General features: G+C 72.3%; 50 protein-coding genes, 1 pseudogene and 1 riboswitch (2 of these 52 only partly in view). Of the genes and pseudogenes, 32 read left to right on the forward strand and 19 right to left on the reverse strand.

Features of this window, described 5'->3' with window-relative positions; genetic code table 11:
- Positions 1 to 85, reverse strand: partial view of an esterase/lipase family protein gene (locus IEZ19_RS16850; RefSeq protein ID WP_189311994.1) — the 5' end (the start) only. Its footprint begins 782 nt before the window's first position; only the first 85 of its 867 coding nucleotides appear in the window; its start codon is at positions 83 to 85; its stop codon lies off the left edge, out of view.
- Positions 86 to 387: 302 nt separating this feature from the next.
- Between IEZ19_RS16850 and icmB the strand changes: the two genes are divergently transcribed.
- Positions 388 to 804, forward strand: coding sequence for a coenzyme B12-dependent isobutyryl CoA mutase small subunit (icmB, locus tag IEZ19_RS16855; protein WP_189311995.1), 417 nt, complete (start codon positions 388 to 390; stop codon positions 802 to 804).
- A 128-nt stretch (positions 805 to 932) separates the two neighbouring features.
- On the opposite strand, the gene IEZ19_RS16860 is transcribed toward icmB, so the two are convergent.
- Both IEZ19_RS16860 and IEZ19_RS16865 read right to left on the reverse strand, forming a co-directional pair.
- The gene (locus IEZ19_RS16860; RefSeq protein WP_189311996.1) at positions 933 to 2546 is read right to left on the reverse strand and encodes a DUF5691 domain-containing protein; all 1614 of its coding nucleotides are present in this window, start codon (positions 2544 to 2546) and stop codon (positions 933 to 935) included.
- Positions 2547 to 2587: 41 nt separating this feature from the next.
- Positions 2588 to 3943 carry an SWIM zinc finger family protein gene (locus tag IEZ19_RS16865; protein WP_189311997.1) on the reverse strand — a complete coding sequence of 452 codons (1356 nt, stop codon included), beginning with the start codon at positions 3941 to 3943 and terminating at the stop codon, positions 2588 to 2590.
- Positions 3944 to 4075: 132 nt separating this feature from the next.
- On the opposite strand from IEZ19_RS16865, the gene IEZ19_RS16870 reads away from it, so the two are divergent.
- From IEZ19_RS16870 to sucD, 7 genes are all read left to right on the forward strand, one after another.
- Positions 4076 to 5206, forward strand: a complete 1131-nt coding sequence (locus IEZ19_RS16870) for an ATP-binding protein (RefSeq protein WP_189311998.1) — start codon at positions 4076 to 4078, stop codon at positions 5204 to 5206.
- The gene (locus tag IEZ19_RS16875; RefSeq protein ID WP_189311999.1) at positions 5203 to 7773 is read left to right on the forward strand and encodes a DUF5682 family protein; all 2571 of its coding nucleotides are present in this window, start codon (positions 5203 to 5205) and stop codon (positions 7771 to 7773) included. The genes IEZ19_RS16870 and IEZ19_RS16875 overlap by 4 nt, the downstream gene beginning before the upstream one ends.
- Before the next feature lie 23 nt (positions 7774 to 7796).
- Positions 7797 to 8948: a VWA domain-containing protein gene (locus tag IEZ19_RS16880; protein ID WP_189312136.1), complete on the forward strand. Its 1152-nt coding sequence runs from the start codon at positions 7797 to 7799 to the stop codon at positions 8946 to 8948.
- 194 nt (positions 8949 to 9142) lie between these two features.
- On the forward strand, positions 9143 to 10303 hold the full coding sequence (locus IEZ19_RS16885; protein WP_189312000.1) for a prolipoprotein diacylglyceryl transferase: 1161 nt from the start codon (positions 9143 to 9145) through the stop codon (positions 10301 to 10303).
- A gap of 193 nt (positions 10304 to 10496) precedes the next feature.
- Positions 10497 to 12359 (forward strand): hypothetical protein, encoded by a 1863-nt coding sequence (locus IEZ19_RS16890; protein WP_189312001.1) that lies wholly within the window; start codon positions 10497 to 10499, stop codon positions 12357 to 12359.
- Positions 12360 to 12813: 454 nt separating this feature from the next.
- On the forward strand, positions 12814 to 13992 hold the full coding sequence (gene sucC, locus IEZ19_RS16895; RefSeq protein WP_189312002.1) for an ADP-forming succinate--CoA ligase subunit beta: 1179 nt from the start codon (positions 12814 to 12816) through the stop codon (positions 13990 to 13992).
- A gap of 28 nt (positions 13993 to 14020) precedes the next feature.
- Positions 14021 to 14905, forward strand: coding sequence for a succinate--CoA ligase subunit alpha (sucD, locus tag IEZ19_RS16900; RefSeq protein WP_189312003.1), 885 nt, complete (start codon positions 14021 to 14023; stop codon positions 14903 to 14905).
- Positions 14906 to 14981: 76 nt separating this feature from the next.
- Here the strand turns inward: sucD and IEZ19_RS16905 are convergent, their stop codons facing one another.
- A complete protein-coding gene (locus IEZ19_RS16905; protein WP_189312004.1) occupies positions 14982 to 16100 on the reverse strand; it encodes a helix-turn-helix domain-containing protein in 1119 nt (372 codons plus the stop codon).
- 97 nt (positions 16101 to 16197) lie between these two features.
- Here IEZ19_RS16905 and IEZ19_RS16910 point away from each other — a divergent pair, with 97 nt between their 5' ends.
- Positions 16198 to 17892 carry a cell division protein PerM gene (locus IEZ19_RS16910; protein WP_189312005.1) on the forward strand — a complete coding sequence of 565 codons (1695 nt, stop codon included), beginning with the start codon at positions 16198 to 16200 and terminating at the stop codon, positions 17890 to 17892.
- Between the two features lie 108 nt (positions 17893 to 18000).
- Here the strand turns inward: IEZ19_RS16910 and IEZ19_RS16915 are convergent, their stop codons facing one another.
- Positions 18001 to 18795: a hypothetical protein gene (locus IEZ19_RS16915; RefSeq protein WP_189312006.1), complete on the reverse strand. Its 795-nt coding sequence runs from the start codon at positions 18793 to 18795 to the stop codon at positions 18001 to 18003.
- A 294-nt stretch (positions 18796 to 19089) separates the two neighbouring features.
- Here IEZ19_RS16915 and purN point away from each other — a divergent pair, with 294 nt between their 5' ends.
- Complete coding sequence (gene purN / locus IEZ19_RS16920; RefSeq protein ID WP_189312007.1) at positions 19090 to 19719, forward strand: phosphoribosylglycinamide formyltransferase; 630 nt, start codon at positions 19090 to 19092, stop codon at positions 19717 to 19719.
- Positions 19716 to 21305, forward strand: coding sequence for a bifunctional phosphoribosylaminoimidazolecarboxamide formyltransferase/IMP cyclohydrolase (gene purH, locus IEZ19_RS16925; RefSeq protein WP_189312008.1), 1590 nt, complete (start codon positions 19716 to 19718; stop codon positions 21303 to 21305). The genes purN and purH overlap by 4 nt, the downstream gene beginning before the upstream one ends.
- A gap of 149 nt (positions 21306 to 21454) precedes the next feature.
- Here the strand turns inward: purH and IEZ19_RS16930 are convergent.
- Both IEZ19_RS16930 and IEZ19_RS16935 read right to left on the reverse strand, forming a co-directional pair.
- A pseudogene (locus IEZ19_RS16930) lies at positions 21455 to 22092 on the reverse strand (lytic transglycosylase domain-containing protein); the annotation flags it as partial.
- A gap of 175 nt (positions 22093 to 22267) precedes the next feature.
- Positions 22268 to 22852 (reverse strand): RDD family protein, encoded by a 585-nt coding sequence (locus tag IEZ19_RS16935; RefSeq protein ID WP_189312009.1) that lies wholly within the window; start codon positions 22850 to 22852, stop codon positions 22268 to 22270.
- Positions 22853 to 23107: 255 nt separating this feature from the next.
- Here IEZ19_RS16935 and IEZ19_RS16940 point away from each other — a divergent pair, with 255 nt between their 5' ends.
- From IEZ19_RS16940 to IEZ19_RS16955, 4 genes are all read left to right on the forward strand, one after another.
- Complete coding sequence (locus tag IEZ19_RS16940; RefSeq protein ID WP_189312010.1) at positions 23108 to 23962, forward strand: bifunctional methylenetetrahydrofolate dehydrogenase/methenyltetrahydrofolate cyclohydrolase; 855 nt, start codon at positions 23108 to 23110, stop codon at positions 23960 to 23962.
- Positions 23952 to 24452 (forward strand): DUF3017 domain-containing protein, encoded by a 501-nt coding sequence (locus IEZ19_RS16945; RefSeq protein WP_189312011.1) that lies wholly within the window; start codon positions 23952 to 23954, stop codon positions 24450 to 24452. The genes IEZ19_RS16940 and IEZ19_RS16945 overlap by 11 nt, the downstream gene beginning before the upstream one ends.
- 557 nt (positions 24453 to 25009) lie before the next feature.
- A complete protein-coding gene (locus tag IEZ19_RS16950) occupies positions 25010 to 26182 on the forward strand; it encodes a helix-turn-helix domain-containing protein (protein ID WP_229840391.1) in 1173 nt (390 codons plus the stop codon).
- A 374-nt stretch (positions 26183 to 26556) separates the two neighbouring features.
- Positions 26557 to 27546: a malate dehydrogenase gene (locus tag IEZ19_RS16955; protein ID WP_189312013.1), complete on the forward strand. Its 990-nt coding sequence runs from the start codon at positions 26557 to 26559 to the stop codon at positions 27544 to 27546.
- 253 nt (positions 27547 to 27799) lie between these two features.
- Here IEZ19_RS16955 and IEZ19_RS50715 read toward each other — a convergent pair whose 3' ends face one another.
- On the reverse strand, positions 27800 to 28087 hold the full coding sequence (locus IEZ19_RS50715; RefSeq protein WP_229840393.1) for a hypothetical protein: 288 nt from the start codon (positions 28085 to 28087) through the stop codon (positions 27800 to 27802).
- Here IEZ19_RS50715 and IEZ19_RS16960 point away from each other — a divergent pair.
- The gene (locus tag IEZ19_RS16960; RefSeq protein ID WP_229840395.1) at positions 28080 to 28688 is read left to right on the forward strand and encodes a serine/threonine kinase C-terminal domain-containing protein; all 609 of its coding nucleotides are present in this window, start codon (positions 28080 to 28082) and stop codon (positions 28686 to 28688) included. The genes IEZ19_RS50715 and IEZ19_RS16960 overlap by 8 nt on opposite strands.
- Positions 28689 to 28691: 3 nt before the next feature.
- On the opposite strand, the gene IEZ19_RS16965 is transcribed toward IEZ19_RS16960, so the two are convergent.
- Positions 28692 to 29600 (reverse strand): helix-turn-helix domain-containing GNAT family N-acetyltransferase, encoded by a 909-nt coding sequence (locus tag IEZ19_RS16965; RefSeq protein ID WP_189312015.1) that lies wholly within the window; start codon positions 29598 to 29600, stop codon positions 28692 to 28694.
- A 130-nt stretch (positions 29601 to 29730) separates the two neighbouring features.
- Between IEZ19_RS16965 and IEZ19_RS16970 the strand changes: the two genes are divergently transcribed.
- The 8 genes from IEZ19_RS16970 to IEZ19_RS17005 all read left to right on the forward strand — a co-directional run bounded on the left by IEZ19_RS16970 (position 29731) and on the right by IEZ19_RS17005 (position 40202).
- Positions 29731 to 31464, forward strand: coding sequence for an AbeC-like domain-containing protein (locus IEZ19_RS16970; RefSeq protein ID WP_189312016.1), 1734 nt, complete (start codon positions 29731 to 29733; stop codon positions 31462 to 31464).
- Complete coding sequence (locus IEZ19_RS16975) at positions 31454 to 31813, forward strand: hypothetical protein (protein WP_189312017.1); 360 nt, start codon at positions 31454 to 31456, stop codon at positions 31811 to 31813. Before IEZ19_RS16970 ends, IEZ19_RS16975 begins: the two co-directional genes overlap by 11 nt.
- Before the next feature lie 10 nt (positions 31814 to 31823).
- Positions 31824 to 32927: a serine/threonine kinase C-terminal domain-containing protein gene (locus IEZ19_RS50720; RefSeq protein WP_229840397.1), complete on the forward strand. Its 1104-nt coding sequence runs from the start codon at positions 31824 to 31826 to the stop codon at positions 32925 to 32927.
- A 219-nt stretch (positions 32928 to 33146) separates the two neighbouring features.
- Positions 33147 to 34667: an aldehyde dehydrogenase family protein gene (locus tag IEZ19_RS16985; RefSeq protein WP_189312018.1), complete on the forward strand. Its 1521-nt coding sequence runs from the start codon at positions 33147 to 33149 to the stop codon at positions 34665 to 34667.
- A 43-nt stretch (positions 34668 to 34710) separates the two neighbouring features.
- Positions 34711 to 36243, forward strand: a complete 1533-nt coding sequence (locus IEZ19_RS16990; RefSeq protein WP_189312019.1) for a GMC family oxidoreductase — start codon at positions 34711 to 34713, stop codon at positions 36241 to 36243.
- Positions 36240 to 37292: a quaternary amine ABC transporter ATP-binding protein gene (locus tag IEZ19_RS16995; RefSeq protein WP_189312020.1), complete on the forward strand. Its 1053-nt coding sequence runs from the start codon at positions 36240 to 36242 to the stop codon at positions 37290 to 37292. Before IEZ19_RS16990 ends, IEZ19_RS16995 begins: the two co-directional genes overlap by 4 nt.
- Positions 37292 to 39229, forward strand: a complete 1938-nt coding sequence (locus IEZ19_RS17000; RefSeq protein ID WP_189312021.1) for an ABC transporter permease — start codon at positions 37292 to 37294, stop codon at positions 39227 to 39229. Before IEZ19_RS16995 ends, IEZ19_RS17000 begins: the two co-directional genes overlap by 1 nt.
- 1 nt (position 39230) lies before the next feature.
- Positions 39231 to 40202 carry an ABC transporter substrate-binding protein gene (locus IEZ19_RS17005; protein WP_189312022.1) on the forward strand — a complete coding sequence of 324 codons (972 nt, stop codon included), beginning with the start codon at positions 39231 to 39233 and terminating at the stop codon, positions 40200 to 40202.
- Positions 40203 to 40209: 7 nt separating this feature from the next.
- Here the strand turns inward: IEZ19_RS17005 and IEZ19_RS17010 are convergent, their stop codons facing one another.
- Together IEZ19_RS17010 and IEZ19_RS17015 are read right to left on the reverse strand one after the other, a co-directional pair.
- Entirely contained in the window at positions 40210 to 40932 is a 723-nt protein-coding gene (locus tag IEZ19_RS17010; RefSeq protein WP_189312023.1) for an isocitrate lyase/PEP mutase family protein, read from the reverse strand.
- 35 nt (positions 40933 to 40967) lie between these two features.
- Positions 40968 to 41465, reverse strand: a complete 498-nt coding sequence (locus tag IEZ19_RS17015; protein WP_189312024.1) for a carboxymuconolactone decarboxylase family protein — start codon at positions 41463 to 41465, stop codon at positions 40968 to 40970.
- Positions 41466 to 41512: 47 nt separating this feature from the next.
- Between IEZ19_RS17015 and pdxR the strand changes: the two genes are divergently transcribed.
- Positions 41513 to 42955: a MocR-like pyridoxine biosynthesis transcription factor PdxR gene (gene pdxR / locus IEZ19_RS17020; protein ID WP_189312025.1), complete on the forward strand. Its 1443-nt coding sequence runs from the start codon at positions 41513 to 41515 to the stop codon at positions 42953 to 42955.
- A 185-nt stretch (positions 42956 to 43140) separates the two neighbouring features.
- Here pdxR and IEZ19_RS17025 read toward each other — a convergent pair whose 3' ends face one another.
- A complete protein-coding gene (locus tag IEZ19_RS17025) occupies positions 43141 to 43977 on the reverse strand; it encodes a DMT family transporter (protein WP_189312138.1) in 837 nt (278 codons plus the stop codon).
- A gap of 127 nt (positions 43978 to 44104) precedes the next feature.
- Here IEZ19_RS17025 and IEZ19_RS17030 point away from each other — a divergent pair, with 127 nt between their 5' ends.
- Together IEZ19_RS17030 and IEZ19_RS17035 are read left to right on the forward strand one after the other, a co-directional pair.
- Positions 44105 to 44458: a hypothetical protein gene (locus tag IEZ19_RS17030; protein ID WP_189312026.1), complete on the forward strand. Its 354-nt coding sequence runs from the start codon at positions 44105 to 44107 to the stop codon at positions 44456 to 44458.
- 14 nt (positions 44459 to 44472) lie between these two features.
- On the forward strand, positions 44473 to 45663 hold the full coding sequence (locus IEZ19_RS17035) for a glutathionylspermidine synthase family protein (protein WP_189312027.1): 1191 nt from the start codon (positions 44473 to 44475) through the stop codon (positions 45661 to 45663).
- Here IEZ19_RS17035 and rocD read toward each other — a convergent pair.
- Complete coding sequence (gene rocD / locus IEZ19_RS17040; protein ID WP_189312028.1) at positions 45660 to 46865, reverse strand: ornithine--oxo-acid transaminase; 1206 nt, start codon at positions 46863 to 46865, stop codon at positions 45660 to 45662. The two genes, IEZ19_RS17035 and rocD, sit on opposite strands and share 4 nt — an antisense overlap.
- A 102-nt stretch (positions 46866 to 46967) precedes the next feature.
- Positions 46968 to 47057, forward strand: a riboswitch (ZMP/ZTP riboswitch).
- Positions 47058 to 47088: 31 nt separating this feature from the next.
- Between rocD and IEZ19_RS17045 the strand changes: the two genes are divergently transcribed.
- Entirely contained in the window at positions 47089 to 48543 is a 1455-nt protein-coding gene (locus IEZ19_RS17045; RefSeq protein WP_189312029.1) for a glycine hydroxymethyltransferase, read from the forward strand.
- Positions 48544 to 48592: 49 nt separating this feature from the next.
- On the opposite strand, the gene IEZ19_RS17050 is transcribed toward IEZ19_RS17045, so the two are convergent.
- From IEZ19_RS17050 to IEZ19_RS17065, 4 genes are all read right to left on the reverse strand, one after another.
- Positions 48593 to 49255 (reverse strand): hypothetical protein, encoded by a 663-nt coding sequence (locus IEZ19_RS17050; RefSeq protein ID WP_373296993.1) that lies wholly within the window; start codon positions 49253 to 49255, stop codon positions 48593 to 48595.
- Between the two features lie 146 nt (positions 49256 to 49401).
- Entirely contained in the window at positions 49402 to 50094 is a 693-nt protein-coding gene (locus IEZ19_RS17055) for a hypothetical protein (protein WP_229840398.1), read from the reverse strand.
- A gap of 148 nt (positions 50095 to 50242) precedes the next feature.
- On the reverse strand, positions 50243 to 51172 hold the full coding sequence (locus IEZ19_RS17060) for a hypothetical protein (RefSeq protein WP_373296994.1): 930 nt from the start codon (positions 51170 to 51172) through the stop codon (positions 50243 to 50245).
- Between the two features lie 115 nt (positions 51173 to 51287).
- Complete coding sequence (locus IEZ19_RS17065) at positions 51288 to 51848, reverse strand: RNA polymerase sigma factor (RefSeq protein WP_229840400.1); 561 nt, start codon at positions 51846 to 51848, stop codon at positions 51288 to 51290.
- Between the two features lie 131 nt (positions 51849 to 51979).
- Here IEZ19_RS17065 and trpS point away from each other — a divergent pair, with 131 nt between their 5' ends.
- From trpS to IEZ19_RS17080, 3 genes are all read left to right on the forward strand, one after another.
- Positions 51980 to 53047: a tryptophan--tRNA ligase gene (gene trpS, locus IEZ19_RS17070; RefSeq protein ID WP_373296990.1), complete on the forward strand. Its 1068-nt coding sequence runs from the start codon at positions 51980 to 51982 to the stop codon at positions 53045 to 53047.
- Between the two features lie 151 nt (positions 53048 to 53198).
- The gene (locus IEZ19_RS17075; protein WP_189312033.1) at positions 53199 to 53777 is read left to right on the forward strand and encodes a 2'-5' RNA ligase family protein; all 579 of its coding nucleotides are present in this window, start codon (positions 53199 to 53201) and stop codon (positions 53775 to 53777) included.
- Positions 53778 to 53839: 62 nt separating this feature from the next.
- Positions 53840 to 54064, forward strand: a complete 225-nt coding sequence (locus IEZ19_RS17080) for a hypothetical protein (protein WP_189312034.1) — start codon at positions 53840 to 53842, stop codon at positions 54062 to 54064.
- Between the two features lie 54 nt (positions 54065 to 54118).
- Here IEZ19_RS17080 and dprE2 read toward each other — a convergent pair whose 3' ends face one another.
- Together dprE2 and dprE1 are read right to left on the reverse strand one after the other, a co-directional pair.
- Positions 54119 to 54874 carry a decaprenylphospho-beta-D-erythro-pentofuranosid-2-ulose 2-reductase gene (gene dprE2, locus IEZ19_RS17085; RefSeq protein ID WP_189312035.1) on the reverse strand — a complete coding sequence of 252 codons (756 nt, stop codon included), beginning with the start codon at positions 54872 to 54874 and terminating at the stop codon, positions 54119 to 54121.
- A 27-nt stretch (positions 54875 to 54901) separates the two neighbouring features.
- On the reverse strand, positions 54902 to 56257 hold the full coding sequence (dprE1, locus tag IEZ19_RS17090) for a decaprenylphosphoryl-beta-D-ribose oxidase (protein WP_189312036.1): 1356 nt from the start codon (positions 56255 to 56257) through the stop codon (positions 54902 to 54904).
- 133 nt (positions 56258 to 56390) lie between these two features.
- Between dprE1 and IEZ19_RS17095 the strand changes: the two genes are divergently transcribed.
- Positions 56391 to 56694, forward strand: the 5' portion of a protein-coding gene (locus IEZ19_RS17095; protein WP_189312037.1) for a phosphatase PAP2 family protein. 224 nt of this gene lie beyond the right edge of the window; 304 of the gene's 528 nt are visible here — the first part of the coding sequence; it begins with the start codon at positions 56391 to 56393; its stop codon lies beyond the right edge, outside the window.

Here is a 56694-nt window from a genome sequence, read left to right on the forward strand (position 1 = left end):
AGGCCAGGGAGAGTCCCGCGAGCCGGGCGGGAATCAGGAGCTGACCGAGCGGGCGAAGGGGCTCCAGAGCCCTGGTGACCTTCATGGCCGACCTCCTGTCGGCACACGGGAGGACGGCTCCGTCCCCCGTGTGCGCTCGTGGGAAGCCGAGCAGAGGGGCGTCGAGGGTGCGAAATACCTCCCTGTGCACCCTTCGCGTCCCTGCGGACCACGCTGCGGCTCCCGAACGTGTCCCATCGTGTGATTTCCCCCTCGGTCACTGCCGCGAAACTGCCGGTTGCGCGATGCTGGAGATAACGTTCGTTCACTTCGCGACGGGTGGCGGCACGCGCGGAATGTGCGGTACTTCTCGGTACGGATGGATCCAGTCGCTTCATGGAGGCAGTGATGGGTGTGGCAGCCGGTCCGATCCGCGTGGTGGTGGCCAAGCCGGGGCTCGACGGCCACGATCGCGGGGCGAAGGTCATCGCGCGGGCGCTGCGCGACGCCGGTATGGAGGTCATCTACACCGGGCTCCACCAGACGCCCGAGCAGATCGTGGACACGGCGATCCAGGAGGACGCCGACGCGATCGGCCTCTCCATCCTCTCCGGCGCCCACAACACACTGTTCGCGGCCGTCATCGACCTCCTCAAGGAGCGCGACGCCGAGGACATCCTCGTCTTCGGCGGCGGCATCATCCCCGAGGCGGACATCCCGCCGCTGAAGGAGAAGGGCGTCGCGGAGATCTTCACCCCGGGCGCGACGACGGCTTCGATCGTGGAGTGGGTCAGGGAGAACGTGCGGCAGCCCGCCGAGGCCTAGTCCGGAATTCACCAGCCCGTCCGGGGGTACTCCATCTGGGGGAGTTCGAGGACGAGGCCGTTCAGGCCGAAGCGAAGTCCGGAGGCGCAGGCGCAGCCCCCAGAGCCGAGGGCCGGGGTCGAGCGCACCTAGCTGACGTCCAGTTCCCCGGCCATCGCCGCCCGCAACCGCAGCGTCGTCATGAGTCTCTGGAAGGCCTCCGCCCAGTACCCCCCGGCCCCCGGCGACGCGTCCTCCCGTTCGTCCGGTACCGCCAGCAGGCCCTCCAGCCGCGCGGCCTCCGCGGGATCCAGGCAGCGCTCGGCCAGTCCCATCACTCCACTGAAACTCCAGGGATAACTCCCCGCGTCTCGAGCGATGTCGAGGGCGTCCACCACCGCCCGTCCCAGCGGCGCGGCCCACGGCACCGCGCACACCCCGAGCAACTGGAACGCCTCGGACAGGCCGTGCGTCGCGATGAACCCCGCCACCCACTCGGCGCGTTCCCGGGTGTCGAGCACGCTCAGCAGCTTGGCCCGGTCTGCCAGCGACACCGCTCCCGGTCCGCCGGCCTCGAGCGCCGAGGGCGCTCCCAGCAGGGCCCGCGACCACGTGGCGTCCCGCTGCCGTACCGCTGCCCGGCACCACGCCGCGTGCAGTTCGCCCTGCCAGCCGTCCGCCACCGGCAGTGTCACGATCTCCTCGGGCGTACGCCCGCCGAGCCGCCCCGGCCACGTCCCGAGCGGCGCCGCTTCCATCAACTGGCCGAGCCACCACGACCGTTCTCCTCTACCCGTCGGAGGTTTGGCCACGACACCGTCTCTCTCCATCCTCGGGTCGCACTCAAGCGGCGCCTCCACCGCGATCGTCGGCGTCTCGAGCGTGCGGTCGAGGGCCACGCAGGCCGCGGCCCGGACGGCCATCCGCGCGGCGAGCGCCGAATCCGGCAGCGCGGACAGCAACTCCGCCGCCGTCGACCGCACATTGCGGCTGCGGTCGCTCAGCGCCCGCTCCAGGAACGGCTCGTCCTCGGCGCTCAGTCCGGTGCGCAGCGAGTCGAGGAACATCAGCCGGTCCTCCGCGCGCTCCGTCGCCCACGTCGCCTCCAGCAACTCACGTGCCACAGCGGGCCGGTCCGCCCGTACCGCCCCGAGCAGCGCGACCCGCTCGGCGAACAGCCCTTCCTGCCACAGCCGTTGCACCTCGCCGGTGTCCTGTAGGTCCGGCAGCGCGGCCCCGCCGCCCGGTGCCGCACGCAGGGCGAACCGCCAGTCCGGGTTCAGCCGGGCCAGCCACAGGGCCCGGGGCCCCGCGAACGCCAGCGCCGCGGGCCGCAGATCGGTGCGCCCCCGGGCCGCGTCGAGGAGCGCGGGCAAGGTCTGCGGGGGCGCCGCGTACCCGTGGGCGTTGGCCGTCGCCAGCCACTGGGGCAGAAGCTCCATCAGGTCCGGGGAGGTGCCCCGGCGGCCGCCGCCCGTGCCGGGCCGGTCGGCCAGCAGCAGGGCGAGCCTGCGGGCCGCCGCCTCGGGCAGCGCCGGGCGCGCGTCCTCGGCGGCCGGCTCCACACGCCGGGCGGCCGGCGCCGGACGCAGACCCGCCCGCCGCCGTACGGCCGCCATGGCCGCCGCGTCCAGCAGCGCCACCGGCGCCTCCCGGCCCGGGGCACCGCCCACGGGGGCGCGGCGGTCGGTGCCGAGGAGTGCGGCCGTGACCAACTCCTCCCAGCGGTCCGGCCGGTCGTCGGGCGTGGAGGCCTCCCTCATACGACTCCCTTTCTGTGCGTGCTCCACCGGCTCCGTTCGGTTCAACACAGCGTCACCGCCTGTCCCGTCCCCTCCGGCCAGGCCGTGAGCGGTGTGAAGCCCCGGTGGCCGCACTCGCCGAAGACCTTGACGGGGGCACCGCCGGAGAGGGCGACCAGTCGCCACAGGCCCGGGCGGGAGCGCGCGGCCGGAGTGAGCGGCAGCGCCTCGTCCGCGTCGGCGTCCGCCAGCTGCCAGGAGTCGCCGTCCGGGACCGGTACGACGCGATCCAGCGTCACCGGCACCGCGTCCAGCCACGGGTCGTCCCGCAGCGCCTCGCCGTAGCGGGCGGCGGCCTGTGCCGTACTCACTCCCGGGGGCCGTATCGCGGTGGGCGAGGGCGGGGCGAACTGCTCGCCCAGGGCCGCGCGCAGCTGTCCGGCGCCCGGATAGGCGGCCACCTCCGCCTCCAGCGCTAGCCCGACCGGCAGCGCCAGTTCGGGGGACCGGCCGGCGGCGCCGTAGGAGAGGAGCAGGCAGGTGCGGGCCGAGTCGGCGCCGTGCAGCCAGATCCGGCGCGTCGTCAGCTTCACGTCCGCCGTGTCGTACTGGGCGAGGACCAGCCAGCGGTCGCGCACCGGTGGGCCGTCCGCCGAGGCCGGCAGGCCCAGGCGGGAGCGGACCGTCGCCGCGAGGCCCTCCGGGAGCCGCTCGCGGCGCAGCCAGCCCTGGTCGAGGAGGTGCAGCAGCGCGCACTCCTCGAGGAGGCGCACCGGCCAGCCCGGCCCCGACCCCGGTACGGCCCCCAGCTCCCGCACCCGCGCGGCCAGTCCGGGCGCCTGTGCGTCGACCATGCGGGCCGCCGTCTCCTCCCACAGCCCGTACCCCTCGCGCTCCGCCGTGGCCAGGCCGCCGCGCAGCAGGTCCGCGAGCCGCTGTTCCAGCTCCGTCGCCCCCGCCGTGACCCGCTCGGCGCGGCGCTCCGCCCTGCGCCGCGCCGCCTCGAGATCACCGGACCCGGACGCGGAACCCCCGCCGCCCGCCGTCCGTTTCTCCCGGGCACGCTTCTTCCTGTCCTCGATCCACTGCTCGGCCCAGTCCGGCGCCTTCCCTGTCGGCACCGCACCGTCCCCGCCCGCCCACAGCAACAGCAGCCCGAGCGCGTGCTTGCACGGGAACTTCCGGCTCGGACAACTGCACTTGTACGCGGGCCCTGCCGAGTCCGCGATGTCGACGACCGTCTGATACGGCCTGCTGCCGCTCCCCTTGCACAGCCCCCACACCGTCCCCTCGTCGGAACTCCCCGCCTCGGACCACGGACCGGCCGCGCCGAGTTTGCTTCCCGCTTTGCGTGACGCGGCGTCAGGCGCCAGTGCCAGCACCTGGTCCGCCGTCCAGCGCACCCCCTGCTGAGTCATGGCATCGAAGGTAGATCCCCCCACTGACAATCGGCCTCACGAGAGTGTCTGCGCAGGTCATAACGCATTGTCAGTGGCGTGGTGCACGGTGGGAACCAGATCCGAACGGCCGAGCTGGAGGGGACCTCAGCCATGACTGTGACCGTGGAACCGACGTCCGGGCAGACGCGCGAGAAGGAGCCGAGCGAGGCGTTGCGGCCGCACGCCGAGGACACCTTCGCCGCCGAACTCGCCGCGCTGGCCGCGCAGGACGACCGCCCACGCCCGGCCCGCTGGAAACTGTCGCCGTGGGCGGTGGCGACCTACCTCCTCGGCGGCACGCTGCCGGACGGCACAGTGATCTCGCCGAAGTACGTGGGCCCGCGCCGCATCGTCGAGGTCGCCGTCACCACCCTCGCCACCGACCGCGCCCTGCTCCTGCTCGGCGTGCCCGGCACCGCCAAGACCTGGGTGTCGGAGCACCTGGCCGCGGCGGTGAGCGGCGACTCCACACTGCTCGTGCAGGGCACGGCCGGCACGCCGGAGGAGGCGATCCGGTACGGCTGGAACTACGCGCAGTTGCTCGCGCACGGCCCCAGTCGCGACGCGCTCGTGCCCAGCCCCGTCATGCGGGCCATGGCCGAGGGCATGACCGCGCGAGTGGAGGAGCTGACCCGTATCCCGGCCGATGTGCAGGACACTCTGATCACGATCCTGTCCGAGAAGACGCTGCCGATACCCGAGCTGGGCCAGGAGGTGCAGGCGGTCCGCGGCTTCAACCTCATCGCCACCGCCAACGACCGCGACCGCGGTGTCAACGACCTCTCCAGTGCCCTGCGCCGCCGCTTCAACACCGTGGTGCTGCCGCTGCCGGAGAGCGCCGACGCCGAGGTCGACATCGTCTCGCGCCGCGTCGACCAGATCGGCCGCTCCCTCGATCTGCCGGCCGTGCCCGACGGCATCGACGAGATCCGCCGCGTGGTGACCGTCTTCCGTGAGCTGCGCGACGGGGTCACCAGCGACGGGCGGACGAAGCTGAAGTCGCCGAGCGGCACGCTGTCCACGGCCGAGGCCATCTCCGTCGTCACCAACGGGCTTGCGCTGGCCGCCCACTTCGGCGACGGCGTGCTGCACGCGGGTGATGTCGCCGCCGGCATCCTCGGAGCCGTGGTCCGTGACCCGGCGGCCGACCGCGTCGTCTGGCAGGAGTATCTGGAGACCGTCGTGCGCGAGCGCGACGGCTGGAAGGACTTCTACCGGGCCTGCCGGGAGGTGAGCGCGTGAGCGACACCGGGTCGGCGTTCGCGTCCGGACCGTTGCTGCTCGGGGTGCGGCACCACGGACCGGGATCGGCGCGGGCGGTACGGGCCGCGCTGGACGCCGCCCGGCCGGCCGTGGTGCTGATCGAGGGGCCGCCCGAGGCCGACGGTCTCGTGCCGCTGGCCGCCGACGAGGAGATGCGCCCGCCGGTCGCCCTGCTCGCCCATGCCGTGGACGAGCCCGGCCGTTCGGCGTTCTGGCCGCTGGCGGAGTTCTCCCCCGAGTGGGTGGCGATCCGCTGGGCCCTGGAGCACGGGGTCCCGGCCCGCTTCATCGACCTGCCCGCCATGCACACCCTTGCGTGGGGGGAGGGGGAGGCACCGGACGGGGAGCCTTCCCGGGTCGATGAGGGGCGGCCTCCGGAGGCTGAGGAGGGGAAGCTTCCGGAGGCCGCCGAGGACGACGACGGGGCCACCGCCGAGCGGAACCTCCGCGTCGACCCGATCTCCGTGCTCGCCGAGACCGCCGGGTACGACGATCCGGAGCGCTGGTGGGAGGACGTCGTCGAGCACCGCGTGGGGGAGGGGGCGGCCTTCGCACCGTTCGTCGCCATCGAGGAGGCCATGGCGGCGCTGCGCGAGACGTACGGCACCGGCGGGCATGACCGGGACCTCGTGCGGGAGGCGTACATGCGGCTCCAACTGCGGGCAACGCAACGCGAGTTCGGTGATGCCTTGGCCGTGGTGTGCGGGGCGTGGCACGTGCCCGCGCTGCGCCGGAAGGCCGCCGTCACCGCCGACCGGGCACTCCTGAAGGGGCTGCCCAAGGTCAAGGTGGACATGACCTGGGTGCCCTGGACGCACCGCAGACTGTCCCGGTACAGCGGGTACGGGGCGGGCATCGAGTCGCCGGGCTGGTACGGGCACCTGTTCGGCGTGCCGGACCGGCCGGTCGAGCGGTGGCTGACCAAGGTCGCGGGGCTGCTGCGCGCGGAGGACCGGATCGTGTCCTCCGCGCACGTCATCGAGGCGGTCCGGCTCGCCGAGACCCTTGCGGCGATGCGCGGGCGCCCGCTGCCGGGCCTGGGCGAGACGACCGACGCGGTGCGCGCGGTGATGTGCGACGGCTCGGACGTGCCGCTGGCCCTGGTGCACGACCGGCTCGTGGTCGGCGACGTCCTGGGCGAGGTATCCGAGTCTGCGCCCGCGGTGCCGTTGCAGCGGGACCTGGCCCGGCTGCAGCGCCGGCTGCGGCTCAAACCGGAGGCGCTGGAGCGGGAGTTGGAGCTCGACCTGCGCAGGGACACCGACGCGGGGCGCAGCAGACTGCTGCACCGGCTGCGGCTGCTCGGCATCGGGTGGGGCGAGCCGGCACAGTCACGCGGCAGCACGGGCACCTTCCGGGAGACGTGGCGGCTGCGCTGGGAGCCGGAGCTGTCGGTGCGGGTCGCCGAGGCCGGGGTGTGGGGCACGACGGTGATCGGCGCGGCGACGGCCAGGGCCGAGTCGGACGCCGCGGGCGCGCAGTCGCTGGCCGACGTCACCGCACTGGCCGAGCGCTGCCTGCTCGCCGAACTGGGCGACGCACTTCCCGTGGTGATGCGCGCCCTCGCCGACCGCGCGGCACTCGACACCGACGTCGGCCACCTGGCCCAGGCCCTCCCGGCCCTGGTCCGCTCCCTGCGCTACGGCGACGTACGCGGCACCGACACCCGGGCCCTGACCGACGTCGCGGCGGGCCTCGCGGAGCGCATCTTCGTGGCCCTGCCTCCGGCCTGCACCTCCCTCGACGCCGAGGCGGCGGAGGAAATGCGCGGCCATGTGGACTCGGTGCACGGGGCGGTGGCGCTGCTGGCGGAGGTGTCGAGACGCGGCGAGGAAGCCGAGACCGGGTTCGGGGCCGGGCAGGGGAATCCCGGCGGAGGGCCGGGCGACGGGTCCGCATCGCGCGGGCACGACGCGGGGGCTTCCGGTCGAGGCGACGGTGGCGCGGGGCCCTCCGGCCCACCGCGTGTGTCCCCGTCTCCCCCCGCGCACACCGACCTCCGTGCCCGATGGCGCTCGGTGCTGCGGGCTCTGTCGCTGCGGGACACCGTGCCCGGTGTCATCCGGGGGCGGGTGGTGCGGTTGCTGCTGGACGACGGAGAGTTGGCACAGGGGGAGGCGGCTCGCCTCATGGGGTTGGTGCTGTCGGTGGGGACGCCGCCGGCGGATGCGGCCGCCTGGATCGAGGGGTTCGTCGGCGGCGGGGGCGGCATGCTGCTGGTGCACGACGAGCGGCTGCTCGGGCTGGTCGACGCCTGGCTGACCGGGGTGCCGGCGGAAGCCTTCACGGACGTACTGCCGCTGCTGCGGCGCACGTTCTCGGCGTACGAACCGGGCGTGCGCAGAACCCTGGGCGAGCTGGTGCGACGCGGACCGGGTGAGCGGGCCGACGCGGTCGGCGGACAGGGCTCGGGCCTGCCCGGCTTCCACCCGCAACCGGACACCGAGCGCGCGGACGCCGTGCTTCCGCTGCTGCGACTGCTGCTCGGCCTGGACACCGACGATGCGAACACCGACGACAACGACCTGGTGGGGGTGGGTACGTGACGACAGGGGCGAGCGTCGACGCCATGGACGAGGCGGCGAGCGAGCGGCTGCGGCGCTGGCGGCTGGTGCTCGGGGGCGAGGCGGCCGACGGCACCGGCTGCGCGCTGTCCGGGCGGGACGCCGCGATGGACGGAGCCCTGGCCGCGCTCTACGGCAAGGGGGACAAACCGCAGTCGGGGCGGGACCGTTCGGCGGGACTCGGCGCGTCGGCGCCCTCCGTGGCGCGCTGGCTCGGGGACATCCGCACCTACTTCCCCTCCTCGGTCGTCCAGGTCATGCAGCGGGACGCCATCGACCGGCTCGGGCTGTCCGCCCTGCTCCTCGAGCCGGAGATGCTGGAGGCGGTGGAGGCCGACGTGCACCTCGTCGGCACGCTGCTCTCGCTCAACAAGGCGATGCCGGAGACCGCGAAGGAGACGGCACGGGCGGTCGTGCGCAAGGTCGTCGAGAACCTGGAGAAGCGGCTCGCCACCCGCACCCGGGCCACCCTCACCGGCGCCCTCGACCGCAGTGCCCGCGTCGACCGGCCGCGCCACCACGACATCGACTGGAACCGCACCATCGCGGCCAACCTCAAGCACTACCTGCCCGAGTACGGCACGGTCGTGCCCGAGCGGCTCATCGGTTACGGCCGCGCGGCCCGGTCGGTGAAGAAGGAAGTCGTCCTCTGCATCGACCAGTCGGGCTCGATGGCGGCGTCCGTCGTCTACGCGTCCGTGTTCGGGGCGGTGCTCGCGTCCATGCGGTCCATCGACACCCGGCTCGTCGCCTTCGACACGGCCGTCGTCGACCTCACCGATCAGCTCGACGACCCCGTCGACGTCCTCTTCGGCACCCAGCTCGGCGGGGGCACGGACATCAACCGGGCGCTCGCGTACTGCCAGTCGCAGATCACCCGGCCCATGGAGACCGTGGTCGTCCTGATCAGCGACCTGTACGAGGGAGGCATACGGAACGAGATGCTGAAGCGGGTCGCGGCGATGAAGGCGTCGGGGGTGCAGTTCGTGGCGCTGCTCGCGCTGTCGGACGAGGGGGCGCCGGCGTACGACCGCGAACACGCGGCCGCGCTGGCCGCGTTGGGAGCACCGGCGTTCGCCTGCACGCCCGACCTGTTTCCCGAGGTCATGGCGGCGGCGGTCGAGAAGCGGCCCCTCCCGATACCGGACACCGTGTGACGCCTGGCTGGAAAAGGGACATGACTACCCATCGGTAACGGGGGACTTGCGCTACCGAGGGCTGGGCATGCAAGGATCGATGCCCGTAGTGCCCGCGTCAACCGGCCGCGCCATTGTTCCCACTCGTCGAGACATGCCAGGCGTTACGTCGGGACATGCCACTAGTTCCGCCGCACGGGAGGACTCTCACCCCCTTGAGCTGGTCAGCAGCCCTGCCCGGTGCCGCTGTGCGCGTGTTGCGCACGGCGGCCGGACGGCGTGCGTTGCAACTGGCCGTGTTGGTGGGCGGATTGTTCGCACTCGGGTTCCTTTCCGGGGAGCAGGCGCACGCGGCCGACGGGACACCTTCGGTGACGTCGAGTGCGACGGCACCCTCTGTCCGGTCCGTTCCGGCCGACGGGCTACGGGCGTTGACGCAGGGCGTGACGAACGGTGTGGCGGATGCGGTCGAGCACGCGCTGCCGCAGGCCCCGGCCCGGACCGAGGCCGCGACCCCGCCCAGCCCTGGGCGCCCGGCCGCGTCGACCGCCCCCGCCAGGCACCTGACGGCACCGCACGCCCCGGTGCTCCACGAACCGGCAGCACAGGAACCGGCCCCGGACGACCAGGCGTCCGAGGCGCCCCAGCAGTCCCAGCGCTCCGCGACCCAGGACACCGAACCGCAAGGCTCCGCAACCCTTGACGCCGAACCTCGGGACTACGAACCCCAGGGTTCCCTGGCCCAGGTCACCCAGAACGTCGTCCGTTCCGTCACCGGTGGCGTCGTGAAGCCGGTCGGGGACCTCGTCGGCACCGTGACCCGGAGTCTCGACGAGGCGTTGGCGGCGGCGACGCCTCCGCTGTCCGACGTGCCGTTGCTGCCCGGTACCGGCAGCACCGTGCCTCTGCCCGGACTGCCTGGACTGCCTGGACTGCGCGGACTGTCCGAGGTGCCGGGGACACTGCTGCCCGCGCCGGTTACCGCGCTGCCCGCGTCGACACAGCCGGGCGGCGTACCGGCCGCCGCCGACAGCACCACCGGCACGAAGGGCCGTACGGCTCACGGCACGACGACCGCCGCGCACGAACCGGTCATCTCCCCTGCCGTCCCCGCACCGGGCGCGGCGGCGCAACTCCGTGGCCATCGCGCCGCGCCCCACGGCTACGCCCCGACCCAGCCCGCGCCCATCGGTGACCCGGACGGCGCGCTGGGCGGGCAGTCGGCGGTCGACAACGGCGGTTCGCGGCACATCGACGCCCACGCCGTCACCCTGAACGACCGGGCACCGCTGCGGCTCGTGCCCGGTGCAGCCGCGCGTGTCGACGCGCCCGGGACCCAGGACAGGCACCGGGACATCCCCGTCTTCCCCGGCTAGGACCCGGCAGCCCTCCTCCCGCCACAGACGGCACAGACCTGTCGCGCGGGGGCGGAACAGGTCTGCCCGCCCGTCCGGAACCCCCCTTTTTTCCTCGTTCTCCGGACGGTCAAGTCCCCCGAACTCGCTTCCGGCGCCCGGGAAGCCGCTCTCGGCCCCGGCGTCGTGGAACCCCGAAGGATCTGACGCACGCATGAACACGAACATCCGCCGTTCCATCGTGATAGCCGCCGGTGTCACCGGCGCGTGGGCGCTCGGCTCGGCCGTGGCCAGCGCCGACGAACTGCCCGCCTCCGCCGTCTCGGCGCCGGACGGGACCACCGACGTCACCGGCACCCTGACCGGCACGCTCGACGGGGTCGGCTCCGACCTGCAGGACACCGTTTCCGGCGTGACCGGCGCCGCGACCTCGACAGTGTCGGGCACGGTGGCCGACACCACCGGCGCGGACGCCGTCACGCACACCGTGGGCACCGCGGAGAAGGCCACGGGCGAGGTCCGCCAGTCCGCGTCGGCGGCCACCGTCGGCCAGGCCCGCCACTCCGTCGACGCCGAGGTGCCGAGGGCTTCGAAGATCCGCGGTGCCCAGGCCATCCAGGGTGCGAAGGCGGCCCGCACCGCCAAGGCCGGCACGGCGCGGGCCGCCCACCACGTCGCCGCACAGGCCACGTCCACCGTCGCCGACGTGACCTCGCCGCAGGACGAGATCGACTACCTCTTCGGCCCGCTCGCCTCCTTCGCTCCCGAGGTGGAGCAGGCGCTGGCCGCCGCCCAGACCAAGGTGCAGGCGACCCGGGCGGCCGCCCGCACCCAGGCCCAGGGCGTCGACGGCGCCGTCCGCACCGGCGTTCGGCAGACCGTCGCAGGCGCGGGCCGCACCGCGGCGGGCGTGACCGGGACCGCGCAGGGCACGGCCGGCCGGGCTACGACGGCGGCCGGCGCCGCGGTCTCCGGAGTACCGGGCCACGTCACCGGCACGGTGAACGGCGTGCACGGTCAGGTCACCGGCACGGTCGGCGGCGTCGAGCAGCGCGTCGTCGGCACCGTGCAGGCCGCGCCCGGCACCGTCACGCCGGTCGTGCAGGAGACCGCTGCCGCGGCGGTCCCGCCGGTGGCCGATGCCGCCGTGCACGGGGTGATCCCGGTCGCCGGTCAGGCGGTCGCGGGCGTGGCGCCGGTCGCGCAGCACGCGGTGGCCGGGGCCGTGCCCACCGTCACGGGTGCCGTCGCCGGAGTGGCGCCGGTGGCCACCGGCGCCGTGGCCGGGGCGACGCCCGTCGTCGGTCACACCGAGGACGCGGCGACCGGTCTGGCGTACGGGGTCGTCGACGACGTCCGGCCCGTCGTGGGCGCAGTCGTCGAAGGCGTCCAGCCGGTCGCCGGGGGCCTGGTCACCGGTGTCCACGGTGTGGCGGGCGGTGCGGTCGCGGACGTTCAGCCGGTGGTCGGCGGGGTCGTCGCGGGCGTGCCGCCGTACGCCGCCGGGCTGGTCGGGCAGGCCGCCCATGACACGGCCGACGCGGTGCTGCCGCCCGTCGCCGGTGCCGTCGTGCACGGGGCCGTGCCGGTTGCCGGGCAGGCCGTGGTGGACGCGGGCGCGCTCGGGTACGGCGTCGTGGGTGACGTCCGGCCCTTCACGGGCGGTGTCGTCGGCGTCGTACCGCCGCTCGCGTACGGGGTCGCCGGTCAGGCCGGCCCCTTCGCGCAGGGCGTCGTGGGCGAGGTGCCGCCGTTCGCCGACGGGGTCACCGGCTCCGTACAGCCCGTCGTGGACATGGTCACCGAGACCGTCCGTCCGGTCGTCGAGGGCGTCGGCACCGCCGCCACGACGCTGGCGTACGGCGTGACCGGCGGCGTCGCCCCGTTCGTGGGCGGTGTCGTGGGCGAGGCCCTTGCGTTCGCCGAGGGCGTCACCGGACAGGCCGTGCCCTTCGCGCAGGACCTGACCGGCACCGTCCGCGACACCGCAGGACCGCTGGCCGGGCACGCCGTCACCGGCGTCGAGGGTCTCACCGACTCGGCCGTCCCCGGCTACGGCAGCACGTACGGCGTCTGACCGGACCACCCCTGGAAACCGGCCGATCGCGATCCGTGACCGGTCTCGACGACTCCGCGGGGCCGAAGGGCCCGGACGGCCGAATGCCGTCGGCCCGTCCGGCCGACACCCCGCGGACGGGGCCGGTTGATCCCCATTGGGGTGGGGATCAGCCGGCCCGGGCCCTCATCGGGCCACCCCAGAGGCCTCACCGGGTCAACCCCAGCCCGGTGAGGCTTCGCACATCGCGGCACGCGGTGCCACCGATCCCGGCATCATGTGACAGGTATCACCGCTCAGGTGTGACCCGCGATTTAGGGGGCCCCCGGAAGCAGCGATAACCTGCGAGACGGACATGCCGCGCGCTCGGACACCGTGTGCGCCCCCCTTGTGACACACGCGGACGTCACGTTGCCCTTCGCGGCACGCCCACGCATCCAACGAACCGCGAGATCACTGATAGGGACGGAAGCGCGTGGACCTGTTCGAGTACCAGGCGAGGGACCTCTTCGCCAAGCACGATGTACCGGTGCTGGCCGGTGAAGTCATCGACACGCCTGAGGCGGCGCGCGAGATCACCGAGCGTCTGGGCGGCAAGTCCGTCGTCAAGGCGCAGGTGAAGGTCGGTGGTCGTGGCAAGGCCGGTGGCGTCAAGCTGGCCGCCTCCGCGGACGAGGCCGTCGCCCGTGCGACGGACATCCTCGGCATGGACATCAAGGGCCACACGGTCCACAAGGTCATGATCGCCGAGACCGCCCCGGAGATCGTCGAGGAGTACTACGTCTCCTTCCTCCTCGACCGTGCCAACCGCACCTTCCTCTCCATCGCGTCCGTCGAGGGCGGCATGGAGATCGAGGAGGTCGCGGCCACCCGTCCGGAGGCCGTCGCCAAGACCCCGATCGACGCGATCGACGGTGTGACCCCCGAGAAGGCCCGCGAGATCGTCGCGGCCGCCAAGTTCCCGGCCGACGTCGCCGACCAGGTCGCGAACGTCCTGGTCAAGCTGTGGGACACCTTCATCAAGGAGGACGCCCTCCTGGTCGAGGTCAACCCGCTGGCCAAGGTCGCCTCCGGTGACGTCATCGCCCTCGACGGCAAGGTGTCGCTGGACGACAACGCCGAGTTCCGGCACCCCGACTTCGAGGAGCTCCACGACAAGGCCGCGGCCAACCCGCTCGAGGCCGCCGCCAAGGAGAAGAACCTCAACTACGTCAAGCTCGACGGCGAGGTCGGCATCATCGGCAACGGCGCGGGTCTCGTCATGAGCACCCTGGACGTCGTCGCGTACGCCGGTGAGAACCACGGCGGCGTCAAGCCCGCCAACTTCCTGGACATCGGCGGTGGCGCCTCCGCCCAGGTCATGGCGAACGGCCTGGAGATCATCCTGGGCGACCCGGACGTGAAGTCCGTCTTCGTCAACGTCTTCGGCGGCATCACTGCCTGCGACGAGGTCGCCAACGGCATCGTGCAGGCCCTGAAGCTCCTCGAGGACAAGGGCGAGGAGGTCACCAAGCCGCTCGTCGTCCGTCTCGACGGAAACAACGCCGAGCTGGGCCGCAAGATCCTCTCCGACGCCAACCACCCGCTGGTGCAGCGCGTCGACACCATGGACGGCGCGGCCGCGAAGGCCGCCGAGCTGGCCGCCGCCAAGTAAGCACCGAGGACGAGGACATCAAGACACCATGGCTATCTGGCTCAACAAGGACAGCAAGGTCATCGTCCAGGGCATGACCGGCGCCACGGGCATGAAGCACACCAAGCTCATGCTGGGCGACGGCACGCACGTCGTCGGTGGCGTGAACCCGCGCAAGGCGGGTCAGACCGTGGACTTCGACGGCACCGAGGTACCCGTCTTCGGGACCGTCAAGGAGGCCGTCGAGAAGACCGGCGCCAACGTCTCCGTCATCTTCGTGCCGGAGAAGTTCACCAAGGACGCGGTCGTCGAGGCCATCGACGCCGAGATCCCGCTCGCCGTCGTCATCACCGAGGGCATCGCCGTGCACGACACGGCGTCCTTCTGGGCGTACGCCGGCAAGAAGGGCAACAAGACCCGCATCATCGGCCCGAACTGCCCCGGCATCATCACCCCGGGCCAGTCGAACGTCGGCATCATCCCGGGCGACATCACGAAGCCGGGCCGCATCGGCCTGGTCTCGAAGTCCGGCACGCTGACGTACCAGATGATGTACGAGCTGCGTGACATCGGCTTCTCGACCGCCGTCGGCATCGGTGGCGACCCGATCATCGGCACCACGCACATCGACGCCCTGGCCGCCTTCCAGGACGACCCCGACACCGAGCTGATCGTCATGATCGGTGAGATCGGCGGCGACGCCGAGGAGCGTGCCGCGGCCTTCATCAAGGAGAACGTGACCAAGCCGGTCGTCGGCTACGTCGCGGGCTTCACCGCCCCCGAGGGCAAGACCATGGGCCACGCCGGCGCCATCGTCTCCGGCTCGTCCGGCACCGCCCAGGCGAAGAAGGAGGCCCTCGAGGCCGCCGGCGTCAAGGTCGGCAAGACGCCGACCGAGACGGCCAAGCTGGCGCGGGAGATCCTCGCCGGCTGAAGCAGTACATGACGGAAGGGTCCGCACCCCGGCAACCGGGGTGCGGACCCTTCCGTATGTTCCCGTCCGCGTCTGCTCATCTGCCGAGCGGCAGTACCCGTTCCGGGCCGCGCCCCGTCTCCTGGGCCAGCTTCGCGCGCAGCATCTGCTCGGCGCTCGACAGCGGGCCGAGGGCGGCCTGGGGCGGCAGCCCGCGCACCGCCTGGGCCGGGGCGATCGGCGGCTCGTAGTAGGTGGGCGCGGTCCGCAGCGTGAAGGTGGTGGCGCCGATGATCGTGACCGTGAACGCGATCGCGGCCTGTGTCCAGAAGCGGATCTTGCGCTCCCCCTCCGTGCGTACCGGCTCCGGTCCGGCCGGCCGCAGGCGCTCAGTGGAGGCCAGTTCGGCCAGTCGCCGGTGCAGCGCGCTGGGGTCGGCCAGTTCCGGGAGGGACGCGGCGACCGCCTGGCGCGCGTGCGTGAGCCGGCTCGCCGCGGCCGGGGTGCTGGCCTCCGTCTCCGCCGCGGTCTCCGGCAGACCGAGCCCCACACCGTCGTACAGGACGAGCGTGCGCCGGTACGGCGGTGGGAGCCTGCGCAGTGTGTCCAGCAGCACCCGGTCGGCGGTGTCGGCGGGTGGTGGCTCGGGGTGCCGGTTGCGAGGGCGGAAGCGGTGCCAGGGGGAGAGGGCGCAGTCGTACGCCGCCGCCCGCACCCAGCCCGCCGGGTCCCGGTCGCGGGCCACCTCCGGCCAGTGCTGCCAGGCCAGTTGGAAGGCCCGTTCCACGGACTCGCGGGCCAGCTCGCAGCGCCCGGTGAGCAGGTACGTCTGCCGTACGAGGGCGGGCACGCAGAACGCGTACAGCGCGTCGAAGGCCTGAGCGGGTGTCACGGTGGACGGTACGGCGTCCTCGACGGCCGGTGGTGCCAGGAGCGGCTGGGGTGCCGTCGACTCCAGGGCCGTCTCCTTCGGCGCCCTTCGTGTTCCGATCGCGCCGTCGGCCGCGCTCGCCGCGAGTGCCAGTGAGGACAGCAGACGGGCGTACGCCTCCCGGTGCGGTCCGCCCGGAGAGATGCGGCCGGACTCCCACCCGCGCAGAATCTTGGGGCTCACGCCGAGCCGCTCCGCCACCTGAGCCTGCGTCAGCGACCCAACCTCGCGCAGGCGTCGGCGCTCCTTGGGCGCCGGAAGCGGGCTCTCAGGGCTCTGCGTCACAGCACCCACCCTTTCATACGAAAAGAACATAAACGTATATTGAGCGACACATCGGAGATTTGCCTGTTACGACCGGAAAGCGCGTGTCGTTGGGACCATGGCGGTCGTGATCCGGATGACCGCTCACCGACCGTCGCCGTCCCCTCTGATCCACCGGGCGCGGGACCGCTCGCCCGGGCTGGCCGCGAGCCTCGTGGGCGGCGCGGTCGCGGCCGGGCTGGGGCTCGGCTCGTTCGCCGTCCTCGTGATGACGCTGTGGATCAGCTCGCCGTATCCCGACAGCGGTCCGGGCGGGGCGCTGCACGTCGTCGCCGCGCTGTGGCTGCTGGCGCACGGGGTCGAACTGGTCCGCACCGACACGCTGTCCGGCGCCCCCGCGCCCGTCGGGCTCACGCCGTTGCTGCTGCTCGCGCTGCCGGTGTGGCTGCTGTACCGGGCCGCGCGGGACGCGGTGGACGCACCCGGGCACCCCGGGATCGCGGACGGGCCGCCGCCGGTGGCCGCGCGGACGGCCTGGACGGGCGTCGTCCTCGGCTACCTCGCCGTCGGCTGGTGTGCCGCGCTGTACGCGTCCGGCGGCGAACTGCGGCCCTCGTGGGGGTGGGTGACGGCGTGTCTGCCACTCGTCGCAGCGGCGGCGGCGGGTGCGGGGGTCTGGACGGCGTACGGCCGCCCGCGCGAGCCCCTGCTGAAAGCGTTGCCCCCACTGCCCTCGAGGCTGCGCCGACTGGCCGACCTACCGGACGCGCGGCCGGTGTTCGACACGGCCGTGCGGGGAGCCGGGGCGGGGATCGCGACGCTGGTCGGGGGCGGTGCGGCGCTGCTCGCGCTGTCACTGGTCTGGCACGGCGGAGCGGCGCGCGGCTCCTTCCTCCGGCTGACCGAGGGGGTGTCGGGACAGTTCGCCGTCCTGCTGCTGTGCGTCGCCCTGGTCCCGAACGCGGCGGTGTGGTCGGCGGCGTACGGCCTCGGTCCAGGCTTCGCCCTCGGCACCGGCCACGTCGTCCACCCGCTCGCCTCCGACCCCGCCCCGCTGCTCCCACCGTTCCCCCTGCTGGCGGCGGTGCCGGACGCGGGCAGCGGGGGACCGCTGAACTGGGCGGCAGCCGGGGTGGTTCCGGTGGCGGCCGGGGTGACGGTGGCCTGGTTCACCGTGGCACGGCAGGAGGCGACGCAGTGGAAGGCCGGACGGACGGCCGGGGTCGTCGGGCTCGCGGCGGTGGGCTGCGGCGCGGCATTCGCTGTGCTCGCGGCCCTGGCCGGCGGCCCACTCGGCGACGACGCCCTGGCCCGCTTCGGCCCGGTGTGGTGGCAGGCCGGGGGAGCGGCGGCGCTGTGGGTCGCGGGGGCGGGGGTGCCGGTGGCGCTGGGGGTACGGCTCTGGCGGGTGAGCAAAGCACGGGGCTGGCGGCTGAGGGGGCTGCGGCGGGCGGAGGGGACCGGGTGGGAGCCGGGGCCGGCCGGGAGATCGGGTTCGGGATCGGCCACGGAAGCGACAAGCGAATGGGGGCCGTCCCTGAAAACGGGGCCGGTTGCGGAATCGGCACCGGCCTCGAGGTCGGGGCAAGCCCCGAAGCCGACGCCCAAACACCGCCCGACCGCCCCGTCGAGCGCCGGGGCGTACGACCTCCTGCCCCTCGACGACGACCTCGAGCCGTACGATCTCCTCCCCCTCGACGACGACCCCGCACCACCGCTCTGGCACGGCAACACCTCCCGAGAGGCCCGCTGGGCAGCGCTCCGCCAGACGGCGGCGGACACCCCCGCCTCCTCGACCGACAAGACCGACTGAGCCACGCCCTCCGGCCCACACGCCGGCCCTGCTACGCACCTGCACACGCCGCCAGAATCGGCCCGCCCCGTACGGCCCTGCCCCGTCCCGCCCCCGTAAGCCCCGGCGTCAGCTGTTCGTGCCGAGGAAAACTCTCAGGTTCGGGGGCAGCAAGTGCTCACAGGACTGCTTGGCCTGGCTCGTCAAGGCGTCGTTCACGCACGTGTAGTAGTCGCGGTATGCCAGTCGCGCCGTGAAGAGGCCGGCCACCAGGGCCAGGGCCAGGGTCGCCGTGACCAGGCCGCTGATCGCCGCAGTGGTCTGCGGACGGCCCGTCTGCTGCGGGGCGGCCGGGGCGTCCGGGTCCGGTGTGCGAGGCTTCGTGCGCAGGGCGCTCACGCCCCAGTACAGGGCCAGCGCGCCCAGCAGCAGCGCCACGTAGGACCAGCCGAAGAGGGCGAAGAAGAAGGCCCACATGCCGCCCAGCAGGGCGTAGCGGGCGCGGCGCTGCGCGGGGTCCGTGGGATCCCAGCGCATGCCCGGGCCGGGGCCGTTCCCGCCGCCGGGGCCCTCGGGGCCGCCGCCCGGGCGCTCGCCGAAGCCGCCGGGGGAGCGGCCCGGCTGACGGTCGCTCCACTGACTGCCCCAGGGGGAGTGAGAGGAGGGGTCCGGCGGGCCGGAGGGGCTGTCCTCGCCGTTGTCCGGGCGGTGCCGGGGCCGCCACGGGCTGTCCGTGGCGCCCTCCGGGGGCGGGGCGAACGGGTTGTCGTCCTGCTGCGCACCACCCCGGCCGTCACCGCTCTGCCCGCCCGAGGGCGCGTCCGGCGGGGAGGCCGGCCGCTCCCGCAGCAGCAGGGCGCCACGCTCTCCTCCCTGCGCCGACTGCGGGGGGAACGTGAGAAGTCGCAGGCTGCGGTCCGGCATCAAGTGAGCGTCTTCCCCTAGGTGAATACGGTTGGCATGACCTGTGTGGCGTGAGCTGTCTCTGGGTGAACGCATCGTGCGGCCACCGCGTTCCCGAGCCCGCTCCCACTCAGACGCTACCTTCCGGCCACGCCCCCGTCCCGCGGGGGTTGTCCGGAGTGCCGGTATCGTTGCTGACGGTCGGCCGCTTCGTAGACTTCCCCGTATCCCGGGGCGCGAAGCACTCGTACGAACGTACAAACGGTGTGCGGGACCGGCCGCCGTGCACACGCTCCCCCGAGAAAGGGCCCCATCGTGGCCGCCAAGCCCGTGGCCAAGCGCCTCGTCGTGCTGGTCTCCGGATCAGGTACGAATCTGCAGGCACTCCTCGACGCCATCGCGAAGACCGGCGCCGAGGCGTACGGAGCCGAGATCGTGGCCGTCGGCGCGGACCGCGAGGGCATCGAAGGACTCGCCCGCGCCGAGCGCGCGGGGCTGCCCACCTTCGTCTGCAGGGTCAAGGACCACGAGTCCCGCGACGAGTGGGATGCCGCCCTGACCGAGGCCGTCTCCGCGTACGAGCCGGATCTCGTCGTGTCCGCCGGGTTCATGAAGATCGTGGGCAAGGAGTTCCTGGCCCGGTTCGGCGGTCGCTTCGTCAACACCCACCCCGCCCTGCTCCCCAGTTTTCCCGGGGCCCACGGCGTCCGGGACGCGCTCGCGTACGGAGCGAAGGTCACCGGCTGCACCGTCCACTTCGTCGACGACGGCGTCGACACCGGCCCGATCATCGCTCAGGGCGTGGTCGAGGTCCGGGACGAGGACGACGAGAGCGCTCTGCACGAGCGCATCAAGGAAGTCGAGCGAAGGCTGCTCGTCGAGGTCGTGGGGCGGATCGCCCGCAACGGCTATCGCATCGAGGGACGAAAGGTAGTAATCCTGTGACCGCCGAGAGCAACAAGCGGCCGATTCGCCGGGCGCTCGTCAGCGTCTACGACAAGACCGGGCTCGAGGAGCTCGCCCGTGGCCTGCACGAGGCGGGCGTCCAGCTCGTCTCCACCGGCTCCACCGCCTCCCGCATCGCCGCCGCCGGCGTCCCCGTCACCAAGGTCGAGGAGCTGACCGGCTTCCCCGAGTGCCTGGACGGCCGGGTCAAGACCCTGCACCCCAAGGTCCACGCGGGCATCCTCGCCGACCTGCGGCTGGACAGCCACCGCGCGCAGCTGGCCGAGCTGGGCGTCGAGCCGTTCGACCTCGTCGTCGTCAACCTCTACCCGTTCCGCGAGACCGTCGCCTCGGGCGCCTCGCCCGACGAGTGCGTCGAGCAGATCGACATCGGCGGCCCCTCGATGGTGCGTGCCGCCGCCAAGAACCACCCGTCCGTGGCCGTCGTCACCAGCCCCGAGCGGTACGCCGACGTCCTCACCGCGGTGAAGGACGGCGGCTTCGACCTCGCCACCCGCAAGCGGCTCGCCGCCGAGGCCTTCCAGCACACGGCCGCGTACGACGTGGCGGTGGCGAGCTGGTTCGCGTCCGAGTACGCGCCCGTCGACGCTGCGGCCGACAGCAGCTCCGCCGCGGGGCAGTTCCCCGACTTCCTGGGTGCCACCTGGGAGCGCGAGAACACCCTGCGCTACGGCGAGAACCCGCACCAGCCCGCCGCGCTCTATGTCGACGGCACCGGCGGCGGTCTCGCCAAGGCCGAGCAGCTGCACGGCAAGGAGATGTCGTACAACAACTACACCGACACGGACGCCGCCCGCCGTGCCGCGTACGACCACGACGAGCCCTGCGTCGCGATCATCAAGCACGCCAACCCGTGCGGCATCGCGATCGGCGCGGACGTCGCCGAGGCGCACCGCAAGGCACACGCCTGCGACCCGCTGTCCGCGTTCGGCGGTGTCATCGCCGTGAACCGGCCGGTCAGCAAGGAGATGGCCGAGCAGGTCGCGGAGATCTTCACCGAGGTCATCGTCGCGCCCGACTACGAGGACGGCGCGCTCGAGGCCCTCGCCAAGAAGAAGAACATCCGCGTGCTGAAGGCTCCGGGTGCCCCGAGCAACCCCGTCGAGGTCAAGGCCGTCGACGGCGGTGTGCTGCTCCAGGTCACCGACCGGCTGCAGGCCGACGGCGACGCCCCGGCCAACTGGACGCTGGCGACCGGCGAGGCACTGAGCGAGGCGGAGCTGGCCGAGCTGGCGTTCGCCTGGAAGGCGTGCCGCGCCGTGAAGTCCAACGCGATCCTGCTCGCCAAGGACGGCGCCTCGGTCGGCGTCGGTATGGGCCAGGTCAACCGCGTCGACTCCGCGAAGCTGGCCGTCGAGCGGGCGGGCGCCGAGCGCGCCCAGGGCTCGTACGCCGCCTCGGACGCCTTCTTCCCGTTCCCGGACGGCCTGGAGATCCTCACCGCGGCCGGCGTCAAGGCCGTGGTCCAGCCGGGCGGTTCGGTCCGTGACGAACTGGTCGTGGAGGCCGCGAAGAAGGCGGGCGTGACGATGTACTTCACGGGGACGCGCCACTTCTTCCACTGATCGCCGGCATCGGACGACGAGAGCGCCGGGTCCCCGCACGGGGCCCGGCGCTCGGTGGTTGTGTGCCGTGTGCTGCCGCGCTCAGCGGGTGGGCAGGGCCGCCACGGTGGCCGCGGGCACGTTCGACGGGTACCTGGGAAGTCTCAGGGTCACTTCTTTCCCGGGGACGTGTACTCCTTGAGCCAGTGGGCGACGCGGTCGGCGTAGTCGCGGTACTTCGGGGGAACTCCGGCCGCGTCGTTCACCTTCCGGAACGACGTCCGGTAGGCGGCGGCCGGCAGGACGCTGCGGTCGCCCGGCAGGCCGGGCTTCAGGCGCGGTTCGATGAAGCAGCGGTAGCGGGCCATGGCCGGGATGGACTGCGCGGGGGCAGCGGAGGCCGCGGAGTCTCCTGCGCCTGTTCGCCGTCCGCCCGGATCCACCAGCGCAGGATGCTCGGTGTCCAACGGGCGATGCCGTACTCGTCCTTGGCGGGGTCGGCGAGGTTCGCGTCGAAGTCGCTCTCCGCCTTCAGCATCGCGGCGACGAGCGCCGGACCGGCCTCCGGCCGGAGACAGTCGTGGGCCGAGTCGACGATCAGGCGGCGGTACTGGACCGGGATGCCCTTGTCCGCACGGAGTTCGGCGGCGCCACAGGCGGCCGGGGAGTTGTCGTCCTTCGTGTCCCGGCCCGCCCGGGTCGTGATGCCGTACCCCAGGGCGGCCACGGCCACGGTGGCGGTCGCCGGGCGCTCGCCGGGGGGCGAGGCGGATCCGGGTGCGGTGGCGGTCGTCCTCCGTGGTCGGCGGAGGTACCACGATGATGCTGTACAACTGCGTCTCCCCGTGCCTGACGGCTACCCGGTCAGGCTAGGGGGACACACCGGGGCCGTGTCCCCCCTCGGACGGGTGAGACACGGCCCCGCGCTGTGCATGGCGTGAAGACGCCTTTCGACTCCGGTCAGTTGGAGACGATGACTCCGGTCAGTTGGAGCGGATCACGATCGACGAGCAGACCTTGTCGGCGAACGTCTGCTTCTTGGCGTCCCACGCGGGCCACAGCCAGCCGATGTAGCAGGCCAGGCTGTCCAGGAAGTGCGCGATACGGCGGACGAAGGCCATGCCCACGCCGAGCGGCTGCCCGGTGGCCTCCTTCACCAGCCGGATGCCGACGGCCTTCTTGCCGATGGTCTGGCCGGTGCGGCCCTCCATGATCAGCTGCCAGATCGCCAGGCCGACGACGACGAGGTAGCCGACGATCGCCAGTGCCGGCACATCCTGGGCTGCGCCGATCGCGACCAGGATGTAGGGGACGCAGAACACGAGGAAGTCCACCAGCGTGCCCAGGAAGCGCCAGCCCCAGTTCGCGTACGGCGGCTGGGCGCCGTAGCCCTGCTGGTAGCCCTGGGGCGGGTAGCCGTACCCCTGCGGCGGGACGCCACCCTGCGGCGGAACTCCCGGGGCCTGCGGGTAGCCGTAGCCCGGCTGGCCGGGCTGTTGCGGGTAGCCGTACCCCTGCTGGGGGTTCTGCGGCTGGCCGTACGGATTCTGGGGCGAGCCGAAACTCATGTCTGGTTTTCCTCCGTTGCGCTGCGGGGACGACGCGGGATGCGCGGAGGAACGTCAAGAATCGAGCGGTTTGCCCCCCACCACTGACCGCGATACTGCGCCGTTCATCGTCGTAGGTCGGGCAAGACCTTGTCCAGCCGCATTCCAGAGGTGTTGTGCAAGTGCAACATCGTCGATCATGAGTGAACACGGGGCAAAGGGAACGGGCGGCCCCGGATTGGAACCGGGGGGCGGTCATCCGCGAGGATGGGGGGTATGACCGCCCAGATTCTCGATGGCAAGGCCACCGCAGCCGCGATCAAGTCCGATCTGACCGCCCGCGTGGCGGCGCTGAAGGAGAAGGGCGTCACGCCCGGCCTCGGCACGATCCTGGTCGGGGACGACCCCGGCAGCCACAAGTACGTCGCGGGCAAGCACCGCGACAGCAAGGAGATCGGCATCGTCTCCATCCAGCGCGAGCTGCCGGCGACGGCGACGCAGGAGGAGATCGAGGCGGTCGTCCGCGAACTGAACGAGGACCCGGCCTGCACCGGCTACATCGTGCAGCTGCCGCTGCCCAGGGGCATCGACGAGAACCGCGTCCTCGAACTGATGGACCCCGCCAAGGACGCCGACGGCCTGCACCCGATGAACCTCGGCCGCCTCGTCCTGAACGAGCCGGCCCCGCTGCCCTGCACCCCCAACGGCATCCTGACCCTGCTGCGTCGCCACGGCGTGGAGATCAAGGGCGCCGAGGTCGTGGTCGTGGGCCGCGGCGTGACCATCGGCCGTCCGATGCCGCTGCTGCTCACCCGGCGCAGCGAGAACGCCACCGTGACCCAGTGCCACACCGGCACCCGCGACCTGTCGGCCCACCTCAGGCGCGCCGACATCATCATCGCGGCCGCGGGTTCCGCTCATCTGATCCGGCCCGAGGACGTCAAGCCCGGCGCCGCCGTTCTGGACGTGGGCGTCTCCCGCAACGCCGAGGGCAAGATCGTCGGCGACGTCCACCCCGACGTCGCCGAGGTGGCCGGGTGGATCTCCCCGAACCCGGGCGGCGTGGGCCCGATGACCCGCGCGCTTCTGCTCGTCAACGTGGTCGAGGCGGCGGAGCGCAGTGCCGGCTGAGGACACGACCCACACGAACGCGGAGCCGACCGCGCAGGCGAATGGTGAGCGGTCCGCCCACGACGCCACGTTCGCGTCCGACGACGCCGGACGCGCGGACCGGGCAACGCGCCGCTTCCCCCGCCTCACCGAGGACACGGCGCGCCCCGAGGGCGGCGGCCGGGCCGCGCGGGGCGACGCCCCGGCGCCCGCCCGGCAGTGGCCGATGCTCGTCGTCCTGTCGGCGGTCGCCCTCGGCCTGCTGCTGACCGCGCTCGACGTGTTCCGGTTCGGGATGCTGCTGATCGGCGCCGCGCTGCTGGCCGGTGCCGTCATGCGCTGGACACTGCCCAGCGTCGGCATGCTCGCCGTGCGCTCCCGGTTCACCGACATCGCGACGTACGGCGTGCTGGGCCTGGCCATCGTGCTGCTCGCGATGATGGCCCAGCCCAGGCCGTGGATCGAGGTCCCGTTCATCAAGGACGGGCTGCACTTCACGCTGAACCAGTAGCGCCCAGGACGACGGCGGCCCGTCCCCTCCCCCGAGCAAGGACGGACCGCCGCCGCACCTCCACCCTTGCTTGCCGTGAACGGTGTGTTCAACGCCTGTCCGTGTGCTGTGGCACGGAAGTGACCGTTCCGCCACCGTGTCCGGTCCCTGCCACAGACCGGCGTACCCGCACCTCCCCGAGCCGGCCGGGCTGGGGCCGACGGGTGCCCCGAAACCCGCTGTGACGTGCGAGGCAGCGGCTTCGTATGCACTGTGGCGATGCCTTGACAGCTTCGCGGACATGCCAGGAAGAACCCGCACGAACGGGCTGACGTGTCCGATCGGGACGGCCCGGTGGACCGTACGGCGGTCGGCGTGCGACGGTGCATGACCACGGGCGCTTTGCTCCCGTGCGCCCCCGCCCACGGAACCGTGCCCCACAGCGGGCGCATCCCCGTGGGTAGCCAGAACGGGGACTGGCGGAGGGGGCGGCGCGCGCGGAGGACACGGGAAGGCGCGGCGAAGGAAACAGCACCGACCGGGGGAAAGAGGGGGGAACGATGCCTCGATGGAAAGCCTTGCCGGATGAACTCGATCCGCAGGTCGGGGAGTTCACCAGCCAGCTGAGGCGGCTCGTGGACCGCAGCGGGCTGAGCATGGCGGCACTGGCCGACCGCACGGGCTACAGCAAGACGTCCTGGGAGCGTTACCTGGGCGGCCGGCTCCTGGCGCCCAAGGGCGCGATCGTCGCTCTCGCCGAGGTCACCGGCACCAATCCGATCCATCTGACCACGATGTGGGAGCTCGCCGAACGCGCCTGGAGCCGTTCGGAGATGCGCCATGACATGACCATGGAGGCGATCCGGATCTCCCAGGCGCGGGCCGCGCTCGGGGAGTTCGGCGGACCTCCGGCGGGCCCGGGCGGCGGTACGGCCGTCCGTAAGGGCGGCAACGCCGCTGCGACACCGGGGATCGCGGGCCCGGCGGGCGTGTCCCCCACGATCCCGCCGCAGCCGACGGGGGCGGACGTGGACGCGCGGGACAGCGCGGCGCGCGCCTCGGGCACCGGCAGCAACTCGTGGGGCGTGGCCGGGCAACAGGGGCCGTCGTCGGCGGGAGGCCGCTCGGCGGGAACCCCCGCGCCGTCGTCGCCCGCTACGGGCGGTGGCCCCGAGTGGAGTCCGACGGCGGCTCCGAACCCGTACGGCGAAGCACCGGCAGGTCCTGGTCAGCAGTCCGGTGCCCCCCGGTCGGGCGGCAAGCGGCGCCTGACGATGTTCCTCGCGGGTGTCGTCGGTGTGCTCGTCATCATCGGCGGCGTCTACTGCTTCACCGGTGACGGCGGCGACAAGAAGAACGAGGGTACGGCGACCAGGTCGCCCTCCCCGTCCGCCAGCACCGATCCGAGTCTGCCCGCCGGGGTCAAGTGCGCCGGCGCCGGCTGCACCGGCAAGGACGCCGAGGCCATGGGGTGCAGCGGCGACCTGGTGACCACCGCCAAGGCCGCCACCGTCGGCACGACCAGCGTCGAGGTCCGCTACAGCAAGACCTGCGGCACGGCGTGGGGGCGTATCACCGGTGCCGCGCAGGGCGACGAGGTCCGGGTCACCGCCGGCGGCAGCAGCAGGACCGGTGACATCACCGCCGCCGGGGACACCATCGCGTACACGCCGATGGTGGCGGTGAAGGACGCGGCCGAGGCGAAGGCGTGCGCGGTGCTGGCCTCGGGCCGGACGGGGTGCACGAACTAGGCCCGGAGGGCGACCGACTCGTACCGAAAAAAAATACCGGCCCGCACGCATGGCCGCCGCGTTCGGGGGCACGCGAACCGTACCCCCACGGGAGTCCGGTTTCGGTGCCCCCGAGCGGCGGCCGCCCCGTTTCTCCTCTCCCGGACGGGCGGCCGCCCCTGTTCCGGTGGCCTGTGGGGTGGGCCACACGGACCCGGACGTCCCTGGTCCCGGATGCGCGATAGCCTGACCGCTGGATCTCTCTTGACGCCAAGAGATCGATCGACCTATCCGTGATCGATCATCGCGGCGGGCACCGGTCACAGGCCGGAGCGGGGGATCCCGTACCCCCGGGGCAGCGACGCCCCACCGCCAGCTGTCATACGGAGAACGCCATGACCCGCACTCCCGTGAACGTCACCGTCACCGGCGCGGCCGGCCAGATCGGTTACGCCCTGCTCTTCCGCATCGCCTCCGGCCAGCTGCTCGGCGCGGACGTGCCGGTCAAGCTGCGCCTCCTGGAGATCACCCCGGCACTGAAGGCCGCCGAAGGCACGGCCATGGAGCTGGACGACTGCGCGTTCCCGCTGCTGCAGGGCATCGACATCACGGACGACCCGAACGTGGCCTTCGACGGCGCCAACGTCGGCCTCCTCGTGGGCGCCCGCCCGCGCACCAAGGGCATGGAGCGCGGCGACCTCCTCGAGGCCAACGGCGGCATCTTCAAGCCGCAGGGCAAGGCCATCAACGACCACGCCGCGGACGACATCAAGGTCCTCGTCGTCGGCAACCCGGCCAACACTAACGCGCTGATCGCCCAGGCCGCCGCGCCGGACGTACCGGCCGAGCGCTTCACCGCGATGACCCGCCTCGACCACAACCGCGCGCTGACCCAGCTCGCGAAGAAGACGGGCTCGACGGTCGCCGACATCAAGCGCCTGACCATCTGGGGCAACCACTCGGCCACCCAGTACCCGGACATCTTCCACGCCACGGTCGCCGGCAAGAACGCGGCCGAGGTCGTGGGCGACGAGAAGTGGCTCGCCGAGGACTTCATCCCGACCGTCGCCAAGCGCGGCGCCGCGATCATCGAGGCCCGCGGCGCGTCGTCGGCCGCCTCCGCCGCCAACGCCGCCATCGACCACATCCACACCTGGGTCAACGGGACCGCCGAGGGCAACTGGACCTCCATGGGCATCCCGTCGGACGGCTCCTACGGCGTCCCGGAGGGCCTGATCTCCTCCTTCCCGGTCACCACCAAGGACGGCCAGTACGAGATCGTCCAGGGCCTGGACATCAACGAGTTCTCCCGCGCCCGCATCGACGCGTCGGTGAAGGAGCTGGAGGAGGAGCGCGAGGCGGTCCGCGGCCTCGGCCTCATCTGATCCAGCCGGATCACGGCCTCGCCCGGCCCTGTCGGGTCTCTGCCTCGTCCGGTCACCTCGGGTCACGGCCGCGCCTGATCCGCTCGGGTCTCCGTCTCGTCGACGGTTCTGTCACGAGCCCGCACGGGCCCTGTTCCGGTTTCCACCGGAACAGGGCCCGCGCCCGTTTTCGCCGCTACCGTCAAAAGCGGTACACAGCTGGGTGATTCGGGGGGTTCGCGGTGAACGCATGGGACGACACCGGCCGTGAGGGTCACAGCTCGGGTCCCGAGCACGAGCCGAGCGAGGAGAGGGGCTGCGCGGCCTGGTCCACGGACGAGCCGGACTCCCCGCCGCCCTGGGCCTCGGCCACCACCCGGACGACTCGCAACCCGTGGACACCAGCGGGCAGCACACCACCGCCTCGGAACGGGGCCTCCGGCCCGCCCGCCCCGATACCGCCTCCCCGTCCCACCCCGCCGTCGCCCTCGTACGCCCCGCCCCCGGCCTCCCGCACCGCTCCCGCCCGCGTCCTCGCCCTGTTCGTCGCCGTGGTGGTCATCGGTGCTGGCTCCGGGTTCGGGGTCTGGTTCCTGATCCGGGACCACGCCGCCGGCACCGGTGGTGGAGCCGGTCCGTCGGTGAGCGTGAGCGCCGCCGCCTCCGCGTCGGGGACCTCGGTGTCCGCCTCCCCGGACGGCTCGGCCGCCGCGGGCTATCGCACCACCGTGGACCCCGTCGGCTACACGCTCGACGTGCCCGAGGGCTGGACCCGCAGGCAGAAGCAGGGCGAGAAGGCGGCGGTGGTCTTCTACGACTCCCCGTCCGACGGCAGACAGCTGCAGATCTTCGCGCTCGCCGAGGCCACCTCCACCGAGTCCCTGGACCTGGCCGCGAACGACCCCGGTTACGGCTACTCCCGCGAGCCCGGCTACCAGGTCCTCGACCGTGCCTCGGGCGACGCCTGGGCCGAGCTGACGTACCGCTACGACGACGTGGACAAGGGCGCCCGCCGGGTCGTCGACCACCGCTTCCGCGCGGCCGACGGCACGCTCTACGCGATCCGCTCCAGCGGCCCCGAGAGCCTGCCGTCCGACCTGGTCCGCGCACCGCTCACGACAGCGGTCGCCTCTTTCTGCCCGGCGGGCGCGCGGTGCGGGTGACCGTCACTCCGGGCCGGGCTCGGGCAGCGGCCCCAGCCGCTTCTCGAACCAGTGGTGGGCGTAGACGTGGTCGACGTACGCCGGGATCTCCGTGTACCCGCACGCCCGGTACATCGCCTGCGCCTCGGTGAGGGTGCGGTGCGTGTCGAGGCGTACGACGTCCAGAGCGCGCTCCCGGGCCGCTCGCTCCAGTCCGTCCAGCAGCCGCCGGGCGAGTCCCAGGCGGCGCGCGTCCGGGTGCACCCACACATGCCGGATCTCGCCCGTGCCCGTCTCCAGCCGCCGCAGCGCCCCGCAGCCCACCGGCCGGCCCTCCTCGTACGCGACCAGGAACGCCCCCGCCTCCCCGGTCACCTCCTCGGGTCCCACCAGGTCCGACTTGTCGAAGCCCTCGGGGAAGCGTGTGTCGATGTCGGCGGCGTAGGCGTCCAGACAGGCCCGGGCATCGGCCGAGGCGCCGTCGACGACCTCCACGGCGATGCCCGCCAGCCGCAGCAGGCGCCGGGCGGTGGCCAGGGCGCCGGTCAGCTCGGCGCGCTGGCCGGGGGTGAGGCCGTCGAGCAGGCCGGACACGAGGGCGTCGGCGCGCCGGTTCTGCTCCTGGACCTCCAGGCGCCCGGCCGGGGTCAGCTCGACGATCCGCAGCCGGCTGTCGTGCGGCGGGACCCCGACCCGCACCATGCCCTGCGCCTCCAGCGCCCGCGCCATCCGGCTCAGATAGCCGGCGTCCAGGCCGAGCCGTGAGCGCAGCTCGCGCAGGGAGACCCCGTCCCCGATCTCGAACAGCAGCCGGGCCTCGCCGAGCGGGCGGTCCTGGCCGAGGTAGTGGTCGTCGAGGGCGCCGATACGGCGCGTGAAGTAGCGGTTGAAGTGACGGAAGGCCGTCACGTGGTCCGTCGACACTGGCTTCATGTCTATTTGACTTTAGTCAAAGAATCTCGGGGCGGTCCATGTGGTTTCGGCTTTCCCTCCCGTCACAGTATGGTGATGGCCCGTCACTTCCCAGTCTGACAAGGGCTCTCACACGCATCGGGGGATCGGCGTGAGCACCGCGCACGTGCCGCAGCAACCGCAGCCCACGACGCCCACGGGGGCGCCCCCGGAACCGCCGATCCCGCCGCATGCCAGTGAGGCGACCCGGCTGCTGTGCGCGGGCACGTATCTGGATCCCGGCTACCGTGACCGGGTCATCGAGGAGCTCCACCTCAACGAGCAGCGGATCGTGGCGCCCTCGCTCGGCTTCGACGCCGCCCGTGTCCTCGCCCACGCCCTGCGCGCCCGACGGCAGGAGCTGCTGTGGGCCGGGGCGGTCCTCGGCCTGTGGGTGGTGGGACTGCCGCTGAGCGGAGGCCTGCTGGCCCTGCTGCTGTGGCCCAGCGTGACGCTCGCGCTCGCGCCCTGGATCCGTGGCCGTGCCGCTCAGCCGCCCCTGTACCGCCTGATCCCCGCCTTCCTGGTCCGGTGGTGGGGACGCCTGTCCTTCGCGGCGCTGCTGATCTTCACCGTCGTCGCCGCGTTCAGCGGGGGCTCCGGCGACGACTCCTCGTCCCGTTCCTACGACCCCTACTACGGCGACTACCCCAACGCTTCGGACCTCACCGACCTCCTGACCCCGAGCCTGAAGACGTGGCAGGCCTGGGCCGTGCTCGTCGTGCTCGTGCTCATCGGGCTGTGCCTGCACGCCCAGCGCACCCGGTTCAGCCGGGCGCTCGCCGCCGAACTCTCCCCGCAGCGCTTCCCGGACGCGGTCGGCGACCCCGCCGAGCAGGCGGAGAACCCGCAATTCCAGCGGCTGAAGCAGCGCATCCGGCTCGAACAGCACGCACCGCTGATCCTCTACAACGAGGCGCGTCCGTTCTGCGGGGCCGGAGCGGCGTACGACACCTGGGTGCTCGCCGTCGAGCTGCGGCCCGACGAGAGCGGGCGGCGGCAGCCGCTCAGCAATCGCACCGTCCTCGAGAAGATCCGCCCGTTGCTCGAACAGCTGCGGATCCCCGCCGAGTTCGCGGGTCCCGGCGTGCGGGACCGGCTGCGTCGGCTGGAGATCGACGAGTGCGTGTTCCTGCCCGCCGAGGGTCTGCTCCGCCGGGACCAGGCGCCGTACACCGCGCAGGCCTTCGAGGAACACCGGGCGCGGGCCGTCGAGGAGGGCGCCGAGAAGCGGCGGCACTTCCTGCGCATCCGTGTCGGAGGGTGGGAGGAGGAGCTGGTCGTCACCGTCTTCGTGCGCATCCACACCCAGGGCCGGATGCTGATGCTGGAGGTGGCGCCGCATGTGCTGACACCCGTGCGCGAGGACTTCAAGGACGCCGACCGCAGCGCCCACCGGTTCCGCCACAACAACAGACTCGGCAAGGCCGCCACGGCAGCCGTCCTGGTGCCCGGCTCCCTGGGCCGCTCGCTGGCCCAGCTCTTCAGGGGGCTGGTGTACGTGTGGCGGCTGCTGACCGGCGGCCACGCCGGCGCGCTGCCCGACGGTCCCGCCGTGTCGGTGCGCGAACTTGGCTCGGCGCCCGCCGGATCGCTCTTCCAGGAGATGGACGTGGTCCGCTACCTCAGGAGCGTGCAGGACCGTGTGGCGAACGGGGTGCGGTCGGCGCTGGCCGACTCGGGCTACGAGACCGGCGAGTTCGTCCAGAAGATCGTGAACATCAGCAGCGACGTGCACATCGGCCGCGTCGAGGGCAGCACCTTCGCCGTCGGCAGCCACGCCTCCGCCGCCTCCGTCACGGACGGCACCGCGCCGCAGAAGGGAACCGACAGCCATGGCAAGTGACGAGCCCCGCGTCAGCTTCGGAGACGTCTCGGACAGCACCTTCGCCGTCGGCAGCCACGCGCACGCCGAGAGCCACCACACGTACGGCGCGGACGGCCGGCGCGACGAGGCCGCGGAGGAACTGCTCAGGGCGGTGCGTGAACTGCGGGCGGATCTGGAGCGGGTGCGCCCCACTGAGCAGACGGGCGCGTTGGACGCGGCCCTCGCCGAGGCCGAGGACGAGATCACCCGCACCGGACAGGCAGGCCCGACGCGCCGGGAGCGCCTGCGTGAGCTGCTCACCGACTCCCAGTCCCTGCTGAACGTCCTCGCCTCGGCGGGTGCGGTGGCGGGCCTGCTCGGAATGTGAGAGGACCGCGATGACTGGGGGACAGCGGCACTGGAACGAGGACGCCCAGCGCTGGGAGGACGGCGCCGAGCCCCGTCGCCGGGCCGCGCCGACGCAACCGCCCCCAGCACGCCCGGACTTCACGCCGGGAGCGGTGGACGTGAAGGGCGCCGACGGTGACGTCGCCCGGCACGGCCCGGCTGCCGGGAGCACGGTGGCTGATGGGGGCACCGTGGCCGGCCGAAGCACCGGGACCGTGGCCGACGGGGGCGCGGCCGGTGTCTGGCCGCCGTCCGAGCCGCTCGTCGGCGGTCCCGGCGGGCCGTCCCTGGGCGAATGGCCCGACGGCGCCGGCGGTCCGGTATCAGGCGGGTGGCCCGGTGTCTGGCCGCCCGTCGGTCAGCCGCCGGCGAGCGTCCCGCGCGGCGGGCTGAACCGGCGGCTCGTGTGGTCGGTCCTCGTCGGCGCCGCGGTCGCCGGGGTGGCAGTGAGCCTGGTGCTGACCCTGGTCGTCGGCAAGGGGGACGACATGCCGGACAACCGGCCCGGCGCGGCGAGCGCCTCCGAGTCACCGTCGCCCTCGCAGCAGCCGACCGAGTCGCCCACCGATACGGCCTCACCCTCCGCGTCGACCCCCGAACTCCCCGCCGGGTACGCGTCGTACGACGACGAGGAGGGCTTCCGGATCGCGTTCCCCGAGGGCTGGAAACGCAGCGCGTTCGACTCCTCGTACGGCATCGCCGTGGTCAACTACCGCAGCCCGGACAAGGAGCACCGGCTCCAGGTGTACCGGGTGTCGGAGGGGTCCCCCGACGCGTCCTTCGAGCTGTACCTGTCCGACCGGACGGGCAAGCCGGCCGGTTTCCGCAAGCTCGCCCTGCAGAACCTCGACGACGGCGGGTTCACCGGCTCCCGGCTGGAGTACCTGGCCGGCACTCTCAAGGGCGAGCCCGACGTGGGCACCTGGCACGTCTACGACGAGCGCTTCGTCGCAGCCGACGGCGGCATCTACGCCATCGCCGCGTACGGCCCCGACTCCGACGGCCGCGACGACGAACTCGAACTCCTCACCACGGCGCTGAACTGGTTCTGCCCGCCGTCCACGACCTGCGACGCGGATCCGGCACTGGACTGACGTCCCCGCGCCTCCGTTCCGCCGCGTGCACGTTCCGTGATGCGCGTCGCTCTCCATCCCTCTGTTTCGCCCTATATATCCGTATGGGCAGTGGCGTGGCGCACTTTCGGCCGCTGATCGCGCATGCAATACGGCGCCGGGGGCAGGCGGTGACGGTCCCCGAGGGTGACACATATGTGACATAGGGGCACCGAACAGGAACGGAAGGCAATACCGATCATGGCGGACAGAGCGGAACGACCGGCGACGGCGACGATCCACGCGGGAGGCGAGTGGCTGGAAGCCGTCTCCGGCGCGACCCGCGAGATCCTCGACCCCGCGGATGCCCTGCCGTTCGCCGTGGTGGCGGAGGGTGACGAGAAGGACGCGGAACTGGCGGTGGCCGCCGCCCGCCGCGCCTTCGACACCGGGGACTGGCCCCGCACTCCGGTCGCGGAGCGTGCCGCCCTGCTGCGCCGGGTCGCCGACCTGCTCGTCCGCGACCGCGAGACGCTCGGCCTGCTGGAGAGCCGTGACGCCGGCAAGACCCTCGAAGAGGGCCGCGTCGACATCGACTGCGTCGCCGACGCCTTCCGCTACTTCGCCGATCTCGTCGCCGCCGAGGCTCCCGGCCGGGTAGTCGACGCGGGCTCGCCCGACATCCACAGCGTCGTCGTACACGAACCGGTCGGCGTCTGTGCGCTGATCACTCCCTGGAACTACCCGCTCCTGCAAGCCAGTTGGAAGATCGCCCCCGCGCTCGCCGCCGGCAACACCTTCGTGATCAAGCCGAGTGAGATCACCCCGCTGACGACGATCGCGCTCATCGAGCTGCTCGCCGAGGCCGGGCTGCCCGACGGCGTCGCGGGCATCGTCACCGGCCCCGGCCACACCGTCGGCGCCCGGCTCGCCGAGCACCCCGACGTCGACCTGGTCTCCTTCACCGGCGGCCTGGTCAGCGGCACCAAGGTCGCCCAGGCCGCGGCCCCGAGCGTCAAGAAGGTCGCCCTCGAACTCGGCGGCAAGAACCCCAACGTCGTCTTCGCCGACGCCTGCGCCACCGACGAGGGCTTCGACACCGCCGTCGACCAGGCCCTCAACGGCGCCTTCAGCCACAGCGGCCAGGTCTGCTCCGCGGGCGCCCGGCTCATCGTCGAGGAGCCGCTGCGCGAGCGCTTCGTCGCCGAACTCGCCCGCCGCGCAGGCCGGATCCGCCTCGGCCGCGGCACAGAGCAGGGCGTGGAGTGCGGCCCGCTCGTCTCCGAGCAGCAGCGCGCCAAGGTCGAGTCGTACGTCGCCTCCGCCCTCGCGGAGGGTGCAGTGCTGCGCTCCGGCGGCCGCCGCCCCGAACCGTCGCCGCAGCGGCCCGAGGGCGGCTACTTCTACGAGCCGACCGTCCTCGACCAGTGCCACCGCGGGATGAAGGTCGTCCGGGAGGAGGTCTTCGGACCGGTCCTCACCGTCGAGACCTTCCGCACCGAGGACGAGGCCGTGTTCCTCGCCAACGACACCGAGTACGGCCTCGCCGGCGCCGTCTGGACCGCCGACCCGGGCCGCGCCCGCCGCGTTGCCGGACGGCTGCGCCACGGCACCGTGTGGATCAACGACTTCCACCCCTATCTGCCGCAGGCGGAGTGGGGCGGCTTCGGCAAGAGCGGCGTGGGCCGCGAACTCGGCCCCGCCGGGCTCGCCGAGTACCGCGAGACCAAGCACGTCTACCAGAACCTGGCCCCCAAGCCGGTCCGCTGGTTCGCGGGCTGACCCCACCTCCTCTTCCCGACCGACTTCCTGGAGCAACACCCCCATGTCCCACACCCCCCACGTCTACGACTACGTCGTCATCGGCGGTGGCACCGCGGGCTCCGTCATCGCCTCCCGCCTGACCGAGAACCCCGACGTCACCGTCGCCGTCATCGAGGGCGGCCCCAGCGACGTCGGCCGCGACGACGTCCTCACCCTGCGCCGCTGGATGGGCCTGCTCGGCGGCGACCTGGACTACGACTACCCGACCACCGAACAGCCCCGCGGCAACTCGCACATCCGGCACAGCCGTGCCCGCGTCCTGGGCGGCTGCTCCTCCCACAACACCCTGATCGCCTTCAAGCCGCTGCCGTCCGACTGGGACGAGTGGGAGGCGGCCGGCGCCCAGGGCTGGGGCGCGGTGCCGATGGAGGCGTACTACGCCCGGCTGCTGAACAACATCGTCCCGGTCGACGAGAAGGACCGGAACGCCATCGCCCGCGACTTCGTCGACGCGGCTCAGGAGGCGCTGGGCGTGCCCCGCGTCGAGGGCTTCAACCAGAAGCCCTTCACCCAGGGCGTCGGCTTCTTCGACCTCGCCTACCACCCGGAGAACAACAAGCGGTCGTCGGCGTCGGTGGCCTATCTGCACCCGGTGATGGACGAGCGCCCCAACCTCACGGTCCTGCTGGAGACCTGGGCGTACAAGCTGGAGCTGGACGGCACGCGCGCCGAAGGCGTGCACGTGCGCACCAAAGACGGCGAGGAACTGCTGATACGGGCCCGCAACGAGGTCGTCCTGTGCGCGGGCGCCGTCGACTCGCCCCGGCTGCTGCTGCACTCGGGCATCGGCCCCCGGGAGGACCTGGAGGCGCTCGGCATCCCGGTCGCCCACGATCTGCCGGGTGTCGGCGAGAACCTGCTCGACCACCCCGAGTCGGTGATCGTCTGGGAGACCCACGGCCCGATCCCGGAGAACTCGGCGATGGACTCCGACGCGGGTCTGTTCGTGCGCCGCGACCCCGACCACGCGGGCCCGGACCTGATGTTCCACTTCTACCAGATCCCGTTCACGGACAATCCGGAGCGCCTCGGCTACCAGCGCCCGGAGTTCGGCGTGTCGATGACCCCGAACATCCCCAAGCCGAAGTCCCGCGGCCGCCTGTACCTGACCAGCGCGGACCCGTCCGTCAAGCCCGCCCTCGACTTCCGCTACTTCACCGACGAGGACGACTACGACGGCCGTACCCTCGTCGACGGCATCCGTATCGCCCGCGAGATCGCGAAGACCGAGCCGCTGGCCGGCTGGCTGAAGCGCGAGGTGTGTCCCGGCCCGGAGATCCTCGGCGACGCCGAGCTGAGCGAGTACGCCCGCAAGGTCGCCCACACCGTCTACCACCCGGCCGGTACCTGCCGCATGGGCGCCGCCGACGACGAACAGGCCGTTGTGGACCCGCAATTGCGGATCCGCGGCCTGGACGGAATCCGGATCGCCGACGCCTCCGTCTTCCCGGCCATGCCCGCCGTGAACCCGATGATCGGGGTGCTGATGGTCGGTGAGAAGGCCGTGGACCTGATCGGAGGCGATGCGCGATGAGTACCACCGCTGCCCCCGTGTTCTCCGTCCAGGGCCTGTGGAAGGTCTTCGGCCCGAAGGCCGACCGCGTCCCCGAGGACCCCGAGCTGACCGGCCTCGAGCCCGCCGAACTGCGCACCCGCACCGGCTGCACGGCCGCCGTCCGTGACGTCTCCTTCGATGTCCGCAAGGGTGAGGTCTTCGTGGTGATGGGCCTGTCCGGCTCCGGCAAGTCGACCCTCGTGCGCTGTCTGACCCGGCTGATCGAACCGACCGCCGGCACCATCGCCATCGACGGCGAGGACGTCCGCGCCATGGACCGCGCCCGGCTGCGCGAACTGCGCCGCCACCGCGCCGCGATGGTCTTCCAGCACTTCGGCCTGCTCCCGCACCGCACGGTCCTCGACAACGTGGCGTACGGCCTGGAGATCCAGGGCGTACGCAAGACGGAGCGCCGTGAGCGGGCCGCCTCTGTCGTCGCCAAGGTCGGCCTGGAGGGTATGGAGAAGCGCAGGCCCAGCCAGCTCTCCGGCGGTCAGCGCCAGCGCGTCGGCCTCGCCCGCGCGCTGGCCGTCGACCCCGAGGTCCTGCTCTTCGACGAGCCGTTCAGTGCCCTGGACCCGTTGATCCGGCGCGACATGCAGGACGAGGTGGTCCGCCTCCACCGCGAGGAGGGCCGCACGATGGTCTTCATCACCCACGACCTGAGCGAGGCGCTGAAGCTCGGCGACCGCATCGCCCTGATGCGCGACGGCCGCGTGGTCCAGCTCGGCACCCCCGAGGAGATCGTCGGCTCCCCGGCCGACGACTACGTCCGCGAGTTCGTCCGTGATGTACCGCGCGAGCAGGTCATGACGGTCCGTACGGCCATGAAGCCCGGCGGCTGCGGCGCCGCCGACCACCCGGACGCGCTGACCCCGGACGCGGTGGTCGCTGACGCGATCAGGACCGTGGCCCGCAACGGCAGGCCCGCGTGCGTGGTGGAGAACGGCCGGTGCCTGGGGGTGGTGGACCACGAGCGGCTGCTCGGCGTGGTCGCCGGAACGGAGCAGCTCAGGGAGGCCGCGTAATGGCCACCGTCACCGCTGCCGCTCCTCGTGTCGCGCTGCCCGGATTCCTCCATAACCGGGCCGCCCGCAAGCTCGTCCTTCTCGCGGTCGCCGCGGCCGTCCTCGTACCCCTCGCCGAGGCGCGCTGGGCCGGCGGCAGCTGGCCGCACGCCCTGACCGTCGACCTGTCCAAGCCGCTCGCCGACGCCAGCGACTGGGTCATCGACAACCGGGACAGCCATCCCCTGTTCCTCTACTTCTTCGGCTACATCAGCAACGCGGTCGTGCTGTTCGTACGCGTCGTCTATCTGGGCCTGCTGGCCGCAGGCTGGGCCGGAGTCACCGCCCTCGGCGCCCTCGTCGCCTGGCGTGTCGCCGGTGTCCGGCTCGCCCTCGGCACGGCCGCCGCGTTCCTCGCCTGCGGTGTGCTCGGCATGTGGGTGCCGACCATGCAGACCCTCGCGCTGATGGTGGTCGCCGTCCTCGCGTCCGCCGTCGTCGGTGTGCTGCTCGGCCTCGCCGCCGGACTCTCCGACCGCCTGGACCGCGCCCTGCGCCCGGTCCTGGACACCATGCAGGTGCTTCCGGCGTTCGCGTACCTCCTCCCCGTCGTCCTGGTCTTCGGCATCGGCGTCCCCGCCGCCGTCCTCGCGACCGTCGTGTATGCCGCCCCGCCGATGGCCCGCCTCACCGCGCTCGGCCTGCGCGGCGCCGACCCCGAGGTCCTGGAGGCCGTGGAGTCGCTGGGCGCGACCGCCCGCCAGCGCCTGCTGACCGCCCGCATCCCGCTGGCCCGCAAGGAACTCCTCCTCGGCCTCAACCAGACGATCATGATGGCGCTGTCGATGGCCGTCATCGCGTCGGTCATCGGCGCCGGCGGCCTCGGCGACCGCGTCTACCAGGCGCTCGCCTCCGTCGATGTCGGCGCGGCCCTCGCCGCCGGCATCCCGATCGTGCTGCTCGCCGTCGTCCTGGACCGGGTGACCGCGGCGGCGGGCGCCGGGGAGGACCGAAGCGCCCCGGTGCAGTGGGCGTACGCGGGAGCCGCCACCGTGGTCGTCGCGCTGGCCTCCCGGCTGCTGGGCCGGCTCGACTGGCCCGCCTCCTGGACCCTGAACATCGCCGAGCCGGTCAACCGCGCCGTCGACTGGATGACCGCCCATCTCTACTCCGGCGTGCCCTACATCGGCGGCACCGCCGACTGGGCGGGTCACTTCACCACCTGGATCCTGGACCCCGTCCGCGACGGCCTGCAGTGGCTGCCCTGGTGGTCGGTCCTGCTGCTCGTTGCCACCCTGGCCTGGCTGATCGGCACCTGGCGCACCGCCCTGACCGCCGTCCTCGCGATGGCCGCGATCGGCGTCCTCGGTGTGTGGGAACCGTCCCTCGACACGCTCTCCCAGGTGCTCGCCGCAGTCGCCGTCACGCTCGTCCTCGGCTTCGCGACCGGCATCGCGGCGGCCCGCAGCGACCGCTTCGAACGGGTCCTGCGCCCCGTCCTGGACGTCTTCCAGACGATGCCGCAGTTCGTGTATCTGATCCCGGTCGTCGCCCTGTTCGGCGTCGGCCGAGCTCCCGCCGTCGCCGCGGCCGTCGTCTACGCGCTCCCGGCCGTCGTCCGCATCACCGCCCAGGGTCTGCGCCAGGTCGATCCGGCCGCGCTGGAGTCGGCGCGTTCGCTCGGCGCGACCGGACGCCAGCAGTTGTGGCAGGTCCAACTCCCGCTCGCCCGGCGCTCGTTGCTGCTGGCCGTCAACCAGGGCGTGGTCCTGGTCCTCGCCGTCGTCATCATCGGCGGCCTGGTCGGCGGCGGCGCGCTCGGCTACGACGTCGCCTTCGGCCTCGCCCAGGGCGACCTGGCGACCGGACTGGTGGCCGGAGCGGCGATCGTAGGCCTCGGCCTCGTCCTCGACCGGGTGACCCAGCCGACGGAACGCCGCACGACGGAGGGAGCGTGACATGAAGAAGCCGAACCTGAGCCGGAGGACGGCGCTGATCGCCTCCTCGGCCGCGGCCCTGTCGCTGCTCACCGGCTGCGGCGCCGCCGACATGACCAAGCAGGCCTCGCCCTTCGCGAACGCCCAGGGCGCGAAGACGGTCACCCTGTCCGTGCAGTCCTGGGTGGGCGCGCAGTCCAACGCGGCCGTCGCCCAGTACCTGCTGGAGCACAAGCTCGGCTACCGCGTCGACACCGTCCAGGTCGACGAGGTCCCCGCCTGGGACGCGCTGAGCCAGGGCCGGGTCGACGCGATCCTGGAGGACTGGGGCCACCCGGCCCAGGAGAAGCGGTACGTCGACGACAAGAAGACGATCGCCCGCGCCGGCGGCCTCGGAGTGACCGGGCACATCGGCTGGTACGTCCCGACGTACCTGGTCAAGCAGCACCCGGACATCACCGACTGGAGGAACCTCGACAAGTACGCCTCCCTCTTCCGCACCGCGGAGAGCGGCGGCAAGGGCCAGCTGATGGACGGTTCCCCGTCCTACGTCACCAACGACAAGGCCCTGGTGAACAACCTGAAGCTGAACTACCAGGTCGTCTTCGCCGGTTCCGAGGCCGCGCAGATCACCCAGATCAAACAGTTCGCCAAGGAGGAGAAGCCCTTCCTGACGTACTGGTACGCCCCGCAGTGGCTGTTCAAGAAGGTCCCCATGACCGAGGTGAAGCTGCCCCCGTACAAGGAGGGCTGCGACGCGGACGCGGCGAAGGTCGCCTGCGCCTATCCGCACACCCCGCTGCAGAAGTACCTCAACGCGGGCTTCTCGAAGGACGGCGGCAAGGCGGCCGCCTTCCTGAAGAAGTTCCGGTGGACCACCGAGGACCAGAACGAGGTGTCCCTGATGATCGCCGACCAGAAGCTGACCCCGGCCGAGGCGGCGAAGAAGTGGGTGGACAGCCACGAGTCCACGTGGAAGGCGTGGCTGTCCTGAACTCCCGCTAGTCCCCGAGCGTTTCGGTGATCTCCCGGAGCGCTTCGGCGGCCCGCCGCTGGAATCCGGGTCCGAACGTGACGCGGGTGGCCCCGAGTTCGCCGAGGGCGGCGGGCGAAGGGCCCTCGGCGCCCAGGCGGCCGTACATGTTGATCGGCCCCTCGATCCCGGCCCGCAGCAGCGGCAGTACGGCGGTCGGGGCGCCGATCGGGTACACGCAGTCGGCACCCGCCGCGACGTACAACGCGGCCCGCTCGATGGCGCGTTCGGGATCCTCGACTCCGCGCAGGAACGTGTCCACACGCGCGTTGACGAACAGCCGGTCCGCGGCCACCGAACGCACCTCGGCGAGCCAGTCGGCGTGGGCGTGCGGGTCCTTGAGGACACCCCCCTCGGAGTCCTCGAGGTTGCAGCCGACCGCCCCCGCCTCCAGGAGCCGCTCCACCAGCTCCTTCGGCGCCAGTCCGTACCCGTCCTCGACGTCCGCCGAGACCGGCACGTCCACCGCCCGCGCGATCCGCCCCACCGCGTCGAACATCTCGTCGGCCGGGGTCGCCCCGTCCTCGTACCCCAGGGACGCGGCGACCCCGGCGCTGGGCGTCGCGAGCGCCGGGAACCCGGCCTCCACGAACACCCGTGCGCTGGCCGCGTCCCAGGGGCCCGGCAGGACGAGGGGATCACCCTGCGGGCGGTGCCGATGCAGGGACCGGAAGAGTTCCACCTTGCTCACGTCCGACAACCCCCTTGATCCTCAGTCGTCAAGTGTCACCGGTGCTGCCCCGGCTGGTAGTGGCCCGGCGTCATCCGGCTGGTCACGCCGAACCGGTTCCACGCGTTGATCACCGTGATCGCGGCGATCAGCTGCGCCAGCTCGGCCTCCTCGAAGGCCTTCGCCGCCCTCTCGTACACCTCGTCCGGCACGAAACCGTCGGTCAGGACCGTGATCGCCTCGGTCAGCTCGATCGCGGCCAGCTCCTTCTCCGTGTAGAAGTGCCGCGACTCCTCCCATGCGCCGAGCTGCACGATCCGCTCGACGCTCTCGCCCGCGGCGAGCGCGTCCTTGGAGTGCATGTCCAGGCAGAAGGCACAGTGGTTGAGCTGCGAGGCACGGATCTTCACCAGCTCCAGCAGCTTCGGGTCCAGCCCCTGCCGGGCGGCCGCGTCCAGGTGGACCATGGCCTTGTAGACGTCGGGAGCGTGCTGGGCCCACTGCAGGCGGGGGGAGATCTCGGCGGCGTACTGAACGTTTTCCTCTGTGGTCATGCCTTCGACCCTAGGAGCGAGGCAGCCCAGGAGTATGGTCCATTTCCATGGCAGAATCCTGGGCCACTTTGGGTGTCGACCTGCACGTGGATCCGACCGGCGCGAGCGGACTGCGCAGGGGCCTGACCGACGCGCTGCGGGACGCCGTGCGCACCGGCCGCCTCACCCCCGGCACCCGGCTGCCCTCCTCCCGCTCCCTCGCCGCCGACCTCGGCATCGCCCGCAACACCGTCGCCGACGCCTACGCCGACCTGGTCGCCGAGGGCTGGCTCACGGCCCGCCAGGGCTCGGGCACACGGGTCGCCGAGCGGGCGGCGGAGGGTGCCGGGGAGCGAGGCGCCGGGCGAGCGGCCGGGCGGACGGCCATAGTGTCGGCCGGCCCGGCCACGGCACCCCGCCGCCGCGATCCCGGCCGCCCCGCCCACAACCTCATCCCCGGCACCCCCGACCTCTCCTCCTTCCCGCGCGCCGAATGGCTCAAGGCCGCGCGCCGCGCCCTCAGCACCGCTCCTTCCCACGCCCTCGACTACGGCGACCCCCGCGGCCGGCCCGAACTGCGCACCGCCCTCGCCGGCTACCTCTCCCGCGCCCGCGGCGTACGTGCCGACCCCGACGCGGTCCTGATCTGCGCAGGCATCTCGCACGGACTGAAGATCCTCTCCTCGGTGCTGCGGGAGCGCGGCGCGCGCACCGTCGCCGTCGAGTCGTACGGCCTTGACGTCCACTGGCAGCTGCTGGCCGACGCCGGACTGACCACCCGCCCGCTGCCGTACGACGAACTGGCCACCGATACCCACGAGTTGCCCGACGCCGGCGCGGTACTGCTCACCCCCGCCCACCAGTTCCCGATGGGCACGCCCCTGCATCCCGCACGGCGAGCGGCCGCCGTCGACTGGGCGCGCCGTACGGGCGGGCTGGTCCTGGAGGACGACTACGACGGCGAGTTCCGCTACGACCGACAGCCGGTCGGCGCGCTCCAGGGCCTCGACCCCGAGCACGTGGCGTACCTCGGCACGGCGAGCAAATCGCTGGCGCCCGGTCTGCGGCTGGCCTGGATGGTGCTGCCTCCGTCGCTGGTCGAGGAGTGCGTGTCGGCCAAAGGGCGCATCGACACCTGCGGGGTGCTGGACCAGCTGACGCTGGCGGAGTTCCTGACGTCCGGGGCGTACGACCGCCATGTGCGCTCCGCCCGGCTGCGGTACCGGCGCCGCCGGGACGCCCTGGTCGAGGCCATCACGCTGCGCGCGCCCGACGTCCGCGTCACCGGCATCGCGGCCGGGCTGCACGCGGTTCTGCGGCTGCCTCGTGGTAGCGAGCAGTCGGTGGTACAGGCGGCGGCGTGGCAGGGCCTGAACCTGCAGGGCCTGTCCTCTTTCCGTCACGAGCGCGCCGTGACGGAGCCTGTGGATGCGCTGGTCGTCGGTTACGGCACCCCGCCGGACCATGCGTGGGCGGGAGCACTGGAGGCGTTGTGCCGGGTGCTGCCGTGACGGCGGCGTGAGCAACGGGGCTGGTGCGGGCCGTTGGCACCGCCGATCACGACGGGGGGTTGCTACGCCGTTACGGAGCGATTCGGACGGCAGCGGAATGAGAGGGAGCGGCGTTCCGCCGGGGCCGGTTTCGAGCGCGCGACGGGCTTGAGAGGTGCGGTGGATTCGCGGGACGCGACGCGAGCTCACCCCTGTCGTGCCGTCGGCTCCACCACCGGTGCTTCCCCGAACCGTGCCAGCGCCAGCGCACCCGTCACCGCCACCGCGAAGCCCAGGATCGCCAGCCAGGTCAGGCCCTCGCGGGTGCGGTCGCCGAGCCAGACCACGCCCACCGCCGCCGGGCCGATCGTCTCGCCGATGACCATGCCGGCCGTGGCCGTCGTCACCGACCCGCGCTGCAGTGCCGACGTCAGCAGCAGGAACGCGGCGCCACCGCCGAGGAGCAGGGCGTACGTCGCCGGGTTGGTGAGCAGCGCCCCCGGCGACACGCCGTCGATCAGCCGTACCGCCACCTCCACCACCCCGAACCCGAACCCGGCCCCCAGCCCGAGCAGCAACGCCCGCCCCCGCCCCGCCAGCCGCCCACCCACCGCGCCGAGCAGCAGCACCCCGAACGCGGCGCCCAGCATCGCGTACTTGAGCGTCGCCGGCCCGCCCTTGTCGCCCTCCGTCCCGGACGCCAGCGCCAGCATCCCGAGGCCCGCGCACACCACCCCCACCGCGCCCCACTCCACCCGGCTGAGCCGCACCCGCAGCAGCCGCGCGGCGACCACCGCCGTCACCGCGAGACTGGACGCCAGCGCGGCACCGACCGCGTAGATGGGAATCGACCGCAGCGCCGCGATCTGCAGCAGGAACCCCACCCCGTCCAGCGCCAGCCCGGCCAGATAGCGCCACTGCCTCAGCGCCCGCAGCAGCAGCGCCGCGTCCCCGCCCCCACCGGCGCCCGCCGCCCGCGCGGCCATCGCCTGCAACACCGTCGCCGTACCGAAGCAGAGCGCGGCACCCAGGGCGCACACCATTCCAAAGAGCACAAAGTGACTTTAGGGGAGCGTGAAATCCCAGGGGCGCCTCCTCTCGCGCTCTCACCGATCTCTAGGCTGACCGGAAGTCGTTCATGAGAAGTCGATCTACGGGGGAACGCGAACCATGGTGAACGCACGCCGACAACTGCGCTCGGGAACCGTCGTCCTCGGCGGCATGGGCCTCCTCGCGGCCGCCCTCACCGCCTGTTCCTCCGACCCCGACAAGCGCTGCGTCGACCGCGACAGCTACAACCTCACCAAGGGCTACAAGGTCGTATCGGACAAGAACTGCAAGTCCACCAAGTCGTCCGCCGACGCCGCCTGGTACTACGGCGGCAAGAAGAAGGGCAGCTGGGTCGACGGCGGCTCCTTCACCAAGCCCCGCAAGAGCTCGGGCAGTTCCGGCGGCGGCAGCCACGGCAGCGGTGTGGACCGCGGTGGCTTCGGCCACGGCGGCAAGGGCGGTTCCGGCAGCTGAGCGGCAGACACACCATGGAACGCCGCACGATCGACCCCCGCCCCGACTGGCAGCAGATCGTCGAGGAACAGGGCCTGATCTACCCGCTCACCCGCCACCCCGACAACTCGCTGCGCCCCTACTGGGACGAGAGCGCCTACTACGCCTTCACCCTCGACGAGGTCGAGGCGCTGGAGCTGGTCGTCGAGGAACTGCATCGCATGTGTCTGGCGGCCGCCGAGCACATCGTGACCGAAGGCCGCTTCGCCGACCTCGGCATCACCGACCCGCGCGTCGCTCAGGCGGTCGCCGAGGCGTGGCGGCGCCGCACCGAACTCCCCTCGGTCTACGGCCGCTTCGACCTCCGCTACGACGGCACCGGCCCCGCGAAGCTCCTGGAGTACAACGCCGACACCCCCACCTCCCTGGTCGAGGCCGCTTCACCCCAGTGGTTCTGGATGGAGGACCGCTTCCCCGGCGCCGACCAGTGGAACTCCCTCCACGAACGCCTCGTCGCCGCCTGGAAGAAGCAGGCCGTCCTCCTCCCGCCCGGCAGCCCCCTCTGCTTCGCGCACTCCTCGGCCGACGAACTCGGCGAGGACCTCATGACGGTCGCCTATCTCAAGGAGACAGCGGAACAGGCCGGACTGGACACCGACTGGATCTCCATGGAGGAGATCGGCTGGGACCCCCTCTCCGAACGCTTCGTCGACAACCAGCTCCGCTTCATCCGCAGTTGCTTCAAGCTCTACCCCTGGGAGTGGCTCGCCTCCGACCGCTTCGGCGACCACGTCCTCGACACCCTCGACAACGGCGGCGGCACCGGCAGCACCCTGTGGATCGAACCCGCCTGGAAGATGCTCCTCAGCAACAAGGCCCTCCTGGCGATCCTCTGGGAGCTCTACCCCGGCCATCCCAACCTCCTGCCCTCCTACTTGGACGGCCCGCGCGACCTCGCGACGACCACCGGCTACGTAGCCAAGCCTCTCCTGGGCCGCGAGGGCGCCGGCGTCACCGTCCACGAGCCCGCGCCGGTCACGCCCGCCACCTCGCGCGACGAACTCTGCTGCTACCAGCAGCTGGCACCGCTGCCCGCCTTCGAAGGCAACCACGTCGTCCTCGGCGCCTGGGTCGTCGAGGACGAGTCCGCGGGCCTCGGCATCCGCGAGTCCTCGGGCCTGATCACGGACGAGTACGCCCGCTTCCTGCCCCACGTGATCCTCTAGACGCCCAGCACGCCGCGCACCTGGTCGAGCCCCCAGTCCAGGTCCTCCTTGCCGATCACCAGCGGCGGCGCGATCCGGATCGTGGAAGCGCGGCCGTCCTTCACCAGGACACCCCGGTCCATCAGCCGCTCCGACACCTTGCGTCCCGTCCCGACCGCCGGGGCGATGTCCACGCCCGCCCACAGCCCCCGCCCGCGCACCGCCGTCACCTTCCCGGTGCCGAGCAGCGCCGCCAGCTGGCGGTGCAGATGCTCACCCAGCTCCGCCGACCGCGCCTGGTACTCACCCGTCCGCAGCATCGCCATCACCTCCAGCGCCACCGCACAGGCCAGCGGATTCCCCCCGAACGTCGACCCGTGCTCACCCGGGTGGAACACCCCGAGCACCTCCGCGTCCGCCACCACCGCCGACACCGGCACGATCCCGCCGCCCAGCGCCTTCCCCAGCACATACACATCCGGGACGACGCCCTCGTGCTCGCACGCGAACGTCCGCCCGGTCCGGCCCAGACCCGACTGGATCTCGTCCGCCACGAACAGCACGTTCCGCTCCCGGGTCAGCTCGCGCACCGTCGGCAGATAACCCGCCGGCGGCACGATCACCCCGGACTCGCCCTGGATCGGCTCGAGCAGCACCGCCACCGTGTTCTCGGTGAGCGCGGCCCGCATCGCGGTCAGATCGCCGTACGGCACGATCTCGAAGCCCGGCGTGTACGGCCCGAAGTCCGCCCGCGCCTCCGGGTCCGTGGAGAAGCTGATCACCGTCGTCGTCCGGCCGTGGAAGTTGCCGCCGGCGACCACGATCTTCGCCATCTCCGCGGGCACCCCCTTCACCCGGTACCCCCACTTGCGGGCCGTCTTCACCGCGGTCTCCACCGCCTCGACGCCCGTGTTCATCGGCAGCACCATCTCCTTGCCGCACAGCTGGGCCAGCTGCTCGCAGAACGCCGCGAACCGGTCGTGGTGGAACGCCCGCGAGGTCAGCGTCACGCGGTCCAGCTGCGCCTTGGCCGCCGCCACCAGCCGTCGGTGGCCGTGCCCGAAGTTCAGCGCCGAGTACCCGGCGAGCAGATCGAGGTAGCGCCGCCCCTCGACGTCCGTCATCCAGGCCCCGTCGGCGGTGGCCACGACCACCGGCAGCGGGTGGTAGTTGTGCGCACTGTGGGCGTCGGCGGTGGCGATGAGCGTCTCCGTAGCGTTCACGGGATCTCCAGAGGGCCGGAGGAGTCGGGTGCACCTTCCTTCCTATCGTCGCTCGCATGGTGGACGCGCGGCCTGCGCCGTCCGACGCGCCCGGTAGGCTGAAGAACGGGCCGTGACTGGCGCGCTGGGATGGGACCGACCATCGGGGAGCGGCCCGAGCGGGAAACAGTGCCGTGCGCCTGGGCCGAACCGAACATGTCGTACGCCACGTCCGGAGGTCCCGATGCCCGAGAATTCCGTACCCCTCTCGAACGAGTCCACGGCCTACCGAGCCGCCCTCGACGTGATCCGCGCCGTCGAACCGCGCGTCGCCGACGCCATCGGCCAGGAGGTCGCCGACCAGCGCGAGATGCTCAAGCTGATCGCCTCCGAGAACTACGCCTCCCCGGCCACCCTCCTCGCGATGGGCAACTGGTTCAGCGACAAGTACGCCGAGGGCACCATCGGCCGCCGCTTCTACGCCGGCTGTCGCAACGTCGACACCGTCGAGTCGATCGCCGCCGAGCACGCCAGGGAACTGTTCGGCGCCCGCCACGCCTACGTCCAGCCGCACTCCGGCATCGACGCCAACCTCGTCGCCTTCTGGGCCGTCCTCGCCCAGCGCGTCGAGGCGCCCGCCCTGGAGAAGGCCGGCGTCCGCCAGGTCAACGACCTCTCCGAGGCCGACTGGGCCGAGCTGCGTCAGGCGTTCGGCAACCAGCGCATGCTCGGCATGTCCCTGGACGCCGGCGGTCACCTCACCCACGGCTTCCGCCCGAACATCTCCGGCAAGATGTTCGACCAGCGCTCCTACGGCACCGACCCGGCCACCGGTCTCATCGACTACGACGCCCTGCGCGCCTCCGCCCGCGAGTTCAAGCCGCTGATCATCGTCGCCGGCTACTCCGCGTACCCCCGGCTCGTGAACTTCCGGATCATGCGGGAGATCGCCGACGAGGTCGGCGCCACGCTCATGGTCGACATGGCCCACTTCGCCGGTCTCGTCGCCGGCAAGGTCCTCACCGGCGACTTCGACCCGGTGCCGCACGCCCAGATCGTGACGACCACCACCCACAAGTCGCTGCGCGGCCCGCGCGGCGGCATGGTCCTGTGCGACGACTCCCTCAAGGACCAGGTCGACCGCGGCTGCCCGATGGTCCTCGGCGGCCCGCTCCCGCACGTCATGGCGGCCAAGGCCGTCGCCCTCGCCGAGGCCCGCCGGCCCTCCTTCCGCGACTACGCCCAGCGCATCGTCGACAACTCCCGTGCCCTCGCCGAGGGGCTGACCCGCCGGGGCGCCACCCTCGTCACCGGCGGTACCGACAACCACCTCAACCTGATCGACGTCGCCACCTCCTACGGCCTCACCGGCCGCCAGGCCGAGGCCGCCCTCCTGGAATCCGGCATCGTCACCAACCGCAACGCGATCCCGGCCGACCCCAACGGTGCCTGGTACACCTCCGGCATCCGCATCGGCACCCCCGCCCTCACCACCCGCGGTCTGGGCACCGCCGAGATGGACGAGGTCGCCGGTCTCATCGACCGCGTCCTCACCAGCACCGAGCCCGGCACCACCGGCAAGGGCACGCCCTCCAAGGCCCAGCACGTCCTGGACCCGAAGATCGCGGACGAGATCTCCCACCGGGCGACCGACCTCGTGGCCGGCTTCCCGCTCTACCCGGAGATCGACCTGGGCTGACCCTCCCGGGGCTCCCACACTCTGTGGAGTTTTCAAGGAGCGGTGACCCCTACAGGTCGATCAGCTCCTGCCGAGGTTCCTCACGCGGCGGGTCGGCATCGTGCCGGCCCGCCGCGCGGCGTATCAGGAAGCCGCCGCCGACCCCGACGACCAGCCCGGGCACCGCCCACCACACACCGTCCGTGAACCGCTCCTGACCCGACGCACCAGACCGCGAGCCCGAGCCCGGCCCCGAGGCCCCGGACGCCGTCCCGCCGAGCAGCCCCGCCCGCTCCAGCTGCTGGAACACCGCCCGCGGCGCCCGATGCCAGCGGATGTCGTCGTCCACCACGTCCGGCGAGGGATCCGATCGCACCCAGGCCGTGCCGTCCGCCGCCACGAACAGCTGGTCCTGCCGCTCCATGGCGACGTCTCCGCCCGGAGCCCGGTGTGTCTGCGGCCAGCCCCCGACTCCCGTCAGACCCCAGAGCACGGTGATCCGCACCGCCGGATACTGCCCGTCCGCCCAGGCCTCCGGCACCCGCTCCGTGCCCGTGTAGGTCGGCTGCAGCAACTGCCAGAGGCGAGCGAACTCCCGCTCACCGGAGTGCAGCGTCCGCGTCCGCCCGGTGTCGCCCGACACGACCAACGCCAGATCCGGCACATCGTCGGCCGGCCCAGGCGTGGCCGAGGCGGAGGCCGGCACACCGACCAGAACCACCACCGCCGACACGAGCACGAGTCGAGCAAGCCGCACGAGCCGAGCAAGCCGCACGCGCCGCGCGAACCCGGCGAGCCAGGACACGGCGTGCCCGCTCAACGACACCCTCCGTCCACCGTCCGAGCCCACGCATCCCCCTCCCGCTCGCACTCCCGCCCTCACACGTCCCGCAATTCCTGCCTCGGCCCCGGCTCCCGCTCACGGCGCCACCGCACCGGTGTCACCCGTGCCGCGACGGGCCGCAGCACCAGTGCCAGCACCGCCCCGGCCGCCGCGCCCGGTATCGCCCACCACCAGTCGGTGCCGTCGCCCTCGGGCTCCGTGGTGATCGAGACGCGGGTGGTCGCCGACTCCTCCGCCGCGGTGTCTCCCGGGGACTCCGACTGCCAGGGCGCCGGGAAGATCCCGCTGTAGCCGTCTCCGCCGGTGGCCTTGCCCAGCACTCCCAACCTGCCCAGCAGGGCGCGCAGTCGGTCGGGGTGTTCGGCACGGTGCCAGTAACCGTTGGGCGTCTCGGGCACGTTGGCAGCCGTGTGGATCCAGATGCTGCGGGAGCCGGTGCCGTCAGGGAAGATCCGGTCCAGTCGCCAGGGCGATATGTCGTGCGCCAGCCACGTCACGTTGATCTGCCGGGCCTGAGTCGACTCCAGCTCCGGTGGCGTGTCACGGCTGCCTGTGCCCTCTGGGCCGAGCAGACGCTGCAACTGCCCGTACTCCTTCTCCGAGTAGTACAGCGCCGTCGCCTCACCGCTCTGCGGCGATGTCACCAGCACGCTCGTCGGGCCGCCGGCCACCGCCGCCGACGCGCCCCACAGCAGCAGGCCGAGCGAGACCGCCAACAACCCGAGCACGCCCGTCAGTTCACGAAGCCTGCCTCCGAACATCCCGACCCCGGACATCCCAACCCCCAACCAGATGAAACCCCTGCGGCCCGCTGCCGAGCCGCCCGTCACTTCTGGTACACCGCCCGACCCGCCGGGGTTCCCACCCCACCCCGCACTACTTCGAAGACTTCTCCGGCGCCTTCTCGAGCGACTTCGCGATCTCCACCGCCCGGGTCCTGGACGCCACCCCCTCCAGCCGCAGCGTCGTCTCGCCGGAGGTTCCATGGGTCCACAGGAGCGTCGGCCCCGCCGTCCGCACCTGGCGCGTGTACCGGTGCCCGTCCGCGTCCACCAGCCAGAAGCTCAGGAGATGCGGCCGCGGGAACCACAGGACGTAGTCCGGCACGGCAGCGCCGGGCGGAGTCTCGCCCAGCGCTATCCACTCCGGCGGCTCGCGGACCGTCTTGGTGAAACCGACGTCCAGTCGCGCCGGAAACTCGTCGACCCGGATCGTGCGACCGCCCTCGCGCCAGCACAGGCTCACCAGAAAGCGTCCCCGCGGCTCACCGGTCACCGTCACGGCGTCCGGCACCCCCAGCGCATCCGGCACCAGCGGCTCGAACCCGGCCCGCTGCCTCGCCTGCGCCAGCGACACCGACCGGCCGCAGCCGGGCACCTCGGCGCCGGGAGAGGGGACCGCCCACGGGTCGTACCGCACCTCGACCCCGCCGAAGCCGAACCAGTCGAAGACCGCCGCGCGCACCGGGGGCGTCAGGGCGAGCACGGTGAGCAGGCCGCACAGGGCCGCCGTCAGTGCACGCCGGCGCAGCCGCGCCCAGCGCCGGACCGCAGCCAGCCGAAGACGCGCGCCCGGCGGCTCGGCCACCGGCACCGGCAGCTGCTCGGCCAGTATCTGCCCCAGCACCCGCTCGACCATCGTCTCGGAGCCGAAGTCCCCACCGGTCCCGTCGACCACACCGCTCCCGTCGCCTCCCGGCGCGTCCAGCGACCGGCCGAGCGCACGCAGCTCCTCCGGCAGCCGCGAGACACCACCGTCTAGCCGCCGCCCACGGCCACCCCGGCCAGGACCGCGCACACCGCCCAGACCACGAGGCCCCCGGCCCCCGGCATCACCACCGACACCCGAGCCACTACCGGCACTGGGGCCGCCACCAACACCTGTGCCACCCCCCGCACCGGCGCCCTCACCGTCGTACGACTCACTCACCCTCATCACCCCCTTCCCGAGGCTGGAAATCCGGCAGCAGGCGGCCCAGCTTGCGCAGGGCGCGGTTGAGGCGGGATTTCACCGTCCCCCGGGGCCAGCCCAGGGCCTGGGCGGTCTCGGGCTCGTCCATCTCCAGGAGATAGCGGTACGTGACGACCAGGCGGTGCTCCTCGCTCAGCTTGTCCAGGGCGGACTGGAGGGCGTCGCGGCGCTCAGACTCGAGCGTCGCGACCGCGGGGTCCGCCGATTCCGGTATCAGCGGCTCCGCCTCCACGAAGGCCGCCTCCCGGCCCGCGAGCGTGCGCTGCCGGGCGGCCGTCCGCACTGTGTTCCTCGTCTCATTGGCGACGATCGACAGCAGCCAGGGTCTGAACTTCGCGCCGTCCCTGAACCGGCCCAGCGCGCAGTACGCCTTGACGAAGGCCTGCTGCACCACGTCCTCCGCGTCCGCGCCCGCTCCGAGCGCCGCGGCCGCCCGCAGGGCGATGCCCGTGTGGGCCCGCACCAGTTCCGCGTACGCCTCCGGCTCTCCGGCGCGTACGCGAGCGATCACCGCGGCCTCATCGACGATGCGGCCCCCCTCCCGCGTCTTCACACTCTTGGTACACCGCCGGGCACCAGTCGGTTCCCACCACTTTCCGGCCAGTTCCGGATCGGCCCCCGACACCTGAGAGAATGATGAACATGGCCTCTGACAGCCCGCCCGCCGCCCACCACCACTCTCAGGGGAATGGCTCCGCCATGCAGTCTCGTCTTCGCGTGCTCTCCGGGATCCAGCCCACCGCGGGCTCGTTCCACCTCGGCAACTACCTCGGCGCCGTCCGTCAGTGGGTGGCCCTGCAGGAGTCCCACGACGCCTTCTACATGCTGGCCGACCTGCACGCCATCACGCTCCCGCAGGACCCGGCGGAGCTGCGGGCCAACACCCGGCTGGCCGCCGCGCAGCTCCTCGCGGCCGGACTCGACCCGGAGCGGTGCACGCTCTTCGTCCAGAGTCACGTCGCCGAGCACGCCCAGCTCGCCTGGGTCATGAACTGCCTCACCGGCTTCGGCGAGGCGAGCCGGATGACCCAGTTCAAGGACAAGTCGGCCAAGCAGGGCGCCGAGCGTGCCTCCGTCGGCCTGTTCACGTACCCGGTCCTGCAGGTCGCCGACATCCTGCTCTACCAGGCGAACGAGGTGCCGGTCGGCGAGGACCAGCGCCAGCACATCGAGCTCACCCGCGACCTCGCGGAGCGCTTCAACGGCCGGTTCGGCCAGACCTTCACCGTCCCGAAGGCGTACATCCTCAAGGAGACGGCGAAGATCTACGACCTCCAGGACCCGATGGTCAAGATGAGCAAGTCGGCGTCCACGCCGAAGGGCCTCGTCAACCTCCTCGACGACCCCAAGGCGACCGCGAAGAAGGTCAAGAGCGCGGTCACCGACACGGACACAGTGATCCGTTTCGACGCCGAGAACAAGCCGGGCGTGAGCAATCTGCTCACGATCTATTCCGTGCTCACCGGTGCGGGTATCACCGAACTGGAAGAGAAGTACGAAGGCAAGGGCTACGGTGCGCTCAAGACGGACCTCGCCGAGGTCATGGTGGAGTTCGTGACGCCGTTCAGGGAGAGCACGCAGCAGTATCTGGACGACCCCGAGACGCTCGACTCGATTCTGGCCAAGGGCGCGGAGAAGGCGCGTGCCGTCGCCGCGGAGACCCTTTCGCAGGCGTACGACCGGGTGGGCTTCCTGCCCGCGAAGCACTGAGGCGTACGACCGCACGCGGGTACCACTGGGCAGAGCGCCGTACATCACTTCGGTGGTGCCTGCCCGGAGCGCAACCGTGGACGTACAGTCGATAGCCGGACGGTTGAGTACGAATCCGGCGAACCCAGCCGACATGACGACAGGAGAAGACGTGGGGACCGTAACGATCGGCGTGTCGATCGCGGTCCCGGAGCCTCACGGCAGCCTGCTCCAGGAGCGGCGCGCGGGCTTCGGCGACGCCGCGGCCCACGGCATCCCCACGCACGTCACGCTGCTGCCGCCGACGGAGGTCGACGAGGCCGAGCTGCCGGCCATCGAGACGCATCTCACCGAGGTCGCGTCGGTCGCCCGGCCCTTCCCGATGCGGCTGTGCGGGACCGGCACGTTCCGGCCCCTGTCGCCGGTGATCTATGTGCAGGTGGTCCAGGGCGCGGAGGCCTGTGGCCGGCTGCAGAAGCAGGTCCGCGACGCCTCCGGTCCGGTCGCGCGCGAGCTGCAGTTCCCGTACCACCCGCATGTCACGGTGGCGCACGGCATCGACGAGCCGGCGATGGACCGCGCGTTCCGCGAACTGGCCGACTTCGAGGCCGGATGGTCGTGCACGGGCTTCGCGCTCTACGAACAGGGCGGCGACGCAGTGTGGCGCAAACTGCGCGAATTCATGTTCGGCGGCGCGGTGGTGCCCCCGCAGGTGGGCCCGGTGGAGCAGGGCACGACCGCGAGCCGATAGCTTCCGGTGACAGGGGGAGAGCGTTGGGCAGGCGGGGTGGGCGATGGGCTGCCGTCGCGTTCGTGACGGTGGCGGCCTCCGGGGCGGCGGCCACCGAAGTCCTCAACGCCGGTACGCGTGAGGTGCCCGCCGCTCCGGCGCCGGATCCGAGCCCCTCGGCCACTGTGGACGAGGACCTGGAAGCTCTCTGCCGGAGCACGCCTCGACCGCGACCGAGCGTCGTGAGCGACTTCTCCATGCGCTCCGGCAAGCGCGTCGTGGCACAGGCCGTGACCTGCCTCAAGTGATCGCCGCGGCCTTGGGCGATCACCGCCGCGGTCTGTTGCGAGGCCCGGTGTGCCCTAGATCGGCAGGCGCCTGAACACCGACCGGGGCAGGTGTCGCAGTGCAGTCATCACCATGCGGAGGGGGCCCGGGACCCAGACCGTCTCGGAGCGGCGGCGCAGGCCGAGTTCGATGGCCGTGGCGACCGCCTCGGGGGTGGTGGACATCGGGGCCTCTTCCAGGTGGGCCGTCATGCTGGTGCGTACGAAGCCGGGGCGTACGACCATCACGTGGACGCCGGTGCCGTGCAGAGCGTCGCCCAGGCCCTGGGCGAAGGTGTCCAGGCCGGCCTTGCTGGAGCCGTAGATGAAGTTCGAGCGGCGGGCCCGTTCGCCGGCGACGGAGGACAGGACGACCAGTGAGCCGTGCCCCTGGGACTGCAGCGCGCTCGCGCAGACCAGGCCGGCCGAGACCGCCCCCGTGTAGTTCGTCTGAGCGACCCGGACCGCGCTCACCGGCTCCCGCTCGTCGCGCGCCTGGTCGCCGAGGATGCCGAAGGCCAGCAGCACCATGTCGATGTCGCTCTCGGCGAAGACCTTGCCGAGCACGCCCTCGTGGGACTCCGGGTCGAGCGCGTCGAAGGCGACGGTACGGACGTCCGCTCCCAGGGCGCGCAGCGACTCGGCCGTCTGTTCCAGGGCGGGCGACGGGCGGCCCGCCAGCCACACCGTGCGGGTGCGGCGGGCGATCAGACGGCGGGTGGTGGCCAGCGCGATCTCGGACGTGCCGCCGAGGACGAGCAGGGACTGGGGAATGCCGAATGCGTCCTTCACGACAGCTCCTTGGGGTGGGGGGAGGTCTCAGAGGCCGAGGCGGCGCGCGAGGTCCGAGGTGAACACCCCGCGCGGGTCCAGCTCGGCGCGCAGCGCCCGGAACTCGGTGAGCCGGGGGTACATCGGGGCGAGCAGCTCCGGCCGCAGCCGGGAGTCCTTGGCGAGATAGACGCGCCCGCCGGCCTCGGCGACCTCCGCGTCCAGTTCGTCGAGGAAGGTGCCGAGACCGGGCAGGCCGGCCGGGATGTCCAGGGCGAGCGTCCAGCCGGGCAGGGGGAAGGAGAGCCAGCCGGGGTCGGCGTCGCCGAAGCGCTTGAGGACGGCCAGGAAGGAGGGGCAGCGGCGCTCGGAGATGCGGTGCACGATCCGGCGCAGGGCGCCCTCCTGGCCGTATCCGACGACGAACTGGTACTGCACGAAGCCGTCGCGGCCGTACACCCGGTTCCAGTGGGGTACGCCGTCGAGGGGGTGGAAGAAGGCGGACAGGCGCTGGAGTTCGCCGGTACGCACGCGTGGCGCCTTGCGGTACCAGAGTTCATTGAACAATCCGACGGTGGTACGGCCCAGCAGGCCCTCCGGGACGAAGGCGGGGGCGGCCGGGAGTCGGCGCGGGCGGAAGGCCAGCGGCTGCCGCCTCGCGCGCGTACCCTCGCGCAGCGCGTCCAGGGGTGCGTGGTCGCCCCGGGTCAGCACCGCGCGACCGGTCGCGGCGCCCCGGGCCAGCAGGTCGATCCAGGCGACCGAGTAGCGGTAGCGGTGGTCGGTCGCGGTCAGCCGGGCCATCAGGTCGTCGAGGTCGGTGGCGCGTTCGGTGTCGACCGACATGTACGACGTCTCGACCGGGAGCAGCCGCACCGTGGCCGTGAGGATCACCCCGGTCAGGCCCATGCCGCCCGTGGTCGCGTCGAACAAGGACGTGCCGCGGCCGACCGCGCGGATCTCACCGTCGGCGGTGAGGAGTTCGAACGAGAGGACGTGGCGCGAGAAGGAGCCGGAGACGTGGTGGTTCTTGCCGTGGATGTCGGCGCCGATCGCCCCGCCGACGGTCACCTGGCGGGTGCCCGGCGTCACCGGCACGAACCAGCCGAGCGGCAGCAGCACCTCCATCAGCCGGTGCAGTGAGACGCCGGCGTCGCACAACACGGTGCCGCCGTCGGCGTCGATCGCGTGGATACGGTCGAGAGCGGTCATGTCGAGCACGGACCCGCCGGCGTTCTGCGCCGCGTCCCCGTACGCCCGCCCGAGGCCGCGCGCGATGCCTCCGCGCTCCCCGCAGCCCCGTACGGCGTCCACCGCCTCCTGGTACGTGCGCGGGCGGATCAGTCGGGCGGCGGTGGGGGCGGTGCGCCCCCATCCGGTGACGGAAACCGTGTCTCCAGGCATGCCCGCGACCGTATCGCCGCTATATCAGGCATTGATTCATAAACATCGCCACTTTCCCCGAAATGGGTGATTAATGGGATGTCGCTCAATATTGCCGTAGTTCTGGCGGAGTTGAGGTGAACAGTGAGTCCACATGGACGACTTGGACCATCGGATCCTTTCCGCACTCCGTGCCCGCGGTGCCGATCCGCGCGCCGCGTCCGCCGCGCGCGCCCTGTCCCTGGCCGGCGAGCACGGGGCGCTGTGGCTGGCGGCGGGCCTGGCCGGAGCCGCCGTGGACGGCGCGCGGCGCGGCTCCTGGTTGCGTGGTACGGCGCTCGTCGCGGGCGCGCACGTCGCCAGCATGAGCCTGAAGCGCGTCGTGCGCCGTGCGCGCCCCGCGCACGTCGAGCCCTTGGTGCACACCCTCGGCAGCAACTCCTTCCCGAGCTCCCACG

Source organism: Streptomyces brasiliensis, from assembly GCF_014647875.1.
In the GTDB taxonomy this organism is placed as follows: Bacteria; Actinomycetota; Actinomycetes; order Streptomycetales; family Streptomycetaceae; genus Streptomyces; species Streptomyces brasiliensis.

Bases quoted from the DNA above. Each gene is read 5' to 3' on its own strand.
- icmB (WP_189311995.1), top strand. From the start codon at position 388: ATGGGTGTGGCAGCCGGTCCGATCCGCGTGGTGGTGGCCAAGCCGGGG.
- IEZ19_RS16860 (WP_189311996.1), bottom strand. From the start codon at position 2,546: ATGAGGGAGGCCTCCACGCCCGACGACCGGCCGGACCGCTGGGAGGAG.
- IEZ19_RS16865 (WP_189311997.1), bottom strand. From the start codon at position 3,943: ATGACTCAGCAGGGGGTGCGCTGGACGGCGGACCAGGTGCTGGCACTG.
- IEZ19_RS16870 (WP_189311998.1), top strand. From the start codon at position 4,076: ATGACTGTGACCGTGGAACCGACGTCCGGGCAGACGCGCGAGAAGGAG.
- IEZ19_RS16880 (WP_189312136.1), top strand. From the start codon at position 7,797: ATGGACGAGGCGGCGAGCGAGCGGCTGCGGCGCTGGCGGCTGGTGCTC.
- IEZ19_RS16890 (WP_189312001.1), top strand. From the start codon at position 10,497: ATGAACACGAACATCCGCCGTTCCATCGTGATAGCCGCCGGTGTCACC.
- sucD (WP_189312003.1), top strand. From the start codon at position 14,021: ATGGCTATCTGGCTCAACAAGGACAGCAAGGTCATCGTCCAGGGCATG.
- IEZ19_RS16910 (WP_189312005.1), top strand. From the start codon at position 16,198: ATGGCGGTCGTGATCCGGATGACCGCTCACCGACCGTCGCCGTCCCCT.
- IEZ19_RS16915 (WP_189312006.1), bottom strand. From the start codon at position 18,795: ATGCCGGACCGCAGCCTGCGACTTCTCACGTTCCCCCCGCAGTCGGCG.
- IEZ19_RS16935 (WP_189312009.1), bottom strand. From the start codon at position 22,852: ATGAGTTTCGGCTCGCCCCAGAATCCGTACGGCCAGCCGCAGAACCCC.
- IEZ19_RS16940 (WP_189312010.1), top strand. From the start codon at position 23,108: ATGACCGCCCAGATTCTCGATGGCAAGGCCACCGCAGCCGCGATCAAG.
- IEZ19_RS16955 (WP_189312013.1), top strand. From the start codon at position 26,557: ATGACCCGCACTCCCGTGAACGTCACCGTCACCGGCGCGGCCGGCCAG.
- IEZ19_RS50715 (WP_229840393.1), bottom strand. From the start codon at position 28,087: ATGACCACCACGGCGACGAACAGGGCGAGGACGCGGGCGGGAGCGGTG.
- IEZ19_RS16965 (WP_189312015.1), bottom strand. From the start codon at position 29,600: ATGAAGCCAGTGTCGACGGACCACGTGACGGCCTTCCGTCACTTCAAC.
- IEZ19_RS16975 (WP_189312017.1), top strand. From the start codon at position 31,454: ATGGCAAGTGACGAGCCCCGCGTCAGCTTCGGAGACGTCTCGGACAGC.
- IEZ19_RS50720 (WP_229840397.1), top strand. From the start codon at position 31,824: ATGACTGGGGGACAGCGGCACTGGAACGAGGACGCCCAGCGCTGGGAG.
- IEZ19_RS16985 (WP_189312018.1), top strand. From the start codon at position 33,147: ATGGCGGACAGAGCGGAACGACCGGCGACGGCGACGATCCACGCGGGA.
- IEZ19_RS16990 (WP_189312019.1), top strand. From the start codon at position 34,711: ATGTCCCACACCCCCCACGTCTACGACTACGTCGTCATCGGCGGTGGC.
- IEZ19_RS16995 (WP_189312020.1), top strand. From the start codon at position 36,240: ATGAGTACCACCGCTGCCCCCGTGTTCTCCGTCCAGGGCCTGTGGAAG.
- IEZ19_RS17000 (WP_189312021.1), top strand. From the start codon at position 37,292: ATGGCCACCGTCACCGCTGCCGCTCCTCGTGTCGCGCTGCCCGGATTC.
- IEZ19_RS17005 (WP_189312022.1), top strand. From the start codon at position 39,231: ATGAAGAAGCCGAACCTGAGCCGGAGGACGGCGCTGATCGCCTCCTCG.
- IEZ19_RS17015 (WP_189312024.1), bottom strand. From the start codon at position 41,465: ATGACCACAGAGGAAAACGTTCAGTACGCCGCCGAGATCTCCCCCCGC.
- pdxR (WP_189312025.1), top strand. From the start codon at position 41,513: ATGGCAGAATCCTGGGCCACTTTGGGTGTCGACCTGCACGTGGATCCG.
- IEZ19_RS17025 (WP_189312138.1), bottom strand. From the start codon at position 43,977: ATGGTGTGCGCCCTGGGTGCCGCGCTCTGCTTCGGTACGGCGACGGTG.
- IEZ19_RS17030 (WP_189312026.1), top strand. From the start codon at position 44,105: ATGGTGAACGCACGCCGACAACTGCGCTCGGGAACCGTCGTCCTCGGC.
- IEZ19_RS17035 (WP_189312027.1), top strand. From the start codon at position 44,473: ATGGAACGCCGCACGATCGACCCCCGCCCCGACTGGCAGCAGATCGTC.
- IEZ19_RS17045 (WP_189312029.1), top strand. From the start codon at position 47,089: ATGCCCGAGAATTCCGTACCCCTCTCGAACGAGTCCACGGCCTACCGA.
- trpS (WP_373296990.1), top strand. From the start codon at position 51,980: ATGGCCTCTGACAGCCCGCCCGCCGCCCACCACCACTCTCAGGGGAAT.
- dprE1 (WP_189312036.1), bottom strand. From the start codon at position 56,257: ATGCCTGGAGACACGGTTTCCGTCACCGGATGGGGGCGCACCGCCCCC.